General features: G+C 69.8%; 55 protein-coding genes (2 of these 55 running past the window's edge). 23 read left to right on the forward strand and 32 right to left on the reverse strand.

Annotated elements, in window-relative coordinates; translation table 11 throughout:
• Positions 1–609 carry the 3' end of an ATP-binding cassette domain-containing protein gene (locus tag AB0M02_RS11415; RefSeq protein ID WP_364224736.1) on the forward strand. 2,088 nt of this gene lie to the left of the window's left edge, so 609 of the gene's 2,697 nt are visible here — the last part of the coding sequence; its start codon lies off the left edge, out of view; its stop codon occupies positions 607–609.
• Positions 610–638: 29 nt separating this feature from the next.
• Positions 639–1,280 carry a neocarzinostatin apoprotein domain-containing protein gene (locus AB0M02_RS11420; protein WP_364224738.1) on the forward strand — a complete coding sequence of 214 codons (642 nt, stop codon included), beginning with the start codon at positions 639–641 and terminating at the stop codon, positions 1,278–1,280.
• A gap of 78 nt (positions 1,281–1,358) precedes the next feature.
• Here AB0M02_RS11420 and AB0M02_RS11425 read toward each other — a convergent pair whose 3' ends face one another.
• From AB0M02_RS11425 to AB0M02_RS11480, 12 genes are all read right to left on the reverse strand, one after another.
• Positions 1,359–2,324: a pYEATS domain-containing protein gene (locus AB0M02_RS11425; protein WP_364224739.1), complete on the reverse strand. Its 966-nt coding sequence runs from the start codon at positions 2,322–2,324 to the stop codon at positions 1,359–1,361.
• A 51-nt stretch (positions 2,325–2,375) separates the two neighbouring features.
• Positions 2,376–2,846, reverse strand: coding sequence for a hypothetical protein (locus AB0M02_RS11430; RefSeq protein ID WP_364224741.1), 471 nt, complete (start codon positions 2,844–2,846; stop codon positions 2,376–2,378).
• A gap of 71 nt (positions 2,847–2,917) precedes the next feature.
• Positions 2,918–4,015 (reverse strand): XRE family transcriptional regulator, encoded by a 1,098-nt coding sequence (locus AB0M02_RS11435; protein WP_364224743.1) that lies wholly within the window; start codon positions 4,013–4,015, stop codon positions 2,918–2,920.
• 36 nt (positions 4,016–4,051) lie between these two features.
• Complete coding sequence (locus AB0M02_RS11440; protein ID WP_364224745.1) at positions 4,052–4,795, reverse strand: arylmalonate decarboxylase; 744 nt, start codon at positions 4,793–4,795, stop codon at positions 4,052–4,054.
• A complete protein-coding gene (locus AB0M02_RS11445; RefSeq protein WP_364224747.1) occupies positions 4,792–5,424 on the reverse strand; it encodes a hypothetical protein in 633 nt (210 codons plus the stop codon). The genes AB0M02_RS11440 and AB0M02_RS11445 overlap by 4 nt, the downstream gene beginning before the upstream one ends.
• Positions 5,424–6,179: an SDR family oxidoreductase gene (locus AB0M02_RS11450; protein ID WP_364224749.1), complete on the reverse strand. Its 756-nt coding sequence runs from the start codon at positions 6,177–6,179 to the stop codon at positions 5,424–5,426. The genes AB0M02_RS11445 and AB0M02_RS11450 overlap by 1 nt, the downstream gene beginning before the upstream one ends.
• A complete protein-coding gene (locus AB0M02_RS11455; RefSeq protein ID WP_364224751.1) occupies positions 6,176–7,096 on the reverse strand; it encodes a hypothetical protein in 921 nt (306 codons plus the stop codon). Before AB0M02_RS11455 ends, AB0M02_RS11450 begins: the two co-directional genes overlap by 4 nt.
• A complete protein-coding gene (locus AB0M02_RS11460; RefSeq protein WP_364224753.1) occupies positions 7,096–7,782 on the reverse strand; it encodes a hypothetical protein in 687 nt (228 codons plus the stop codon). The genes AB0M02_RS11455 and AB0M02_RS11460 overlap by 1 nt, the downstream gene beginning before the upstream one ends.
• Complete coding sequence (locus tag AB0M02_RS11465; protein ID WP_364224755.1) at positions 7,779–8,981, reverse strand: aromatic ring-hydroxylating dioxygenase subunit alpha; 1,203 nt, start codon at positions 8,979–8,981, stop codon at positions 7,779–7,781. The genes AB0M02_RS11460 and AB0M02_RS11465 overlap by 4 nt, the downstream gene beginning before the upstream one ends.
• A 5-nt stretch (positions 8,982–8,986) precedes the next feature.
• Positions 8,987–9,934: a dienelactone hydrolase family protein gene (locus AB0M02_RS11470; protein ID WP_364224757.1), complete on the reverse strand. Its 948-nt coding sequence runs from the start codon at positions 9,932–9,934 to the stop codon at positions 8,987–8,989.
• The gene (locus tag AB0M02_RS11475) at positions 9,931–10,743 is read right to left on the reverse strand and encodes an oxidoreductase (RefSeq protein ID WP_364224759.1); all 813 of its coding nucleotides are present in this window, start codon (positions 10,741–10,743) and stop codon (positions 9,931–9,933) included. Before AB0M02_RS11475 ends, AB0M02_RS11470 begins: the two co-directional genes overlap by 4 nt.
• 177 nt (positions 10,744–10,920) lie before the next feature.
• Positions 10,921–12,552, reverse strand: coding sequence for a nitrilase-related carbon-nitrogen hydrolase (locus AB0M02_RS11480; protein ID WP_364224761.1), 1,632 nt, complete (start codon positions 12,550–12,552; stop codon positions 10,921–10,923).
• A 100-nt stretch (positions 12,553–12,652) separates the two neighbouring features.
• Here AB0M02_RS11480 and AB0M02_RS11485 point away from each other — a divergent pair, with 100 nt between their 5' ends.
• Complete coding sequence (locus AB0M02_RS11485; RefSeq protein ID WP_364224763.1) at positions 12,653–12,916, forward strand: Dabb family protein; 264 nt, start codon at positions 12,653–12,655, stop codon at positions 12,914–12,916.
• On the opposite strand, the gene AB0M02_RS11490 is transcribed toward AB0M02_RS11485, so the two are convergent.
• From AB0M02_RS11490 to AB0M02_RS11530, 9 genes are all read right to left on the reverse strand, one after another.
• Positions 12,901–13,290: a tetratricopeptide repeat protein gene (locus tag AB0M02_RS11490; protein WP_364224765.1), complete on the reverse strand. Its 390-nt coding sequence runs from the start codon at positions 13,288–13,290 to the stop codon at positions 12,901–12,903. The genes AB0M02_RS11485 and AB0M02_RS11490 overlap by 16 nt on opposite strands.
• A gap of 14 nt (positions 13,291–13,304) precedes the next feature.
• Entirely contained in the window at positions 13,305–14,192 is an 888-nt protein-coding gene (locus AB0M02_RS11495) for an RNA polymerase sigma-70 factor (RefSeq protein ID WP_364224767.1), read from the reverse strand.
• On the reverse strand, positions 14,189–15,349 hold the full coding sequence (locus AB0M02_RS11500; protein WP_364224769.1) for an FAD-dependent oxidoreductase: 1,161 nt from the start codon (positions 15,347–15,349) through the stop codon (positions 14,189–14,191). The genes AB0M02_RS11495 and AB0M02_RS11500 overlap by 4 nt, the downstream gene beginning before the upstream one ends.
• 221 nt (positions 15,350–15,570) lie before the next feature.
• Positions 15,571–17,010, reverse strand: coding sequence for an aldehyde dehydrogenase family protein (locus AB0M02_RS11505; RefSeq protein WP_364224771.1), 1,440 nt, complete (start codon positions 17,008–17,010; stop codon positions 15,571–15,573).
• Positions 17,007–18,161, reverse strand: coding sequence for an NAD(P)/FAD-dependent oxidoreductase (locus AB0M02_RS11510; protein WP_364224773.1), 1,155 nt, complete (start codon positions 18,159–18,161; stop codon positions 17,007–17,009). The genes AB0M02_RS11505 and AB0M02_RS11510 overlap by 4 nt, the downstream gene beginning before the upstream one ends.
• Positions 18,158–19,030 (reverse strand): oxaloacetate decarboxylase, encoded by an 873-nt coding sequence (locus tag AB0M02_RS11515; protein ID WP_364224775.1) that lies wholly within the window; start codon positions 19,028–19,030, stop codon positions 18,158–18,160. The genes AB0M02_RS11510 and AB0M02_RS11515 overlap by 4 nt, the downstream gene beginning before the upstream one ends.
• On the reverse strand, positions 19,027–20,451 hold the full coding sequence (locus AB0M02_RS11520) for an aldehyde dehydrogenase (protein WP_364224777.1): 1,425 nt from the start codon (positions 20,449–20,451) through the stop codon (positions 19,027–19,029). The genes AB0M02_RS11515 and AB0M02_RS11520 overlap by 4 nt, the downstream gene beginning before the upstream one ends.
• Complete coding sequence (locus tag AB0M02_RS11525; RefSeq protein ID WP_364224779.1) at positions 20,448–21,734, reverse strand: acyl-CoA dehydrogenase family protein; 1,287 nt, start codon at positions 21,732–21,734, stop codon at positions 20,448–20,450. The genes AB0M02_RS11520 and AB0M02_RS11525 overlap by 4 nt, the downstream gene beginning before the upstream one ends.
• Positions 21,692–22,717, reverse strand: a complete 1,026-nt coding sequence (locus AB0M02_RS11530; RefSeq protein WP_364224781.1) for a flavin reductase — start codon at positions 22,715–22,717, stop codon at positions 21,692–21,694. Before AB0M02_RS11530 ends, AB0M02_RS11525 begins: the two co-directional genes overlap by 43 nt.
• Before the next feature lie 149 nt (positions 22,718–22,866).
• Between AB0M02_RS11530 and AB0M02_RS11535 the strand changes: the two genes are divergently transcribed.
• The gene (locus tag AB0M02_RS11535; RefSeq protein ID WP_364224783.1) at positions 22,867–23,691 is read left to right on the forward strand and encodes an IclR family transcriptional regulator; all 825 of its coding nucleotides are present in this window, start codon (positions 22,867–22,869) and stop codon (positions 23,689–23,691) included.
• Between the two features lie 61 nt (positions 23,692–23,752).
• Here AB0M02_RS11535 and AB0M02_RS11540 read toward each other — a convergent pair whose 3' ends face one another.
• A complete protein-coding gene (locus AB0M02_RS11540) occupies positions 23,753–24,448 on the reverse strand; it encodes a hypothetical protein (protein ID WP_364224785.1) in 696 nt (231 codons plus the stop codon).
• Positions 24,449–24,500: 52 nt separating this feature from the next.
• Here AB0M02_RS11540 and AB0M02_RS11545 point away from each other — a divergent pair, with 52 nt between their 5' ends.
• From AB0M02_RS11545 to AB0M02_RS11600, 12 genes are read left to right on the forward strand one after another with little or no spacing between them, the layout of a single operon-like run.
• Positions 24,501–24,968, forward strand: a complete 468-nt coding sequence (locus AB0M02_RS11545) for a MaoC family dehydratase (RefSeq protein ID WP_364224787.1) — start codon at positions 24,501–24,503, stop codon at positions 24,966–24,968.
• Positions 24,958–25,926: an LLM class flavin-dependent oxidoreductase gene (locus AB0M02_RS11550; protein ID WP_364224788.1), complete on the forward strand. Its 969-nt coding sequence runs from the start codon at positions 24,958–24,960 to the stop codon at positions 25,924–25,926. Before AB0M02_RS11545 ends, AB0M02_RS11550 begins: the two co-directional genes overlap by 11 nt.
• Positions 25,923–27,113 (forward strand): CoA transferase, encoded by a 1,191-nt coding sequence (locus AB0M02_RS11555; RefSeq protein ID WP_364224790.1) that lies wholly within the window; start codon positions 25,923–25,925, stop codon positions 27,111–27,113. The genes AB0M02_RS11550 and AB0M02_RS11555 overlap by 4 nt, the downstream gene beginning before the upstream one ends.
• On the forward strand, positions 27,110–28,381 hold the full coding sequence (locus tag AB0M02_RS11560; RefSeq protein ID WP_364224792.1) for an MmgE/PrpD family protein: 1,272 nt from the start codon (positions 27,110–27,112) through the stop codon (positions 28,379–28,381). The genes AB0M02_RS11555 and AB0M02_RS11560 overlap by 4 nt, the downstream gene beginning before the upstream one ends.
• On the forward strand, positions 28,378–29,310 hold the full coding sequence (locus AB0M02_RS11565; RefSeq protein ID WP_364224794.1) for a Rid family hydrolase: 933 nt from the start codon (positions 28,378–28,380) through the stop codon (positions 29,308–29,310). Before AB0M02_RS11560 ends, AB0M02_RS11565 begins: the two co-directional genes overlap by 4 nt.
• On the forward strand, positions 29,307–29,765 hold the full coding sequence (locus AB0M02_RS11570; protein WP_364224796.1) for a MaoC family dehydratase N-terminal domain-containing protein: 459 nt from the start codon (positions 29,307–29,309) through the stop codon (positions 29,763–29,765). The genes AB0M02_RS11565 and AB0M02_RS11570 overlap by 4 nt, the downstream gene beginning before the upstream one ends.
• Complete coding sequence (locus tag AB0M02_RS11575; protein ID WP_364224798.1) at positions 29,752–30,123, forward strand: MaoC/PaaZ C-terminal domain-containing protein; 372 nt, start codon at positions 29,752–29,754, stop codon at positions 30,121–30,123. The genes AB0M02_RS11570 and AB0M02_RS11575 overlap by 14 nt, the downstream gene beginning before the upstream one ends.
• Positions 30,120–31,268: a thiolase gene (locus AB0M02_RS11580; protein ID WP_364224800.1), complete on the forward strand. Its 1,149-nt coding sequence runs from the start codon at positions 30,120–30,122 to the stop codon at positions 31,266–31,268. The genes AB0M02_RS11575 and AB0M02_RS11580 overlap by 4 nt, the downstream gene beginning before the upstream one ends.
• Entirely contained in the window at positions 31,265–31,567 is a 303-nt protein-coding gene (locus AB0M02_RS11585) for an OB-fold domain-containing protein (protein WP_364224802.1), read from the forward strand. Before AB0M02_RS11580 ends, AB0M02_RS11585 begins: the two co-directional genes overlap by 4 nt.
• A 2-nt stretch (positions 31,568–31,569) precedes the next feature.
• Positions 31,570–32,733: an acyl-CoA dehydrogenase family protein gene (locus AB0M02_RS11590; RefSeq protein ID WP_364224804.1), complete on the forward strand. Its 1,164-nt coding sequence runs from the start codon at positions 31,570–31,572 to the stop codon at positions 32,731–32,733.
• Positions 32,730–33,545: a CoA ester lyase gene (locus AB0M02_RS11595; protein ID WP_364224806.1), complete on the forward strand. Its 816-nt coding sequence runs from the start codon at positions 32,730–32,732 to the stop codon at positions 33,543–33,545. Before AB0M02_RS11590 ends, AB0M02_RS11595 begins: the two co-directional genes overlap by 4 nt.
• Entirely contained in the window at positions 33,542–36,895 is a 3,354-nt protein-coding gene (locus tag AB0M02_RS11600) for an NACHT domain-containing protein (RefSeq protein WP_364224808.1), read from the forward strand. Before AB0M02_RS11595 ends, AB0M02_RS11600 begins: the two co-directional genes overlap by 4 nt.
• A gap of 1 nt (position 36,896) precedes the next feature.
• On the opposite strand, the gene AB0M02_RS11605 is transcribed toward AB0M02_RS11600, so the two are convergent.
• Positions 36,897–37,691: an SAM-dependent methyltransferase gene (locus AB0M02_RS11605; RefSeq protein WP_364224810.1), complete on the reverse strand. Its 795-nt coding sequence runs from the start codon at positions 37,689–37,691 to the stop codon at positions 36,897–36,899.
• A 63-nt stretch (positions 37,692–37,754) separates the two neighbouring features.
• On the opposite strand from AB0M02_RS11605, the gene AB0M02_RS11610 reads away from it, so the two are divergent.
• The 3 genes from AB0M02_RS11610 (at position 37,755) to AB0M02_RS11620 (ending at position 42,009) form a co-directional block, all read left to right on the forward strand.
• Positions 37,755–38,399, forward strand: coding sequence for a DUF2461 domain-containing protein (locus AB0M02_RS11610; protein WP_364224812.1), 645 nt, complete (start codon positions 37,755–37,757; stop codon positions 38,397–38,399).
• A 193-nt stretch (positions 38,400–38,592) separates the two neighbouring features.
• Complete coding sequence (locus AB0M02_RS11615) at positions 38,593–41,115, forward strand: M14 family zinc carboxypeptidase (RefSeq protein ID WP_364224814.1); 2,523 nt, start codon at positions 38,593–38,595, stop codon at positions 41,113–41,115.
• A 51-nt stretch (positions 41,116–41,166) separates the two neighbouring features.
• Positions 41,167–42,009, forward strand: a complete 843-nt coding sequence (locus AB0M02_RS11620) for a serine hydrolase domain-containing protein (protein ID WP_364224816.1) — start codon at positions 41,167–41,169, stop codon at positions 42,007–42,009.
• A gap of 783 nt (positions 42,010–42,792) precedes the next feature.
• On the opposite strand, the gene AB0M02_RS11625 is transcribed toward AB0M02_RS11620, so the two are convergent.
• From AB0M02_RS11625 to AB0M02_RS11640, 4 genes are all read right to left on the reverse strand, one after another.
• Positions 42,793–44,079: a PASTA domain-containing protein gene (locus AB0M02_RS11625; protein ID WP_364224818.1), complete on the reverse strand. Its 1,287-nt coding sequence runs from the start codon at positions 44,077–44,079 to the stop codon at positions 42,793–42,795.
• A gap of 20 nt (positions 44,080–44,099) precedes the next feature.
• Positions 44,100–45,356 carry a PASTA domain-containing protein gene (locus AB0M02_RS11630; RefSeq protein ID WP_364224820.1) on the reverse strand — a complete coding sequence of 419 codons (1,257 nt, stop codon included), beginning with the start codon at positions 45,354–45,356 and terminating at the stop codon, positions 44,100–44,102.
• A gap of 76 nt (positions 45,357–45,432) precedes the next feature.
• Positions 45,433–47,364: an ABC transporter ATP-binding protein gene (locus tag AB0M02_RS11635; protein WP_364226044.1), complete on the reverse strand. Its 1,932-nt coding sequence runs from the start codon at positions 47,362–47,364 to the stop codon at positions 45,433–45,435.
• A gap of 2 nt (positions 47,365–47,366) precedes the next feature.
• On the reverse strand, positions 47,367–49,121 hold the full coding sequence (locus AB0M02_RS11640; protein ID WP_364224822.1) for an ABC transporter ATP-binding protein: 1,755 nt from the start codon (positions 49,119–49,121) through the stop codon (positions 47,367–47,369).
• A 104-nt stretch (positions 49,122–49,225) separates the two neighbouring features.
• Here AB0M02_RS11640 and AB0M02_RS11645 point away from each other — a divergent pair, with 104 nt between their 5' ends.
• A complete protein-coding gene (locus tag AB0M02_RS11645) occupies positions 49,226–50,164 on the forward strand; it encodes a lamin tail domain-containing protein (protein ID WP_364224824.1) in 939 nt (312 codons plus the stop codon).
• Here the strand turns inward: AB0M02_RS11645 and AB0M02_RS11650 are convergent.
• From AB0M02_RS11650 to AB0M02_RS11665, 4 genes are all read right to left on the reverse strand, one after another.
• Positions 50,155–50,766 carry a thymidine kinase gene (locus AB0M02_RS11650; protein WP_364224826.1) on the reverse strand — a complete coding sequence of 204 codons (612 nt, stop codon included), beginning with the start codon at positions 50,764–50,766 and terminating at the stop codon, positions 50,155–50,157. The genes AB0M02_RS11645 and AB0M02_RS11650 overlap by 10 nt on opposite strands.
• 96 nt (positions 50,767–50,862) lie before the next feature.
• On the reverse strand, positions 50,863–52,230 hold the full coding sequence (locus AB0M02_RS11655; protein WP_364224828.1) for an NAD(P)/FAD-dependent oxidoreductase: 1,368 nt from the start codon (positions 52,228–52,230) through the stop codon (positions 50,863–50,865).
• A gap of 79 nt (positions 52,231–52,309) precedes the next feature.
• Entirely contained in the window at positions 52,310–52,711 is a 402-nt protein-coding gene (locus AB0M02_RS11660) for a MarR family winged helix-turn-helix transcriptional regulator (protein WP_364224830.1), read from the reverse strand.
• Positions 52,708–53,571 carry an alpha/beta hydrolase gene (locus AB0M02_RS11665; RefSeq protein WP_364224832.1) on the reverse strand — a complete coding sequence of 288 codons (864 nt, stop codon included), beginning with the start codon at positions 53,569–53,571 and terminating at the stop codon, positions 52,708–52,710. Before AB0M02_RS11665 ends, AB0M02_RS11660 begins: the two co-directional genes overlap by 4 nt.
• 23 nt (positions 53,572–53,594) lie before the next feature.
• On the opposite strand from AB0M02_RS11665, the gene AB0M02_RS11670 reads away from it, so the two are divergent.
• A complete protein-coding gene (locus AB0M02_RS11670; RefSeq protein WP_364224834.1) occupies positions 53,595–53,936 on the forward strand; it encodes an L-rhamnose mutarotase in 342 nt (113 codons plus the stop codon).
• Positions 53,937–53,942: 6 nt separating this feature from the next.
• On the opposite strand, the gene AB0M02_RS11675 is transcribed toward AB0M02_RS11670, so the two are convergent.
• Entirely contained in the window at positions 53,943–54,755 is an 813-nt protein-coding gene (locus AB0M02_RS11675) for a PaaX family transcriptional regulator C-terminal domain-containing protein (RefSeq protein ID WP_364224836.1), read from the reverse strand.
• A gap of 95 nt (positions 54,756–54,850) precedes the next feature.
• Between AB0M02_RS11675 and AB0M02_RS11680 the strand changes: the two genes are divergently transcribed.
• Positions 54,851–56,026 carry an ABC transporter substrate-binding protein gene (locus AB0M02_RS11680; RefSeq protein ID WP_364224838.1) on the forward strand — a complete coding sequence of 392 codons (1,176 nt, stop codon included), beginning with the start codon at positions 54,851–54,853 and terminating at the stop codon, positions 56,024–56,026.
• A protein-coding gene (locus AB0M02_RS11685; protein ID WP_364224840.1) for an ABC transporter ATP-binding protein crosses the window boundary here: on the forward strand, positions 56,026–56,076 show its start. 762 nt of this gene lie beyond the right edge of the window; the window shows 51 of its 813 coding nt (coding positions 1–51); the start codon lies at positions 56,026–56,028; the stop codon falls past the right edge of the window. The genes AB0M02_RS11680 and AB0M02_RS11685 overlap by 1 nt, the downstream gene beginning before the upstream one ends.

Genomic DNA, 56,076 nt, shown 5'->3' on the forward strand with positions numbered 1-56,076 from the left:
GACGGGGGAACGGTCCGGTATCAGGGACGGGACGTGACCGGGTGGAGTCCCGAGCGGCGGGCATCGGCGGGTCTCGTGCGGTCGTTCCAGGATGCACGGCTTTTTCCGGCTATGACCGTACAAGAAAATCTGATGATCTCGACCGAGGGAGCGTGGCCGACGCACCTGGGTCTCGAGTTGATCGGTGCTGAAGGCACCCGGAAGGCCAAGGCCGACGCGGCCGGCGCCGCCCTCGCCGCGATGGGGCTCGACCGGCTCGCGGACCGCCCCGTCGGCGAGCTCTCCACCGGCACCCGGCGCGTCGTGGAACTCTGCTGCCTGCTCACCCTGCGCCCGCGCCTGCTCCTGCTCGACGAACCCTCCTCCGGCCTCACCCAGGCCGACGGTGCCGGGCTCGCCGAGCTGATGTTGCGGGTACGCGCCGAACTCGGCACCACTGTCCTGGTGATCGAGCACGACCTGCCGCTGCTGTCCCGGGTCGCCGACCGGCTCATCGCCATGGACGCGGGCCGGGTGATCGCCGAGGGCACGCCCGACGAGGTGCGCACCCATCCCGATGTCGTTCTGTCCTATCTCGGCACCGACGAGGCTGCCGTAGCCCGGTCATAGCTTCCGCCCGGTCAATCTGGAGGTATCCGATGTCCCTCACCCACCTCGTCCGCCGGCTGGCCGCGGCCGTCGCCGTCGGTCTGCTGTGTGCCGGCGCCGTCGTGTTCACCGTCGGCTCGCCCGCGGTGGCCGCGCCCAAGCTGACCGTCTCCAAGACCTCCGGGCTCAAGGACGGCGACACCGTCACCGTCTCCGGCAGCGGCTTCACCCCGAACCTCAAGAACATCGCGCTCGGCCAGTGCATCAAGAACCCGCAGACGTCGACCGACTGCAACCTGGCCGGCGGCGCGGTCTTCGTGAACGCCGACAGCTCCGGCAAGACCTCGAAGATCTCCCTGAAGCTGGCCACCACCTTCGACGACCACAAGTGCGGCACGAACGGCTGCGTGATCGCCGCCCAGATCCTCCCGTCAGCCGCCGAGCCGGCCGTGGTGGCGGCGAACAAGGCGCAGGTGCCGATCACGTTCACCAGCAGCGGCGGGACCACCGCCTCTCCCAAGACCTCGACCACAACGGCCGCTGCGGCGACCGCCGACGAGGCGCTGCCCAAGACCGGCCCGGGCCTGGAGTGGGCGACGATGGCGCTGATCGGCAGCGCGTTCCTGCTGCCCGGCATGGGCCTGCTGGCCATGCTCCCGGCCCGCCGCCGCCGTCTGGCGACCTTCCGCTGACCGGTCCGGGTGGGCGGTTCAGGGGTGTGGGGACGGCTTTGCGCGGGGCCGCCCCCACACCCCCGATCCGCCGCGTCGTCAGCCGCCGGCCGGCGGTTCGGGTTCGATGAAGTCGAGGTAGCGCTGGAGCTGCAGCGGCTTGGGGCGGTCGGTGAAGTGGACCAGGGCGATGCACAGCGTCGGCCCGTAGGCGGAGATGTTGAGCCGGAAGCCGTTGGCGGCCTCGTGCCTGACGAAGACGCGGCGGAACGACGAGCCGAGGTAGTACTCCACCCGCTCGACCAGCCCGTCTGAGAGCGGCTGGTCGGTGCTCGCCCGGCCCGCCGCCGGCCAGCCGCCGTGACGCTGGTGCTCGGCGAGGCGGATCGAGATGTCGGCGACCTGGCCCGGCTTCTCCGACGGCCGCCAGACGTGGGTGAGGAAGAGGTTCCGGTTGTCGACGTAGACCCGGTCCCGCGCGGCGGCGATGCTCTTGTCCGGCTGTGAACCGGTGCCGCTCTCGTCGGTGAACCCGCGGAAGAACGGCTTCTCGACGGTAGCCTTTATGTACATCGGATCGGTACCCACGGGGACCAGCGACGGCCGTGTCGACAGCGACTCGATCGAGCTCAGCGTGCGGTCACTGAGCGTCTTGACCCGCAACTCGCGCTGCGCTGTGCCGACGACTGTCGCGTACGCCTCGGCCAGCAGCTTGCCGCCGTCCTCCGGCAGCTTGCCGACGACCTGGTCGATCGTCCGCAGGTAGAGCGTGACCGACTCGGTCAACGGCTGCGGGATCACCACATGCCAGCGGCGATAGGCCCGGACGAACTCCGCCCTGGCCGTCACGAGCGACTTCTGCGCGTCCGGCCCACCCACGCCGTCGGCGATGCCGAGCCCCTCGTCGTGGTACCGGCCGAGCGTCTGGAGGACCTCGGTGACGGCGTCGAGTTGCTTCTCCCAGAGCTTCGTCTGATAGGGACTGAACCGGGACCGGTAGGCGAGCAGGACCGTGAGCAGAGCAGCCAGCCCACCGAGCGCGACCGCGACAGGTGCCCAGTTCATCCGCACAGTCTCCCGGCCGAACCACCAAGATCAGAAGGCCCGGTCGAAGCGTCACGTCAGATCGTTCTGCGCGGCCCATCTTGCGAAGCCGCCGGGACCGAATGGCAGCCGATAGGAGTGCTGTACGAGGTCATCCGCGAGTGCCGAAACCAGCGGAACCGTGAGGAGTCCTTGATTGATGGCGTCGCACAACAAGCCAAGAGTGCGTCGAACCGTGACATTGCGTCCCTTTGCGGCGTTCGCCGCCACCCTGTCGTCCAGCACCGCGATGGCGTTGGCACTGGTTTCGGCGAGCGCCAGCACTCCACACTCACCCGTGTTGCGGCCGTCGGCGCCGACGAGGCGTTGCTCGTAGTAGGCGTAGGTGGTGAGCTGCTCGGGGCGGTCCAGGGTGACGACGTCGATCCAGTCGGCGTCCAGCACGGACTGCAGGTACGGGTTCTGTGGGAGGCCGCTCCTGAGTTCAGCCTCGACGAGATCGGGAATCACCACAGTGGTGTCCTTCAGGACGACCTTGAGCACTCCTAACCACTGGCTCCGCGCAAAGTGGCTTAGCGGACCCGTGTCGAGAACTGTCGTCCGAGGCTCGTCAGTCACGACATGACAGTCCAGATCTCAGCCTCGGACACCGGGAAGCGGTCTGGGAGCGCCTCCTCGTCGAACGTCCCCAGAAGTAGTCCACATGCGCGGTCGGCGGTCACTGTCTCGTGCCGGTACAGCTTGAGGATGGCCTGTTCGTAAGGCCGTGGCAGTGAAATCGGTTCCAGCTCGTGGGCGATGACAAGGTTCTTCTCAACGATGTCAGCCTTCTTGGTCTGTACCGCACGGATGCTGTTGGCCTGTGTCGTGTCGAGCATCCCGACCTCGGTCAACCGTCGTGCAAGGGTGGCCATGTCGACCTGATAATGGCTTCCCGCGCGCACGGCGACGTCGCGCAATGTGTCGTCAACGGCAGCGGTCCACTCCGCCCACCGGCTTCGAAGGTCGGCTTCCGGAATGAGAAGGGCGCGAGCGAAGCGGTCGAGGCGGCCCTCCAGAGCATCTGCGTCAGTTGCCGCTACTCGCCAATCGGTTGTGTACGGGTCCGCGACCAGGTAGTGCCCGAATTCGTGAGCAAGCGCGAGCCGCCGGCGACCAACTCGGAGGTCGCCGTTGATGACGCTCACACCTCCTGCGCGGAGCAGTACGGTCCCGGCGTCCGCTCCGTCGCCCAGCGGAATCGCGAAGGGCAGCAGCCCCACCCCGGTGACGCGGCGGGAGAGTTCGAGCGCGGGCTCGTCCGGCTCGAGGCCGAGGAGCGAACGGGCCCTGGCGGCGAGTTCTTCGGCGTCGGCCATCGATTCCGGCGGCGATTCATGATCAGGCTGACTCTGGATGAGGCCGGGGATCTCCCGGATCACAAAATCAACATCACGGACAATCTTGTCCAGGGCGTCGTCAATGGCCTGAGTGGCGACGCCTTCCCTCGACGCACGGTACGAGACGATCGCGGGCGGGCCGGGCTCGACGAACCATTCCACGCGGCGACGCAGCTCGCGAGCGATCGCGACAAGCTCAAGCGCTGAAACACCACGGATGCCGGTCTCGACCTTCGCCAGCGCGCTCCGCGCCAGGCCGACGGCGGCGGCGAGCTGCGCCTGAGTCAGCCCAGACTCTGATCGAGCCTCCGCGATACGCTCTCCGACCCCCATTGTTCGATTCTAGAACAACGGGAGCCGGGTGGGGGATCAGTAGTCGCGGAGGAGGTTGCCGGCTCCGTGGATCTTGTCCTTGATGCCGTTCTCGCGCAGGGCCATCCACCACGTCGCGGCGTTGATGGCTATCACCGGTTTGCCGAGCCAGCGTTCGGCCTCGTCGGCCAGGCGGACCATGGAGAGGTTGGTGCCGCACTGGACGATGGCGTCCACGTCGGGCGTGTTGACCGTCAGGATGGCGGCTCGCAGTTCGTCCTCCGTCACGTGGGCGATGGAGACCGCCGTCGGGCACTTCAGGCCCTCGATGGCGGCCACCTCGAAGCCGATCTCGCCGAAGAAGCGGACCACGTTGGCGTCGCCGACCGGCTGGTACGGAGTGACCACCCCGATCTTCCGCGCTCCGTAGAGTTTCAGCGCCCGCTCGCACGCCTCGGCACCGGTCGCCACGTCGAGCCCGGTGATGTCCTTGATCTGGGCGACGAACTCGCGGTTGCCCTCGACGCCGCCCCAGAACGTCTCGGCCGACATGCCCATCACCATGTAGTCGGGTTCGCACGTCAGGACCCGCTCGCACGCGAACCCGATCTCCGCACGGATCTGGACCAGGAGGTTCTCGAAGTTCGCGTCGCTCGACAGATCCTGGTTGCGGATGTGGATGCGGGAGAAGTGCGAGGTCACGCCGGGTACGGCCATCGCGTAGAAGTCCGGCTCGACGATCGTGTTGGTGGACGGTGCGATGACGCCGAACTTGCGGCGCCAGCCGAGGGCGTCGGTCATCGGGGAGCTCCAACCAGTGAGGGGCGGGTAGTGAGCCACGCCGCGACCAGCAGGCAGGCCTGGGCGGCGGTGTTGATCGACTGTTCGAGCCACTGGAAGGCCAGCGAGTCGTGCGAGGGTGACTGGCGCAGCGGTACGAGTCCCATCACGAGGACCAGGCCGAGGGCGAAGAGGGAGACCGCCCACCACCGCCGGTGACGGGCGGCGAGAACGGCGCCGAGCACGCTGATCGCGGTGACACCGAGCGTCGCCGCGACGAACAGCGGGTTGAGGCTGCCGGAGAGGATCGCGCCCGCCGCGCACAGGCCGAAGGCGAGCCCGAACGGCCAGAAGCGGGTGCGCTTCCCGTGGCGCACGGTGACGGCCAGGGACCACGCGAGCAGCGTCGCGCCGGCCGCCATCAGCGGGAACAGCGACTGTTCGAGGAGCTTCCAGTCGCCGGCTCCGGACGCGTACCCCAGCTTCCAGGCGCATTTCGCGATGCCGCCGGCGCCGATCATGAGGGCGCCGGCCAGGCCGGCGCGCTGCGCGGGCTCATTCGGCGCGGCCTTGCCCAGCAGGGCGAAACCCAGGGTGCCGAGGATGACCGGTACGAAGTCCTCGACCGCGAGAGCGACGGGGTACTCCATCAGGCGGCCCCGAACAGGTCACGCCTGCGGAAGCCGGCTGTGGCGAAGCGGTAGGCGGCCTTCGGCGTCGTCAGCCACGCGACCCGGCCGCCGTTGCGGGTGCCCGCGAGCACCTTGCGGGCCAGCCACGGTGTGACGGTCTCGACCCGGTCGGCGAGGATGTTGAAGATTTTCTTCGCCTTCTCCAGCTCGGCCGGCGTGTAGTCACGGGTGAGCAGGTCGGTGACGACCATGCCGGGGGAGAGCAGCGCGACCCTCACCGGCGTGCCCTTGAGTTCTTTCGCAAGAGCCAGACTTGCGTACGTGAGCCCGCGCTTCGTCGCCCCGTAGGGTGTCAGCCCCGCCACGATCTGCCCGTTGGAACCGAGTCCTTCCATGTTCCAGAGCGCGCCGTGCCCCTGTGCCAGCATCGCCTCCAACACGACCGCGCTGGCCTGCAGAGTCCCGCGCAGGTTCACGTCGACGACGGCGTCGATCTCGGCCGCGTCGAGTTCCCAGAGCGGTTTCCGTGAGGTCGACAGCCCCGCGTTGTTCACCCAGATATCGACTTTTCCATATTTTTCCACCGCGGCGTCCCACAGCTTGCGGACGTCCGCCCGGTTCGTCACGTCCGCGACCACCCCGAGGGCCTCGGACGGGCCGTCGGGTGGCAGGGAGCGCCCGCAGTAGACGACCGAGGCGCCGAGATCCAGGAACGACCGCACCAGACCCCGCCCGATCCCACGGGTCCCGCCGGTCACCACCACGACCGTCATGCGGACCACTCCAGGAGCCCGTGCAGCACCGAGTCCAGCGTGCCGCCCTCGAACAGCTCGTAGACCACAGCCAGCTTCCGTCCCGCGGACATCCCGGGTGAGGCGTCGATCGAGAACTCCCGGCCCTTGATCTTCCAGACGTCCGTGAGGTGCACGGACTGGAAGGAGGCTCGACCGAATCCGATCGCGTTCCCGTACCCCATCGGCCCTTCGAAAAAGAGCCGGTTCCCATCTCGCCTCGTGTCGACCGTGAACTCCCGGTCCAGCCCCGCGCCCCGCCAGCTGACCGTCCGCCGCGTGCGCAACAGGTCGACCGGCTCCAGCGCGAGCGAGGCCGCAACCGTGCCCCGCAACTTCTGATCAGCACCCCAGAGTTCCAGGTCGCCGGTGAACGCCCCGGCCTGCTTGGTCGGCAGGATGTAGGGCACCGGCCCGTTCCGCGTCTCCGCCTCGATCAGCTCGTCCACCCTCTCCGGAGAGCGGGTGTAGACGCCGTTGAAACAGCCCACCACAGCCCAGCCCTGGTTGAGCACCGACGAGTAGACCTGGGTGTCACCGTCCGGCAGCACCTGGTTCCACGTGTTCAGGTCCACCTGCCAGCCCGGACCGTAGTAGTGCGAGTCGACGAACGACCCGTAGGGCTGGCCGGTGCCGAAGAAGTCCGGCCCGGTGTAGACGCGGTTCTGGTCGGAGTCCACCACCCCGAAGGAGAACGGCGCGCCGAGACGGAACTGCCCGGCCAGGGGGCCACCGCCGACAAGACCACCATCCATTCGGTACGTGGTGACGCCGTCCGCGAAGTCCGAGGAGCGCCGGATCTCCTCGAAACCGCACCACGTGCCGGTGTGGTCGAAGAGCGAGGGCCGGCCGTGCCACTCGCCCGCGATGCGCTGCTGCCAGGCCGACGGTTCGGCCATCAGTTGCTCACCAGCGCGAGGCGTACGGATTCGCTCTGCTCCTCGCCGAGCAGGCGCACGGTCTGCTTCCACACCGGGTCGATCTCCGGGCTGAAAAGTAGTTCCCTGTGGCTCCTGTCCCGCTCGGGCGCCGCCTCGATCTTGACGCCCGTCTCCACGAGTCCGGCCCAGTGGGTCAGGTATTCGTCGACAGCGTCGCCGATGCCCTCGAAAGCGGTGGCCGTTGCCCGATTTACCAGCATCCACGGCGACATAAGGGCATATTGGCGCGGTGTGAGATGGGCAGGTTCAAGGCCTTCGCGTTCACGAGCCGCGGTGTAAATCGGGGTGAGCGGCTCATAAACCTCATCCAGATACGGCAGGGAGGTCGCCAGATCGATGCGCGGGATCAGATCGAGGTGGAACGCGTAGTTCTCCCCGTTCGCCACCGAGTCCAGCGTGAAGTGCGGAACCCCCGACGACGGATCCGTGAACGCGAAGATCATGTGGCTGTCCAGCCCGATCGGCGGCACGACCAGGGACACGTTGACGACCTTGACCACGGGGGCGCCGCGCCAGACCCGGATGCGCCCGACCGGCGCGGGACTCATCGGCGAGGTCAGCTCCCGGTCCTCGGCCTCATCGAGCGGGAACCGGTCCAGGATCTTGGCAAGCGTCGTGTCGGACAGGGCTGCGGGCAGGCTCACTTCTGCTCCTCGGAGTCGTCGTCGGCGCCCATCAGCCGGGACGCGGCCACGGTCGGGTGCTCGCCGCGGGCCTTGTGCACCCAGGCCCGCGCCAGTTCGGGGTTCTCCCGGCGGGCCGGCGAGGGGATCACGGTCGCCGTACGCCTCGGCACGTCGCCCGTGACGAAGTCCTCCTCGCTGAGCAGCCAGCCCTTCTCCGCGAGTTCCTGGCGCCGCCGGCGATATTCGACCGCGATGATGTCGCTCTTGATGTGCAGTTCCGCGCCGAGGTCGAACGGCAGCAGCTCGGGCCGCACCTTGTCGACCACAGCAGCGTCCTCGTAGAAGATGCGCATCGTCCGGTTGATCGCGTCCTTGTTGGCCCACGTGCCGGTGAAGAACGTGCGCAGCGCGACCCACTTGACGAGCGTGTGCGTCTCGTCGATCGGGATGTTGGTGTCATAAATGATCATGTCGCCGATCGGCAGCCGGACGTGCAGCTTGATCATGTTGGGCAGCATCCAGCCGGCCGACGTGGTCACCGGCGGGCGCTTCTTGAGGTCGTTGCCGACGAGCCGGCCGAACCGCCCCCAGAGACCCGACGGCTTCGGCGGGTGCAGGTCGACCGTGGCGAACGCCGACCACTCGTCCGGATGCTCCACCTCGTAATCGGGCACCTGCGGCTTCTCCGGGTTGCCGAACCGCCCGGCGTGCACGAACGGCGCGTGTGCGATGTCGCAGCCGTTCTCCAGGATCCGCTCGTAGTTGGCGTTCCAGAGGAACTCGCCGGTGACCACGCGGAACTTGCCGCCGTTCTCCACGAGATCGTCGAACTCCGGCCAGACCGGCATCGGCGGCCGCTCGTCCTCGGGCAGGTCGCCCAGGAACACCCAGACGAAGCCGTACTTCTCCCGCACCGGGTACGAGTCGACGCGCGCCTTGCGCGGAATGCCACGACCGGGCAGGTTCGCCGGGATCTTGACGCACTGGCCGTCCGGCTCGTACTCCCACCCGTGGTACGGGCAGACGATCTTGTCATCGTTGAGCCAGCCGCCGGAGAGGGCCGCGCCCCGGTGCACGCACAGGTCGCTCAGCGCCACGACCCGGCCCTGCTTCGGCGTGCGGTAGACGACCAGGTACTGCCCGAGAACGGTGATCCGGGCCGGCTTGGTGGTGACCCGGTCGGAGAACTCCACCGCGTACCAGAAGTTCTTGAGCATGGCTGTTACCTCCGCCGGATCCCGGCGATGTCGGGGTTCTGGAGTGCCTTGTCGAGCGCGTCACCGGAGGCGCCGCGCAGGTGGACGTCGAGGAACGCCGCGGTGACGTCGGCCAGCGCGGCGCGAGTCGCGGCCGGGTCGGTGGTCGCCTCCTCGTCGAGGAAGGCCCGCGCGGCCGTCTCGTCGACCGGGTGCGCGATCCCGAAGTGGTTGGCGCCGGAGAAGGTGACCTGCAGGTGATCGCCGTCGCTGCCGGGCAGGGCCTCGTCGAAGGTCCGGCTGATCGGGTCCCGGCCGGCCGGCGAGCCGTACCGGTCGGCGGATCCGTTGATCACGCCGTCGTTCTCGCCGTTCATCAGCAGGACCGGGCAGTCGACCTGTGCGGGCAGGACGGTGCCGGCCGGCCAGCCGAGCATCGTCGCCACCATGGTGTGGGTGCCGTAGGCTGCGACGGCCTTGACCTCGGGGAAGAATCGGGCGCTCTGGAGAATGACGGTGCCGCCGGCTGAGTGCCCGATGAGACCGACGTTGCCGAGATTTAATAGGTTAGAGAATGAAATCTCGGACAAAGCGGACAGGACTGCGGGTACCGATGGTGTCGTGGCCCGCGTGCCGTAAGCGTCCGGGCGGGCTGCGGCCAACTCGACGCCGGGAGTGATGCCGCGGAGGCCGCCGAACAGCTCACCGACCCAGTCGTAGGTGACCGCGACATAGCCCCGGGACGCCAGCTCGACGGCGAGCCACCGGTAGGCCTCCTGCCCGACGTTCACCCCGGAGACGATCAGCACGACCGGGTAGGGGGCGAGAGAGGGGTCAGCGGGGAAGACGCCGGTGAGGCGCTCCTCATCCGACCCTGTCGGGCGAGACGGATAGAACACGCGCAGATGCGCGGTGTCGAACGGCGCCACCGCACCCGGGATCGAAGCCGCCCACCACACCGAGCGCACGCTCATGACGGCACCCCCGGCCGCGGAAGCTCCCGGTCTCCGCCCCACAGCGCCCGGACCAGCTTGTTCGTCGTCTCCTCGCCGAAGAACCGGACACCCATGACGTTCGCCGGGTCCCGCTCGGCGATGTTCCGCCGAATCGTCTCGTCGGTGGCCGCCAGCGCCGCCCGCTCCGCGACCGGCACCGGTTCGGCGTCGTCGACCCACTTCAGCCACCGGTCGACATGCGCGTGCGCCCGAGCCGACACGATCTCCAGGTTCCGCTGCGACCGCTCGAACGAGTAGCAGTAGGCGGTCGGCGACAGGCTCGCCCGGATGAACCCGGCACGGCTCACGAAGTACTCAAACTGCGGATCCTCCCGCAGCTCCAGCCACTCCGCGTCCAGTGACGAATAATATTTGTCGAAATAGTCGGCTTCTTCAACCATGTTCACCCGCGGCACCGAGTCGAGGTAGAACCACCCGCCCGGCCACACCAGCAGCGCGATGCCCAGATGCGGCACCTTCACCTGCGGCCCGAGCCAGCAGGTCAGGTGCAGGTTCGCGAAGCTGGCACCCGGGTTGCCGATCCAGGAGTGAACAAGCCAGTCCACCTCCGGCCCGCTGTACGCCTCCAGCGATCCGCCCGGCCCGTCCGGGTACGTCCCGTAGGTCTGCAAGTCCAGTGTCGAGGGGTCACGGGTCGTCTCGAACCGGGCGTCAATCTTCGCCTTCAGATCGGCGAGCAATTGCCGGTAGTAGTGGAACGTGTCGTGCACGTCGACGACAGGCGAGCCGTCGACCATGTCCTCCACGTGCTGAGTCGTCTCGGCCACTATGGCTTGCACCCCTTCAAGTCACGTCAAGTCATCTCAAGTCAAGTCACGTGAAGTCACGTCGAGCCAGTCACGTCAACTCAGGTCAATTCGCTTCAAGTCACGTCGAGCCAGTCACGTCAACTCGGGTCAATTCGCTTCAAGTCACGTCGTGTCAAGTCGCGTCAACTGGTTCTGTCATGGAGCGGTCAATGCGCCGACGAGCCGCCATGGACGGCCGTCGACGAGATCGGTGTTGCGGGAGACCAGGCGGTTCGCGGCTTGCGCGGGTGCGACGGACGCGGCGCCGGACGGGCAGCCGGCGGGCACGTCGAAGCGGATCGGCGTCGAGATCCGCCCGGTGAACGGGCCTTCCCAGCGCGTCCAGAGCGTGAAGTCCGGTGTCATCGCGAGGATCGCGGCGGGCTGGTCGAGCGGTGTCGCCACCACCAGGTTCAGCCGGTTCTCCGCGGCGCGTTCCGGCAGGCCCAACGCCAACTCCCAGTGCTCCTGCGCCGAGTAGGGCACCGCCACCACGTCCACATCGAGCAGCGCCGCCAGCCGGAACGTCTCCGGGTAGAGCGCGTCGTCCCCGGCGATGATCGCGAGCCGCCCCCACGGAAGATCCATCGGCGTGATCTCCTTGCCGGCCCCAACGCCGACGCCGACGCCGGTGCCGGCCCCAACGCCGACGCCGGCCCCGGTTCCAGCCCCGGCCCCGATGCCGTGCAGGCGTGGTTGCCGGCTCACCAGGCCGTCTTCTCTGATGAGTACGCCTTCGTCAGCCGTGCTGGTCACCGCATGAGAGGTGGTCCCGCGCAGCGCCGCCGCGATCTCCTCGGTCGTGCCCGTTCCCTCGGGGAGCACGATCAGCTCGGCGCCGGCCAGGGCCGCCTCCCGCACGTGCTCGATGTCGCGGACCACCGCCACCGGCAGTGACGCCGCTCCCGGTGGCCGGCGGCGGCCCACCGGTGGTGCCGCGATCGGGCCGTAGATCTCCGGGCGCCGCGACGCGAAGATGTCCGTGCCGTCCGGACGTCGCTTGTCGTCCGCGGCGGACGGGTCGATGTCGGCGACTACGACGGCCTCGCCGGTCCGCGGTGCCTTGGCCAGGACCGTTCCGTCCGGTGCGACGATCTGGCTCTCGCCGGCGCCGTGCAGCCACTCCGGCGGCACGCCCAGCCGTTCCGCGATGGCCGGCAGCTCGTCGCGGGGGAGCAGCGGGCCGACCTTGTTGGCGGCTACGACCCAGACCTTGTTCTCCGCCGCGCGCACCGGGATGTGCAGGTCCGCCTCGTCCAGCGCGAAGCTGTTCAAGCTGTTCAGCAGCACCTGAGCGCCACGGAGGGCGAGCCCGCGGGCGACCTCGTTGATCACGCCTTCCATGCAGGCGTACATGCCGAGGCGGCCGAGCGGCGTGTCCACCACCGGGCCGATCGACGCACCGGGTTCCAGGAAGTCGTTCTCCGCGCCCATCAGCGTCTGCTTGTCACACTGGCCGGCGATCGCACCGGACGGGTCGACGAGGAGGTTGGTGCCGCCGGTGCGGCCTCCGGCGTACGCGAAAGTGACGTTGATCTTGATCCAGATCCCGTGGAATCGTGCGCGGTCGGCGATCGCGGTGAGGAAGGCGTCGCCGGTGCGGGTGGCGAGCTCGTGCGCCCGGGTGCGCGACGGGTACCAGGACAGGTGATTGCAGAACTCGGGCAGCACCACCAGTTGAGCGCCCTGCTCGGCCGCGGAGTCGATCACGCGCAGACAGGCGGCGAGATTCTCGGCCACGTCCTGACCGGCCTCGATCTGGGCGGCGGCGACACGTACGAAGGGCATCCGGTTCCCCCTAGCGAAACGGCGTTTCCCAAAACTACACTTGGGTGCCACATTCGCAATAGGGGTTCGGAGGCGCAAAGTGCTGGTGCACGTCGTACTCATGAAGTTTTCCGATGCGGGCGATGCTGCCAAGGCCAAGTTGCGTTTGGAAGAACTTGCCGGTGCCGTTTCCGAGATCCGGTCGCTGGAGGCGCACGTCGACGAGCTGGGCACCGACGTCTCGTGGCACCTGCACCTGCGCACGACACATCGCGACGAGGCTGATCTCCGGGCATATCAGGCACACCCCGCCCACCTCGAGCTGGGCGCGTGGCTGCGACCGCTGCTGACCGCCCGCGCGGTCGTGGACTACACCAGGCCCTGAACCTGCTCCGCCTGCGCGTTGAGGCCGGCCGCCTGGAGCAGGGTGATCGCCTCGGACCAGCGTGCCCGGGCCTCGTCCGGCCGCCCCAGGTCGCGCAGGGCTGAGCCCACGTTCGTCAGCGCCGCCCCGGCGCCCGCCTGATCGCCGAGCGCGCGGAACGCCTCCGCCGCCCGCTCGCCGGCCAGCACCGCGTCCTCGGTGCGGCCGGCCAGCTGGAGCGCGTTGCCGAGATTGGTGAGCGCGCGAGCAGCCTGCAGGGGCTCGCCGGAACGCTCGTGAGCGACCGCGGCGCCGGCGAAGGCGGACGCCGCCTCCTCGTAACGCTCGCCCCGGGCGAGGCTGAGGCCGGCGTCGAACAGGAGGGAGGCATCCACGGCGTCCATTGTGCTCACCCGTGCAACGGATGCACCGTCCCGGCCGCGACCGATCGCAGTTTGTCCGGGTTGGCGATGTTGTGGATGGCGACGATGCGGCCCTCGGCGTCGAGGTCCAGGGTCAGCGTGGCGAAGACCCGGCCCGCGCCGGTGAAGACCAGGCCCGGGGCGCCGTTGAGTTCGGCCAGTTCGGCGTGCATCTCGGCGGGTTCGATTCCCTCGTACGCCCGGCTGCCGACGCCCGCCAGCCAGGCGGCGACCCGCTCGGCCCCGGTGACCGGGCGCAGCGCCTGGCGCACCTTGCCGCCGCCGTCGGTCCAGAGCGTGACGTCCGGCGCCAGCATGTCCATCAGCGCGTTGATGTCACCGCCCCCGGCCGCCGCGAAGAAGCGCTCGGCCACCTCCCGGTGCCGGGCCCGGGAGGCGGTGAACCGCGGCCGCCGGTCCCGGACGTGCCCGCGCGCCCGGTGCGCGGCCTGCCGCACCGCCTCCTCGGACCGCTCCACCGCCGCCGCGATCTCCGCGTAGCCGAACCCGAACGCCTCCCGCAGCACGAACACCGCGCGTTCCAGCGGGCTGAGGCTCTCCAGCAGCATCAGCAGCCCGGCCGACACCGACTCGGCGAGAGCCAGGTCGTCGCCGGCGTCACCGTCGGTGAGGACGGGTTCCGGCAGCCACGGCCCGATGTACGTCTCCCGCCGCGCCTGCGCCGAGCGCAGCCGGTCCATCGCCACGTTCGTGACGATCCGCACCAGGTAGGCCTTGGGCTCGGCGACCCGCGACCGGTCCGCCCCCGACCAGCGCACCCAGGTGTCCTGGACGGCGTCCTCGGCATCGGTCACCGAGCCCAGAATCCGGTAGGCGACCGAGAACAGCAGATTGCGGTAGTCGTCGAAGATCATCGGGTGAATGTCCCACCGCGGCGCCAGCCGAGCCGCCCCGGCCCCGGGTTGCGCACCAGCCGGCGGTAGGTCGGCCACGGCGACGCGCTCACCGTCTCCTTGTACCAGACGGCGGCCCGCCCGGTCAGCGCGAACCGGGTCGCGCTCCCGTCCGGCCGGGTGAACTGCACGACCGCGTCGCGGCGCCCCAGACTCACCGGCGTGTGCAGATAGCCGAACCGGAACGGCCGCGGCGCCCGCCCGTCGAGCTCCCGGCTGATCGCCCAGGCCGCCTGCACCCCGGTCGGTATCCCGCTCTGACAGGTCCCGTGGATCGTCCCGTATCCCTGCTCGATCGCGGCGGCGTCCCCGACCGCGTACACGGCCGGGTCGCTCACCGACCGCAGCGTCCCGTCCGTGAGGATCCGCCCGTGCCGGTCGGTCGCCAGCCCGGCCGCGGTTGCCAGTGCGGGCGCCTTCACGCCGCCGGCCCACACCACCACATCCGCGGGAACGGTCTCCCCGCCGCTGATCTCCACGCTGTCCGGCAGCACCTTGAGGATGCGAACGCCGCCGCGTACACGTACCCCTCGCCGGTCGAGGACCCTGTCGAGGTGGCGCCGGGCGCGCGGGCCGAGACCGGCACCCGGTGCGCCGCCGCCGATCAGCGTGACGTCCAGGCCGGGATGCCGTTCAGCGATCTCCGCGGCCGCCTCGACGCCGGTCAGCCCCAGGCCACAGATCGCGACGGCCTTCGTGCCCGGTGCGGCCAGGCGTCGCGCGAGCGCTTCCGCCGTGGTCCGGCTGTCCAGGGTGTACGCGAACTCGTCCGCACCCGCCACGGCACCGGTGTCGGTCGCGCTGCCCAGCGCGAGGACCAGCGTGTCGTACCCGATCTCCCGCTCGTCATCGACCCGCACCCGCTTGGCGCCCGTGTCGATCGCCGTGACCCAGCCGGTCACCAGCTCGACACCGGTCCCGCTCAGCAGATCCGGGATCCGCAGATCGGCGAGCTCCTGCCCGGTGGCCGTCTGATGCAGCCGGAGCCGCTCGGTGAACCGCTCACTCGCGTTCACCACGGTGATCCGCACGTCACCCCGCCGCCGGGTCCGTCCCGCCAGGCTCACGGCCGTGGCCATCCCCGCGTACCCCGCTCCCAGAATCACGATCTCGTGCACCGCGCTGCTCCTTCCTCACACGCTCGAACGCACACGAGACGACCCACCCCCACCCCACGTGAACCCACGTGACCCAAGTCACACCCCCTTCCGCGTGTGGAGTTCGGCCTCCCTCCGCACCCCAACTCCACACGCAATGGTCGTCGCTGCCCTGCGTGTGGAGTTCGGCCTCCCTCCGCACCCGAATTTCACACGCGAGGGTCGTGCCGCCGGGGCGCAACTCAACACGCGGGGTAGGCGGTGGGGGTGGTTGTGGGGGTGGGGGCGCCGGGGCGGAAGGGTGCCGGGGCGTGGATGACGCAGGTCTGGACGTATTCGGTCAGGCCCTCGGTGGCGTACTCGCGGCCCCAGCCGGAGCGCTTCACGCCGCCGAACGGTGCTCGCAGCGTCATGCCGGTGCGGTTGTGGGTGTTGACGAACGTGAAGCCGGCCTCGAAGCGGCGGGCGAACGCGAAGGCCCGCTCCTCGTCGGCGCTCCAGACCGAGGCGCCCAGGCCGAGCTCGCCGGCGTTCGCGGCGGCCAGGACCGAGTTCTCGTCGTCGTAGGGGAGTACCGGGACGACGGGGGCGAACTGCTCGTCGACGACCAGGGGTGCTCGCGGGTCGGGGTCCACGACGAGGGTTGGCTGGACGAAGTAGCCGGTAGTGGGTTCGGCGTCGAAGCGGCCGAGTGGGCGGGCGTCGCCGCTGATCAGAGCCTGGGCGGCTCGCTGGGCGGAGGCGGAGACGACCGGGCCCATGGTGACGCCGTCGGCGAGGGGGTCGCCGGTGACCAGGACCCGGGCGGCGGCGGCCTGGTAGGCACCGGTGAACTCGTCGAGCCGGGCCCGGGGCACGTAGAGCCGCTTGGCGGCCATGCAGACCTGGCCGCTGGTGGCGAAGCTGGCCATCACGAGGCGGTCCATCGCGGCGTCGTCGAAGGGTGCGTCGTCGAGAAGGACGGCCGGGTCGTTGCCGCCGAGCTCCATGACGGTGGGGGTGAGGCGGTCGCCGGCCAGGGCCGCCACGGCACGACCGCCGGCCGTGCCGCCGGTGAAGGCCACCTTGCGGACCAGCTCGTGGCCGACCAGGGCGGCGCCGGTGGCCGGGCCGCCGTGCACGGCGCGGATCGGGGCGTCGAAGAGGCCGATCACACGGTCCACGGTGAGCGGGGCGAGCGGGGACGGCTTGACGACGACCGCGTTGCCGGCGGCCAGGGCGGGGCCGACCTTCAGGACGGTCAGGATGATCGGCGCGTTCCAGGGGGTGACGGCGGCGATGACACCGTACGGCCGGCGCTGTTCGACGATCCGGCCGAGGGCGTCGTCCAGTTCGCGGTCGGCGTACGCGTCAAGAGAATGCTCGGCCACCCACCGCAGATAGCGAACCGCGAAGCCGATCTCGCCCCGGCAGTCGCCGACCACCTTGCCGGACTCGCGTGCCAGCAGCGTGGCCAGCTCGCCGGTCGCGTCCTCGATCGCGCTCGCGGCGCGCAGCAGCGCGGCGAGCCGGTCCGGCAGCGGCCGGGCCGCCCAGGCGCGCTGCTCGGCGTCGGCCCGGCGCACGATCGCGTCGACGGCTTCCGGCGGCGTCTCCACCACCGACCCCACGATCTCCACGAACCGAGCCGGATTCTCCCGCGAGATCGACCCGCCACCGAGCCCGCCGATCGGGGTGATCATGCGGGGACCGGGCGCAGGGAGGCGATCATCGAGCTGCGCAGGAGGGACGCGCGGGCGAGAGCCGGGTCGGCCGCGGTCTCGCGCAGGCTGTTCAGGTGGGCGGCGCGGGCGTCGGGGTCGGTTGCGCGCAGGCGTTCGTAGTTCTGGTGGGAGACGCTCTGGACGTATTCGAGAGCGATCCGGCGCCGGTCGGCCGCCGCGGCCCAGACGGCGCTGTCGTCACCGGTGGCCAGGGCGGCGGCGTACGCGACGGCGTCGTGGATGCCGGAGTTCATGCCCAGGCCGCCCAGCGGGTTGTTGACGTGGGCGGCGTCGCCGGCGAGCAGGACGCGGCCGGTGCGGAAGGAGGTCGCCACGCGCTGATGGACGCGGTACATGCTCGTGTGCGCGACGCGCCACGGCCGTCCCGGATCGAAGACCTCGCGCAGCCGACTCCCAAGTCGTGAAATTTCGGAAATGTCGGTGGTGTCGGGCGGCGTGGGCAGCAGGACGCGCCAATGATCGGGGGTGCGGAGCAGCACACACCACTCCACCGGGTCGAAAACGTAATTCACCGCGGCCAGGTCGTCCAGCCAGGCGGTCAGGTCCTCGTCCACCGACGCGACCAGGAACCGCTCCGGATAGGTGATGCCGTCGAAGGTCACCCCGGTCGCCCGCCGCACCGCCGAGTGGGCACCGTCCGCTCCGATCAGCCAGGCCCCCTCGACCGTCCGCCCGTCGGTGCTGCTCAGCGTCAACGATGACGGATGGGTCGTCACGTCGGCGGCGTGCCAGCCGAAGCGGACCTCGCAGCCCTCGTACCGGAGCAGGTGGTCGAGCAGGATCGGCGTGAGCTTCGACTGCTCGCACTGCAGCCGGTAGGGAAAGCGGGTGTCGCCCGCGAGCACCGCGAGATCGAGCATCGCCACGAGCCCGTCCCGGCGGTCGCGGTACGCGAACGTCGGCGAGACCAGTCCCCGGGCCCGCAGGTCGTCGCAGACACCGAGTTCGTCGAGCATCTCCAGGGTCGGTGGGTGAAACGTCGACGCGCGGGACTCGGCGGCCAGCTGGTCGCCGGACTCCACCACGGTGACTTCGAAGCCGCGCCGGGCCAGGGCCAGGGCGGCGGTGAGCCCGACCGGACCGGCGCCGGCCACCAGGATGCGGTTCACGTCTGCAGCCTTCCGGGAACGTAACGGGCGTCCAGGTCGAGTGCCTCGTCCTGGCCGACCAGGGCGGTGAACGCGGCCCACGGCATCCGGTCGACGGGTTCCGCGGAGCCGGTGTCGGCGATGGCCCGGTAGGTGAGCGACACCGCCCGCATGGCGGCGAGCAGCGCGGCGACCGGGTGCAGGACGAGGCGGACACCGAGCTTCGCGAGCTCGGCGTCGGAGATCTCGGGCCGGGCGCCGCCGGCTTCCGAGCGATTTATCACGATGGGTACGCCAGGAAGCGCGCGATGCAGCCGCTCCAGGTCCTCGGCGGAGTCGACACCCTCGGGGAACACAGCGTCGGCTCCCGCCTCGGCGTAGGCGCCACAGCGGACGATGGTCTCGTCGAGGCCGCTCACCGCGTACGCATCGGTCCGTGCGATGAGCGCGAGCTCGGGCACCTGATCGGCCAGCGCGGAGATCTTGGCGGCCGCCAGGCCGATCTCGACCACCTCCTTGCCCGCCAGATGCCCGCAGCGCTTGGGCGCGACCTGGTCCTCCAGGTGCAGTCCGGAGATACCGGCCCGCGCGTACGCCATCCCCGTCCACACCGCGTGCAGCGGATTGCCGTAACCGGTGTCCGCGTCGGCCAGCAGCGGCACCCCGTCCAGCGCGGGCACCAGGGTCTGCGCGCGGTCCGCGATCTGGGTGGCGTGCACATAGCCGAGGTCGGGCCGTCCCAGCGTGATCGCCGAGACGGCCGCGCCGGACAGATGGACGGCCCGGTGCCCGGCCCGCACGGCCAGTGCGGCCGTCACCGGGTCGTAGACGCCGGGCACGTGTGTCACTTGGTCGGAGGCGAGCAGCGCCCGCAGCGCAGTGGCGGTCATGATTGAGTGTGTAGCGCGAAGCCGGCCTCCACGCCTACGACCCGCGGGTTGGTGAAAAAGAGCAACGTCTCCGCGGTGCCCTCCTCGGAGTAGCCGGAGATGCCCCAGGCGGGCCGCGGAGTGAAGAGGTGCAGGCTCATGATCGACGAGCCGTTGACCTTCACCTCCCCGGCCCGGATCCGCCTCGCGACGGCGAGTGCGGCCTGCTCGTCGGTGCCGATGACGTATCCCTCCAGGCCGTACCTCGTGCCGTTGGCCAGGGCGACCGCCTCGTCGACGGTGGTGTATCCGTGCACCGCGGCGACCGGGCCGAAGATCTCCTCGGTGGTGCGGGCCGGGTCGGCGCCGGTGACCAGCGCCGGGGCGAGGGTGTTGCCGGGGCCGGCGAGCTTCGCCCGGTGGACCGTGCCGCCGAGGCCGTCGCGGGCCGTCACCACCGCGGCGCGGTGCCCGGAGTGGATCAGCGGGCCGTAATCGGTCGCCGGGGAGACGGGGTCGCCGGTGCGCATCGCCGACACCCGGTCGAGCACCGCCGAGACCAGAGCCGCCTCGCGCCCGGCCGGCACGATCAGCCGGCCCAGCGCGCGGCACCACTGCCCGTTGAGCGTGGTGAGCAGTTCGGCGGCGGCGCGTACGGCGACCTCCTCGTCCGCGTCCGGGAGCACGATCAGCGCGTTGTTGCCGCCGAGCTCCAGCTGGACCGGTTTGATGTCGTACGCGCAGGCGGCAGCGACGGCGCGGCCCCCGGACAGCCCGCCGGTGAACGACACGGCCCGGATCCGCGGGTCGGAGACGATCGCCGCGCCCGTCTCCGCGCCGCCGTGCAGCAGCTGGAACAGTGCCGGCGGCGCCCCGGCCGCCCGCAGTGCCGCGTCGATCGCCTCGGCCAGGCGCTCGGTGCCGAACGGCGCGTACTCGCTGGGCTTGAGGATCGTGGGGCACCCGGCGGCGAGCGCGTTGGCGACCTTGTGCGCGGCCATCGGTGCCGGCGCGTTCCACGGCACCAGACAGGCGGCCGGGCCCCAGGGCAGGCGCTCGACCAGGACCTCACGGCCGTCCTCACGGGTCACCGACGAGGTCAGCAGTCCGCTGCGGAGCTGGGCCGCGGCCAGCGCGAACGCACCGGAGAGGATCATGCCGAGCGGCGTGGTCTGGCGGATCGGGACGCCCGTCGCCGCGGCCTCCAACCGGACGATCTCGTCAGCGGCCTCGGCAACAGCCGCGGCAACCGCGTCCAGAATGTCAGCCCGGCCGGAAGAGTCCCACGTGCCGAGGGCGTTGGCCGCCGCTATCGCGGCCTGAACACGGGCCGGTGACGAGCCCAGCGCCGGACCGAGAACCTCACCGGTGGCCGGGTTCTCCAGCTCGACACCAGTCGAAGTTGTGCACGTCTCCCACGAACCGTCGACGAGATCCTTCACCGGCCCACACTCGCAAACAGCTCGTTCGCCTTGTTGCTGGTGATCACGGACGCGGCCTCCAGACGGCCCCGCTCCGGCGGGAACGTCATGACCAGGCCCATCGCCAGATCCCGCAGGGCGCGGCCAACGACGCCGTTCATCGTGGCGCCCGAGGTCCCGGACGCCTTGAACGCGCCGAGCGCCACGTCGAACGCGGCCTGGCAGATCGAGCCCTTGGCGACGCGCCACTGCGCGTACACCTCGGCCTTGGTCGCGATCGGCGGTTCGCACGTCTCGAGGAGCAGTTGGCGGCGCAGCCACAGGTACGCCGTCTCCAGTCGTTCCGTCATGTCCCCGATGATCACCTGGTGCATCGGCGACTCGGCGATCGGCCGTCCCGTGTCGGCGAACGTCTTGCGGGTGAGCCGCTCCAGCGTGTCGTCGTAGACACCCTGCGCCGCGCCCACGTAGACCGCGGTGATCGCCAGCTGGTTGCCGACGAAGCTGCCCCGGCTGACCTGCAGCATCCGCACGAACGCGCCGGGCACGGTGAGCGAGTCCTCCTGCGGGATGAACACCGAGTCCAGCCTGATCCCGTGGTTGGCGCTGCCCCGCATGCCGAGCCCGTCCCAGAACGGGCGCTCGGAGACGCCCGGCGCCTCTCGCGGCACCAGGAACATGACCAGCCCGTCGGCCTTCTCGTAACCGTCGAGGCGCGCGGTGACCAGGTAGTAGTCGGCGATGCCGGTGGCGCAGCCGAACGACTTCTCGCCGGTGAGCTCCCAGCCGGCGACGCCGTCGCGGGTGGCCGGTACGGCCGTCGTGGCGATCGAGATGTTCGCGCCGCTGCTCTTCACCGACTCGCTGGCGAAGTTGGCCAGCCACGTGCCGCCGGACATCAGTCGCAGCACCCGCTCGGCGAACGCCTTCACGACCGGCACCTCGTCGTCGCCGAAGAGGCCGGACTCGATCGCCTCCAGGGGCAGCAGCCCGCGGGAGGCGGAGGTGTTGTGGAAGAAGAAGGCGAGCGCGGTCGACGGGCAGGCGCTGCCCATCGCGTACGTGGCGGCGGCCAGGTCGCGCAGGGTGCCGCCGAGCCCGCCGTACTCCTCGGGGACGATCAGCCCGAGCAGGCCGGCGTCGCGCAGCACGTCGATGTGCTCGCGCGGGAAGGCGCCGTCCCGGTCAGCCTGCTCGGCCCGGGCCCGCAGTGCCGGCAGGACCTGTTCGACGAGGGCCGCGCGGGCCTTCTCCTCGACGGTCATGTCGTCGACGAGCTTCTCACCGAGAAGTCGGTCTGCCATGGTGCAACTCCCTGGATCGGGGGGAACTGAACGTTGACGTCAAGTTGGTGCGACAGGTGCATCAGGTCACCCAGGTGCAGCCCGGTGCTGTCCGTGCCGGGTGCGACGACGTCGAAGTGCGAGACTCCGCTCTTCATCGCGACCAGCGCGTTGACCAGGGCGAGGCGGTTGGTGCCGGTCAGGCGGACGCGCAGCACCGCCGGGCGGACCCGGACCATCGCGTCCTGCAGCACCCGCCGCACCTGCAGCGGCGAGGCGGGCCGGGTGTCCGACTCGGCACAGCCGATCTCGTCACAGCCCAGCGCGTGCAGGGCGCCGATCGTGGCGAGCACCTCCTGTTCGCGGTCCGGGTCGAACGCGTCGGTCACGTAGCCGACGACGACACGCCCGGCCTGCTTGGCGGCGATGATCCGCTCCGGCGACGGCAGCCCGGCCGGTCCGCCGGTGGCGAACGCGAAGGAGACCGCGTCGTGGTCGACGGCGAGGGTGACCGACTCGGGCAGCGGGTCGGCCACCTGGCCCCAGCTGCGCGAGTGGAACAGCAGCGGCGAGATCAGCCGGGGCGTGGCCGCCTCGGTCACCTCACCGACGAAGATCGTGTGGTCGCCGCCCGGGTACGCGTGCGCCACCCTGCAGTCCAGCCACGCCACCGCGTCGGCGAGCACCGGGCAGCCGTTCGGGGTGGTGACCCAGTCCAGCCCGGCGAACCGGTCGGTGACGCTGGTGTCCTGGCCGGCGAAGCGGCGGCCGATGTGCGCCTGGTCCTTGCCGAGGAAGCTGATCGCGAACTTTCCCGCCGCGCCGAGCAGCGCCCGGCTCGGCAGATGGTTACCGAGGCACACCGAGACCATCGGCGGATCGAGGCTGACCGAGGAGAATGAACTGGCGGTCATGCCGTGCACCCCGTGCGGGCCGGTCGTCGTCACCACACAGACGCCGCTCGGCCACTGGCCGAGCACGGAACGGAACGTCTGGCTGTCCAAGTCTCCCTCGTTTCGCATAAGGAAACGGCGTTACGGTGAACGTAACGAGGCGCGGAGGCCTGTGTCAACAGGACGTCGTTTCGCACAGTGGAATGGCGCGCTACGCTCTGGCGGAGTTTGTTCCGATCCTGTTCCGGGGGAGTTTCGCTGTGCCCAGCCGTACCGTGCCGCCGGCCTCGCCGGCTCCGGCCGAGGACGAGAGCCAGTCCCGGTCCATCGCCGCGGTCGAGCGCGCCATGGACGTCCTGCTCTACTTCGGGCGGGCCGACCAGCCGGATCTCGGCGTCACCGAGATCGCCACCGCGCTCGGTCTCACCAAGGCGGCCGTGCACCGCATCCTCACCGCGCTGCGCAGCCGCGAGCTGATCACCGTCGACCCGTCCACCCGGCGGTACGCGCTCGGCCACGCCGCTGTCGCGCTCGGCCGCGCCTACCTGGCCCGGACCGACGTGCGGGCGATGGCCGCGCCGGAGCTCAAGCACCTCTCCGAGCGCACCCACGAGACGGCGACGCTGTCGCTGCGCCGCGGCGACACCCGCCTCTACGTCGACCAGGTGGTGCCGGACCAGGAGCTGCGCCTGGAGGTGTCGCTCGGCATCCCGTTCCCGCTGAACGCGGGCGCGTCGTCCAAGGCGTTCCTGGCCTTCCTGCCGGACTTCGAGGTGGAGGCCTACCTGGCCCGGCACCCGCTCGCGGCGGTGACGGACCGGACCATCACGGACGCGGCCAAGCTGCGCAAGGACCTCGCCGCGATCCGCCGGAAGGGGTACGCCACCTCGCTCGGCGAGCGCCAGGCCGGCGCGGCGTCGGTGGCCGCGCCGATCTTCGACCACGACGCCCGGGTGGTGGCCGTGATCAGCCTGGCCGGTCCGGCGCTGCGCTTCAAGCCGGACTCCGACCAGCAGGCCGTCGCCGACCTCCAGGAGGCAGCGGCTCGCATCTCGGCTCAGCTCGGCTACCAGCCCATCGACTGAAATTTGTGTGTGGATTAGGGGCGCGTATAGAGGCGGAAATCCACACGCAAGGTTGGGGTTGCTACAGGGTGGCCAGGGGTTTGGCTACGCCTAGGAGGCCGGCCAGCAGGACTGAGGTCCAGATCGCCCAGACGTACGGGAGGCACCCGTTCACGCTGCTCTTGAGAACCCGCTCGGTCTCGCCGTCGGCGCCGCCCGCCATCACCGTGGCGAAGGCGGCGCCGAACGGCCGCAGCGTGCGGCGGATGCCCAGCCCGGCCGCGATCGCCAGGGCGTAGAGCAGCACCTTGCCGCCGAGCCACTTCGGATTCGTGTCCACGCCGAAGGGCTCGGCCGCGACCAGCGTGTAGACGCCGGTGGCCGCCATGCCGGCCACCACCGCGATCCGGATGGTCCAGTCGGCTCGGCGGACGAGCGGATGCCTGCCCGGCTCGTGGTGGTCGGTGTACATCAGCCAGAGCCACCCGAACGCGCCCAGCCACACCGGCAGGAGCAGCCACCAGGGCAGCAGGTCGATCCCGAACACCGAGCCGCCGTGCGCGTCCAGGGAGATCAGCGTGAGCCCGCTGGGCAGGAACAGGATGAGGCAGATCTTGGGCCCGAGGTCCAGGCCGGACATGATCTTCAAGGCGGTGAGCCGGGCGGCCGGGGCCAGCGCGGGGTCGATCACGTAGCGGCTGGAGTAGAAGACTCCCAGGTCCCCTCCGAGCCAGAAGACCATGAGCACGATGTGCAGGTAAAGGAACGCGTCGAGCATCGCTAGATGGAAACACCTTTCCACTGTGCGAAACAAGTGCTAGCTTCGCCGCATGCTCGGCCGCTACTACGAAGACTTCCGCGTCGGTGACACGTACCGGCATCCGTTCGGCCGCACCATCTCCGAGGCGGACAACACCTGGTTCACGCTGCTGACGCTGAACACCAACCAGTCCCACTTCAACGCCGACTACGCGGCCGGGACCCCGTACGGGCGGCTGCTCGTCAACTCCACCCTCACCGTCGCGATCGTGACCGGCCTGTCGGTGCCCGACGTGAGCCAGCACGCCTTCGCCAACCTGGGCTGGGAGGAGATCAGGATGCCCAGCCCGGTCTTCGTCGGCGACACCGTCTATGCGAAGTCCACGGTTCTCGACCTGCGCGAGTCGAAGTCCCGGCCGTACGCCGGAATCGTCAAGGTCTTCACCACCGGCTTCAACCAGGACGGCACCGACGTGATCACCTGGACCCGGACGATGCTCACCTACAAGCGCGGTCACGGGCCCGGCAATGCGGATTGACCTCCAGCCCTGGGGCGAGACGATGACCGAGCTGGTGGCCGCCGCGCGCGCCGCCGAGGCCGCCGGTGCGGGTGTCGTCTGGGCCCCCGAGCTGCATCGCAGTGCCTTCGTCACCGCCGCTGCCCTGGCCGCCGGCACGACCGGGATCGGCGTCGGCACCGGGATCGCGCTGGCGTTCGCCCGCAGCGCCATGCTGACCGCGCTCGCCGCCGCCGACCTCGACGAGCTCGCCGAGGGCCGGTTCCGCCTCGGCCTGGGCACCGGGGTGGCCCGGCTCAACCAGGACTGGCACGGTGTCCCGTTCGAGCGGCCGGTGGAACGCCTGCGCGACACCGTGGCGATCGTCCGGGCCGTGCTGGCCGGCGGCGACCCGATCACGCACCGGGGCGTGCGCTCGATCCGGATGCGCGGGTGGCGCCGGCCGTACCCGCCGGTCCGCGACCACATCCCGATCTATCTGGCCGGCGTCGGCCCGGCCATGGTCGCGCTGGCGGGGGAGGTGGCCGACGGCTGGATCGCCCACGAACTGTGCCCGCCGGCGACGCTGCGAGGCCTTGTTCTTCCTGACAGGTCAAGCTTCGACGTCGTGGCCGCGGCATGCTGCTCGGTTGATCAGGACGAGCGGACAGCCCGCCGCCGGGCGGCCAACGTGGTCGGCTTCTACGCCTCGGTCCGCACCTACGCCGGGACTTTCAAAGACTTCCCCGAGGTCTGCGACAAGGCGACGAATGCCATCAAGAACGGACAAGCGGCGGACAGCCTCGGCCACCTGATCCCCGACGAGATGGTCGACGCGTTCACCATCGCCGGCACACCGCGACAGTGCGCGGAAAAGATCAAAACCTACGACGGCCTGGCGAACGCCGTCAAACTCTCACCACCGTCCTACGGCCTGCCGCCGGACGAGGTGCGCGAGGCACAGCACCGCCTGCTGGAACTGGTCGGGAGCCTGCGATGAGACCACTCGAGGACATCCGGATCATCGCCGTCGAGCAGTACGGCGCCGGACCCTTCGGCTCCGTGCACCTCGCCGACCTGGGCGCCGACATCATCAAGATCGAGGACCCCGGCACCGGCGGCGACGTGGGCCGGTACGTGCCGCCCTACCAGCACGGCGAGGACTCCCTGTTCTTCGAGACGTTCAACCGCAACAAGCGATCGGTCTCCCTCGACCTGGCCGCCCCGGCGGGCCGGGAGGTCTTCGAGGACCTGGTCAGCAACGCCGACGCCGTCTGGTCCAACCTGCGCGGTGACGTGCCCGCGAAGATCGGCATCACGTACGACCAGCTCAAGCACGTCAACCCGAGCATCGTCTGCTGCTCGCTCACCGGCTTCGGGATGACCGGGCCGCGCGCGAGGCAGCCCGGATACGACTACATCCTGCAGGGCCTGGCCGGCTGGATGGACCTCACCGGCGAGCCCGGCGGCCCACCGGCCAAGTCCGGGTTGTCGATCGTGGACTACTCCGGCGGGTTCGTCGCCGCGATCGCGCTGCTCGCCGGGGTGCACGCGGCCCGCCGCGACGGGTACGGCATGGACTGCGACCTGAGCCTGTTCGACACCGCGATCGGCATGCTCACCTACCCGGCGGCCTGGCACCTCAACGCCGGTTTCCGGCCCGAGCGCACCAGGTATTCGGCGCACCCGTCGCTCGTGCCGTTCCAGCTCTTCCCGACCGCGGACGGCTGGGTGGTGGTGGGCTGCGCGAAGGAGAAGTTCTGGCAGCGCCTGGTCACCGTCCTCGGCGACCCGGCGCTCGAGGACCCGCGTTTCGCCACGTTCGCCGATCGGCGCACCCACGCGCCCGCGCTGCTCCCACTCCTGGAGGAGATCTTCGCGACGAAGGGCACCGGGGACTGGCTGGCGTTGCTGGAGCCGGCCGGGATCCCGTGCGGTCCGGTCAACGACGTCGAGGCGGCGCTCAGCGATCCGCACACGACGGCGCGAGGTCTCGTCGTGGAGACCGAGCATCCGCACTGGGGCACGGTGCGCCAGGTGGCTTCGCCGATCAGGGTGGGCGGTCAGGCGCCGGCTTTCCGGCGGGCACCGAGGCGAGGAGAAGATTTAGCGTACGTGGCAGAGCTGCTCGGTTACTCCGAGGAACGGCTCGGTGAGCTGCGCGCGGCCGGAGCGTTCGGCACGTGACGGCCGCGACCACCCTGGCCGAGTGGGCGGCCGCACTCGACTTCCGGGACCTGCCCGCCCCGGTCGCCGGCGTCGCCCACGAGCACCTGATCGACGCGGCCGGCTGTGCGGTGGCCGGCATCGTGCGCGGCGCCGCCGAACCCGCTCTCGTCGTGGCGCGGGGGCTCGGCGGTCCCCCCGAGGCGCGGCTGTTCACCGGCGAGCGGGTCGGTGCGGTAGCGGCGGCGTTCGGCAACGCGGTGGCGGTGCACGCCCTGGACTTCGACGACACCCACGCGGGTGGACTCGTGCACGCGAGCGCGGTCGGCGTACCCGTTGCCCTTGCCCTTGCCGAACAGACCGGAAGTCGCGGCAGTGAGATGGTCGCGGCGCTGGTCGCGGGTCTGGAGATCATCTGCCGGCTCGGCGCCGCGGTGCCGCACGCCTTCCACGCGCGAGGCCTACACGCCACCTCGATGTGCGGTGTGGTGGGCGCGGCCGTGACCGCCGGCAAGCTGCTCGGGCTCGACGCCGCCGGGCTGACCAACGCGATCGGTGTCGCGGCGAGTGGTGCGAGTGGGCTCCTGGAGTTCCTGCACAGCCCGGCGAGCACCAAACAGCTGCACCCGGGAACCGCGGCGGCGAACGGGATCCTGGCCGCGCGGCTGGCCGCCGCCGGAGCAACCGGGCCGGCCGGTGCGCTCGACGGTGAATACGGCCTGTTCCGCGCGCTCGCCGGGCGCGAGCCGGACCGGGCCGTCCTGCTCGGCGACCTGGGAGAGCGGTGGGAGACGACCCGGATCGGGATCAAGCCCTACCCGGCGTGCCGGCTGAACCACGCGTCGATCGACGCGGCCGGCGAGTTCGCGGGAACGTCACCGGCGGCGCTGACCGTGACACTGCACCCGGACGCCGTGCCGATCGTCGCCGGTCCGGAGAAGCGGCGTCCGCGCAGCGCCTACGAGGCGAAGTTCTCGGTGTACTGGTGCGTCGCGGCGATGGTCGTCGACGGCTGGGTGGACCTGGACACGTTCGACGACCTGGACCGGCCGGACGTGCTGTCGCTCGCCGCCCGGATCACGGTGGCCGTTTCCGACCCGGGCGTGGTCGCCGCCGACGCGCCGGGCCTGGTGGAGGCCGGCGGGCGGGTGTCGCGGGTGGAGCGGTCGACCGGCGGGGGAGCGCGGACCAAGGCCGCGGCGAACCTGGGTGCCGGGGCGGCGGCGGTCTTCGCGGCCGGGTACGAGCCGGTGGCATTGCTGGACGCGATCGAAGGGTGCCTCAAGTGACCACGTATCTGCCGGCGGTGCCCGGTTACGAGCACCTCGGCGTGCCGCCCGGCGACATCGTGCACCTGACCGAGTACGTGACCTCGGCTGCTCCAAATCTCGACCGTCGCCGGACCGCGGTGCTCGGTGATCATTTTGCGCCGGTGTCCCGCGTGCCGGTCGAGTCGATCGTCGGCACCGGCAGTCCCTACGCCGTCGCGGCGGTGACTCACCCGGGCGGCGGCGAACTGCTCGCCGACGGGGTCAGGATCGCGGACGGCGTGGTCTATCTGCCCAGCGTGCACACGGCCGAGGGGGACTTCCGGGAGCAGTACCGGTGGTGCCTGCAACGGGTGGCGGACCTGCTTGCGGCGGCCGGGCTGGACGCCGGGGCGCTGGTGCGGACCGTCGACTACACGGCCACCGCCACGCGCGCCGAGTATCCACGGTGTGGCCGGCCCCGCCGGGAACTGCTGCCGGGCCCGGTGTTCCCCGGTGCGGCCGGGATCCTGGTCGACGTGCCGGTGGCTCCCGGGGCACAGGTCTCGCTCGACGCGGTCGCGGCCACCGGACCGCTCGAAGTGATCAACCCGGGCTGGAAGCGGTACGACACCCTCACCTACCAACCGGCCGTCCGCGCCGGGAACACGATCTTCCTCGCCGGCTTCGGCGCGCTCGACCCGGAGACCCAGGCTGCCGTGCATCCCGGCGACCTGGCGGCGCAGGCGGAGTTCATCTATCGCGCCATCGACACCGTCCTCGCCTCGACCGGCGCGGACGTCGTCCACATGGTCGAATACCTCACCCCCGCCGCGGCCGCCTCCTATCCGGCGACCCGGGAACTTCGAGCCGCGCACTTCCCGAACGCCGTGGTGACGCCGGTGGTCTGCTCGGCGCTCCTACGGCCGGAGTTCCTGCTGGAGACGGTGCCGACGGCGGTGATCGCATGACGCTGCTGACGCCGGAACTCGCCGCGCGGATCGGGGAGGAGCGGGTCTACACGGCGCCGGAGCAGCTCGGCCGGGCGGCCATCCGGTACTTCGCCCTCGCCACCGGTGACACCGACCCGGCGCATCTGGCCGGGGAGGTGGCGCCGCCGACGCTGATCTGCGAGACCAACCAGTACGCGGGACTGCCCCGGGACGCCGACGGCTACGCCGGTCACGGGTGGAATCTGGACGTGCCGGGGACGCGGCTGGTCCGGGGCGGAAACTCCTACCGGTTCGAGCGCCCGGTCGGGCCGGACGACGTGATCACCGCGCGCTGGCACCTCGCCGACATGATCGAACGGGTCACCGGCGGCGGGAAGCGGATGCTGGTGGTCACCTCGGTCGCCACCTACACCGACCAGTCCGGGCGCGTCCTCGCGGTCAACGAGGAGACACTCATATATGTTGAAATTTGAGCGCCGAATCGACTTGCCGGACATGGTCGCCTACGCCGGAGCGACGTGGGACTGGCACCGGCTCCACTACGACTCCGCCTACCTGGCCGCGCGCGGTCTCGACAGACCGGTTGTCGACGGGCAGATGTTCGGTGCCCTGCTCGCCATCGCCCTGCGCTCCTGGTTCGGCCCCGACGTGGTGATCACCTCACTGTCGTTCCGCTTCAAGTCCCTGGTCTTCGCCGGCGAGACGATTCGCTGCGTCGGCTCCTCCGTGCGCCGCTCCGCCATCGGCGCCGAAGTGGACCTGCACGTCGAGGTGGTCGACGACGGCCGGATCGCGGTGTCCCCGGCCTCCGCGACGCTGACGCTGCCATGAGCGTCGCGGGCCCGAGCGGCACTCGCGCTGCCGGGAGCGTCGCGATTGTCGGTGCGGCCGAGTGTGATCTCGGCAAGACCGGCAAATCGGTCCTCGAACTCCAGACCCAGGCGATCACCCGGGCGCTCGCCGACGCGGGGCTCACGCTGAGCGACGTGGACGGGCTGGCCACCAACGGCATCTCCCGATTCTCGGTCACCCAGCTCGCGGACTGGCTGGGCCTGCAGCCCCGGTGGGGCGACTCGACCTTCGCGGGCGGTTCGGTCTTTGAGATGTACGTGGCCCGCGCCGCCCAGGCGATCACGTCCGGGCAGTGTTCGACGGTCGTCGTCTCGTACGCGAGTAATCAGCGCTCCGCACGCAGCCGCAGCCTGACCGGGGTCTACGAAGAGGGAACGCCGGAGGCGGCCCTCGAGGAGCCCTACCGCCCGCTCTACCCGATCTCGTACTACGCCATGGTCGCCCAGCGTTACCTGCACACCTACGGCCTGGACCGCGCGTCCCTGGCCGCGGTGGCGGTGGCCGCGCGCGAGAAGGCGCAGCTCAACCCGGCGGCCTGGACCTACGGGAAGGGGACACTGACCGTCGACGACGTCCTCGGCGCCCCGATGATCTCGTCACCGCTCGGTGCGCTCGACTGCTGCCTGGTCACCGACGGCGGCGGCGCGATCGTCCTGACCTCCCTCGAACGGGCCCGCGACCTCCCGTCGCGCCCGGTGGTCGTCCTCGGTTACGGCGAGGCGTTCACCCACACCGGCATGGCGACCGCACCGGACCTGCTGCGCACCGGCGCGATCGACTCGGGCCGGCGAGCCTTCACCCGCGCCGGCGTGACACCCGCCGACATCGACGTGGTCCAGCTCTACGACTCCTTCACGATCTCGGTGCCGCTCGGGCTGGAGGCGCTCGGCTTCGCGTCACCGGGCGAAGGTCTCGGCTTCACCGGGCCGCACAACACCGGCGGGGGAGGACTGGCCTACTGCCACCCCGGCCAACTCGGCGTCCTGCTCCTGGTCGAGGCCGTCCGCCAGCTCCGCGGCTCATGCGGCCCTCGCCAGGTCCCGGGTGCCTCTCTCGCCCTGGCACACGGCACCGGCGGCATCTTCTCCAGCCACGCCACCGTCATCCTGGGGGTGGATCGGTGACCCGCTCGCTCCTGCTGCAACAGTGCGTGAACTGCCGGAAATTTCAGTATTTAGTGAGGCCGTTCTGCGTGTTTTGCAGAACGACCGTTCTTTCTGCGGTTGCCGCGGCCGGAACCGGCACGGTCGACAGCTTCACGGTCGTCCACCGGGCCGAGACGCCCTACACGCTGGCCCGGGTCCGGCTCACCGAGGGGCCGATCCTGCTCACCCACCTCATCGACAACCCCGAACCCCGCTGCGACCAGCCCGTCCGGCTCGCGTGGCGTGGCGACCTCCCCGTCTTTCGCCCCGTGGAGTGACCATGGACTTTGAGCTGTCCGACGAGCAGCGGATGTTCCGCGACGTGCTGCGTGACTTCGTGGACCGGGAGATCCGGCCGGTGGCGCAGGAGTGGGAGGACTCCGGCCGCTACCCCACCGAGATCGTCGAGACCATGCGCTCGATGGGCCTGTTCGGCCTCACCGTGCCCGAGGAGTACGGCGGCCTCGGCGCCGACATGATCAGTTTCGCGCTGGTCTTCGAAGAGATCGCCAAGGGCTGGATGGGCATCGCCGGCATCCTCGGCAGCCACTCGCTCTCCTGCTGGCTGATCGCCCGCCACGGCACACCCGAGCAGAAGCAGCGGTTCCTGCCCGGCCTCGCCACCGGCAAGCGCCGTACCGGCATCGCCCTCACCGAACCCGACGCCGGCACCGACCTGCAGGGCATCACCACGACGGCGGTGCGTGACGGCGACGCGTACGTCCTCAACGGCCGCAAGACCTGGATCACCAACGCCCGCCACGCCGACCCGCTCCCGGTGCTCTGCAAGACCGACCCGGCGGCGTCACCCGCACACCGAGGCATGTCGGTGATCCTCGTCGAGGCCGGCACGCCCGGCTTCGTCGTCGAACGGGACCTGCCCAAACTCGGCTACAAGGGCACCGAGTCGTGCGAGGTGCTGCTGGACGACGTCCGGGTACCCGCCACCAACCTGCTCGGCGGCACCGAGGGCCGGGGCATGCAACAGGTCCTCTCCGGCCTGGAGACCGGCCGGATCAACGTGGCCGCCCGGGCGCTCGGCATCGCACAGGCCGCCTACGACGAGGCGCTGCGCTACGCCGGGCAGCGCCGCGCGTTCGGGCAGGCGATCGGCGAGTTCCAGGCGATCCAGCTGAAGCTCGCCGAGATGGCCACCCAGGTGCAGGCGGCGCGGCTGCTCGTGTACTGGGCCGCGTCCCGCTCCGACAACGGCCACCGGGTCGACATGGAAGCCGGCATGGCCAAGGCGTTCGCCTCCGAGGCCGCGATGTCCTGCGCGCTCAACGCCATGCAGGTGCACGGCGGCTACGGATACTCGAAGGAGTTCGTCGTCGAACGCCTCTATCGGGACGCCCCGCTCATGATGATCGGCGAGGGCACCAACGACATCCAGCGCGTGGTGATCGCCCGCTCCCTCCTCTCCGGCGCGGCGACCATCGGATGAGATCTTTTTTGTACGTGCCGGGCAACCGACCTCAGATGCTCGCCACGGCGCTGTCGCGCGGCGCTGACGCGCTGATCGTCGACCTCGAGGATGCCGTCCCGCCCGCGGAGAAACCCGCCGCCCGAGCCGCTGTCGCATCCTGGCTGGCCGCCCAGTCACCCGACGCGCCGATTTATGTCCGCGTCAACTCGGGGCCGGACGGCCTGGACGACGCGCTGGCGGTGGCGTCACCCGCGCTGCGCGGGCTGGTCGTGGCGAAGGCCTGCCTGCAGCAGCTTTCCGCGTTGGCGGAGCTCCTGGACGAGATCGATCCCGGCGGTGTGCTCAGTCTCGTACCCTTGCTGGAAACGCCTCAGGCCATCCTGGCCGCACCGGAGATCGCAGCCGCACCCCGCGTCTCCCGAATGCAGATCGGCGAAGCCGATCTCGCCGCCGAACTCGGCGTCACCCCCGGCGACACCGAGTTGCTCCATGTCCGCTCCGCCGTCGTGCTGGCCTCCGCCGCAGCCGGCCTCGACCCACCGGCCGCCGCGGTGACCACCGACTTCCGCGACCTGGACGCGCTGCGCCGATCGACGCTGGCCCTGAAACGGCTGGGCTTTCGCGGACGTGCCTGCATCCACCCGGCCCAGATCCCCGTCGTCCACGAGGTCTTCACCCCGACGCCCTCGGAGGTCGGCGACGCGCGGGACGTGATCGCCCGCTTCGAAGCGGCCGGGGGAGGCGTGTGCCTGGACGCCGGCGGCCGGATGGTCGACCTGGCCGTGATCCGAAACGCCCGGCGGGTCATCGCCCTTTCCGGCGGCGCTTGACCAACCTGTCCGCCACCCGACATCACGTCCCGGTGTCCCCGGTGGACAATCCGCGCGTGTTCGGCCTCCTAGCGCTCGCACCCAGCCCACCCGCCGACCCGGTGATGCAGTCACCCGAGGTCGTCGCTGCGATCATCGGCGGCGCGGTGGCGCTGATCGGCATTGCTGTCGGCGCGGTCGTCGGCCTGCTGCAGTGGAAGAAGAGCCAGAAGTTCCAGCGGCAGTTGGAGCGGGAGCGCGCGGACTATGAGGACAGTCTCGCCCGCGAGCGGGCCAAGTCGGACACCGAACGGGCGACCGCCGCGGCGGCAGAGGCCGAGGCCGAGGCGGAGCGGGCGATGGCTCGCCGTCTCGCTCTGGAGGCGGACGACCGGGAACGGGCGGCGCTGGCATACCGGGAGTCGCTGGTGCGCGAGCTCAAAGCACTGCGAGTCCTCGACATGGCCAAGTCTCTCGACCTGAACGCCCTCTACGTCCAGGTCAGGATCCGGGAGGGCGACTCACGCCGATACCTGCCCGACGAGGAGATCGAGCGCCTGGCCGTCGGCCATCCGGCGGCACTGCTCGCGGCAACGGCCGAGCGGACGATCGCCAAGCACAGCGACGCGGTCCGGCCGGAGGACGCACTGGCGCAGCATCAGCACATCGTGGTGCTGGGTGATCCGGGCGCGGGCAAGACGACCATGCTGAAGCACCTGGCGTTCCGGATGTGCCGGGAGGAGAACAGCGGGCTACCCGCGCTGCCGGTCTTCGTGGAACTCCGCCGGTTCATTGACAGCGGCTTGTCCGACATCCTGGAGTTCGCCGTTCAGGAGTGCGAGCGTCGCTACGGGTTCTTCGGCGCCAAGGCCTACCTGGAGGAGCGGCTGGAGGCGGGCGACGCGGCTCTGCTCTTCGACGGGCTCGACGAGGTGCTCGGTGGGTCAGACGCGGAGCAGGCCGGCGACGCGTACCGCAAGGCGGCCGCGGAGATCGAGCGGGTGTGCGCCCGGTACTCGAAGGCGGCGATCGCGGTGACCTGCCGCCGAGCGGGCTTCAGTGGCGGCCTGGACCGGTTCGTGATCCTGGAGGTACTCGACTTCACCTGGGACCAGAGCCGCCGCTTCCTGCAGAACTGGTTCGCGGGGAGGGAGAAGGCCTTCCGGGACCTCGTGAACTCATTGCACCGCAACGTCCGGATGAAGACCCTCGCGGCGAATCCGCTGATCCTGTCACTGATCGCCATCGTGTACGAGAGAGATCTCGAACTCCCGGAGCGAAGGGCGGAACTCTACAAGCGGTGCGTCGAGGTGCTCCTGATGGAGTGGGACTCGCGGCGGGGGATCCGGCGGTTCGCGCGGTTCACGACGGATCGCAAACGCGACCTTCTGGAAGAGTTGGCGTGGCACTTCCACGTGAAGGGACAGCGCTATTTCGCCGAGCGTGAAGTCCTGGACATGATCCGCGACTTTCTCCCGACGATCAGCCTGGAGCACGCGGACCCCGCCGACATACTGCGGGAGATCGCCGCCAACTACGGCCTTCTGAAGGAACAGGCCAACGGCTGGTACGGCTTCTGGCACCTGACGATCCAGGAGTACTTCGCCGCGGTGTGGGCCGCCAAGCAATTCCCGGAATGCCGTGATCTCCTGCTGCGCCACCGCCACGACCCGTGGTGGGAGGAGGTGATCCTGCTGCTGGCGGACCGCATGTCGGACGCCACCGATCTGCTGCTCGGCATCGCGGGAGTCACGGACCGGGACGCACCGCTGCCGGCGCCGCTGGTGGCCGACGACGACGTGCTGCACCGTGACCTGTTGCTGATCGGCAACTGCCTCCTTGCCACGCCCCGGATCACTCGAGCGGGCCTGCGGGCACACATCGTCAAGGAGCTCTGGTCGGTGCTCACCACGACCCGATCCCAGCAACCGGTGGCTCAGTGCGCACGCATCCTCGCATTGCTCGACGAACCGAAGCAGCTGAACCGCCTTCGGCAGATCGCGCTGGGTGCGGTGCGGGTGGCCTATCCCTCTTCCAGTTCTGTCGTTATGGGCGTCCTTGGGGAATGTGCAGCAGAGCCGTTCCTCACCCAATTGATCCGCGATATCATCGATGCTCAGAATTTCGATCAGATGAGGCTGATCCAGGCTGCGAACGAGCGTGGCTTCAGCGCGACGAAGGAACTGGTGGCCCGGGCACTCGACTCGCTTCCCGTCGAGGATCTGGACAACCTCAGTGGCAGCCTGCTGACAATGCTGCTGATCCTGTGCTACGAGTGGGACGCCGATCTGGCGCTCCGGCGCACCCGCGAAATGATCGGCGCATTTGTCGAGAAGATTCGCGACGGCTCGGGTTCCGTCGTCGACGTCACCGCCTCCTACGGTGGGTCCGGATGCGCCTATGTCGCTGCGAGGGCCGGAGCGAGGAGCCTCTTCGAAGACGTGGCGATGCTGGCGGCTCTGCCCTATGCGAGTTCGTCGAGCGGTAACTATCTGTATGCCTTGTTGAGTCTGTATCCGCCGGGTTGTGAAACTCGGGCGGCACAGCGAATCGTGGCGGCGGGGATCAAGATCCACGATGACTTCAACTTCGACCTCCCGTCTCTGGTGAACGGACCGATGCATGCCGCACTCATCCAAGAGTTGCTCAACGCCGACGATCCCGGATCCGAGCTGATCTACGATCTCCTTCGCGTGAGCAAGGTCCCGCCGGAGTCGGTCAGGATCGGGCTTCAGCAGCGTTGTTCGGACCGGACCGAAGCGCTTCTTCATGCTCTTCTGGCCGTCGCGGGCAGTGATCGCGGAGTCGAAATGACACATCAGATCCTCCGTGGCCGGATGGCTGCGAAGGAGCTCGACTTCGAACTGATGAGGCGTCAAACTCAGGCCCTGATCGATGCGGGTCGCGGAGACGTCGTCCTGGCAGACATGAACAAGCTGTTGAGTGGCCTGGATGAGCGTGACGCCGAACAATTCTGTGACTGGCTGAAGATTCTTCCTGAAGTGGAACGCGAATTGGTCGCCGAGCAGGCTTGGGTTGCATTCAAGAAGCTTGAGCCTGCTCTTCGCCGTTATGGAAGCAGAACCTACCTCGGAGCGGTGGCAGAGATCGTCTGCGGGGCCACCGCAAGCAGCATAATGGCGTTCGGCATCCCCGGCGAAATCCTGACTGAAAATGTCCCAGCAAACCGTGAGCTGCTGCGGCGGTTGAGCCGGGCGGTGGATTCCGGGAACGTCGCAGGATATTTCGAAATGTGGAAACGGTTCCATTTCCCGACGTCCTTGGCAACCGACGAGAATTTGGCCACCGCACTGCTTCAGAGCAACTATCGGCTCTACGCCGATGGGCGGCTGGAGCCGGCTGTCAAGTAGGTCAGGGCTTGCGGGCGACCGCCCCGAACAGTGACGCCTCCACGGGCGTGGGGTGCTCCTCGGCCTCCGGGTCCGGGCGCCACTCGCTGATCGCGACGATGCCCGGGTCGACGAGGTCCAGCCCCGAACAGAACTGCTCGAACTCGGCCCGTCCCCGCGGATGGACGTCGGACCGGCCGGTCCTCAGGGACTCGTCCCAGCTGGCCTTCAGTTCCGGTGTCAGGAAGTCGGTGGTTGCGCACGTCATGACCAGGTGGCTGCCGGACGGCAGGGCTTCGAGGAGCGTGGAGACGATCGACGCCGCCTCCTCCTGCGAGGGCAGGAAGTGCACGACCGCGACCAGGATCAGGCCGACCGGCTGGGAGAGGTCGAGGATCTCCAAGGACGAGAGGATCTTCGCGGGGTTGCGCAGGTCCTCCTCCAGATAGCGGGTCTGGCCAGCAGGAGTGCTCGTCAGCAGCGCCCGTGCGTGGACCATCACCATCGGGTCGTTGTCGACGTACACGATTCGGCTCTCGGGGGCGATGCGCTGCGCGACCTCGTGCGTGTTGTCGGCGGTGGGGAGGCCGGTGCCGATGTCGAGGAACTGGCGGATGCCCGCCTCGCCGGCCAGGTAGCCGACCGCCCGCTGCAGGAACGCCCGGTTGGCGCGGGCGGCGATGCGTGCCGCGGGATACGACTTCGCGAGCAGGTCTCCGGACTCCCGGTCGGCGGCGAAGTTGTCCTTGCCGCCCAGCCAGTAGTTGTAGCGCCGGGCTGGGTGGGCCACACCGGTGTCGAGCCTGTCGATCGTCACGCGACGTGATCCTAATAGGAGGAGGTCACGGCGTGATGAACGCCGGCGTGGCAGAATTCGGCGGTGACGTTCCGTGGCTGGCCGAGTGAGGCGCTCGAGTTCTACGAGGGTCTGAGCGCTGACAACTCGAAGACGTATTGGACGGCGCACCTGACGGTTTACGAGGAGCAGGTGCGCGGGCCGATGCAGGAGCTGCTGGCCGCGCTGGAGCCGGAGTTCGGGCCGGGGAAGATCTTCCGGCCCTATCGGGACGTGCGGTTCAGCAACGACAAGACGCCGTACAAGACGCATCTCGGGGCTTGGCTGGAGTCGGGCGGTTACATCCAGCTTTCCGCGGAGGGGCTGGCGGCCGGGAGCGGGTACTACCAGATGGCGTCGGACCAGCTGGAGCGCTATCGGCGGGCGGTGGCCAACGACCTGCGCGGCGAGGAGCTGACGAAGCTCATCGAGGTGATCGAGAACGGGAGGATCGGGGTGCACGGGCACGGCACGCTGAAGACGGCGCCGCGCGGCTACCCGAAGGACCACCCGCGGATCGAGCTGCTCCGTCACAAGGGCCTGACCACCTGGAAGGACTGGCCGCCGGCGGCCTGGATGGGTACGCCGGCCGCCAAGAACCGCGTCGTCGACTTCCTGCGCGCCAGCCGCCCCCTGCGCGAGTGGCTGGACACGAACGTTGGCCCCTCGAACCTCCCCGCCTCCCGCTGACGAGGACGGGCGGCGCCCCGCGCGGGAGTGGGCAAGATCGGAGAAAGGGGCTCCGCCGCCTCCGGGATCCATCAAGATCGGAGGAGTGCCGGCGGTGCGGATGACCTGATCGGTATGGTCAATCGTCCATATAGATCATTGCGCATCGGCCGTGGGTCCGGAGAGGGTCGAGGCATCCCAACGGAGGTGCTTTGTGGACTTGTCACGAACGTTGGCCGGATTAGGCACCGCCCTGCTGGCCACCGCCCTGTTGACCGGACCCGCGGGGGCGGCGCCAGCCGGTGACCCGTCGACCCGGGACTTCGGCAACGGACCGGAACGCCATGAGACAGCCGCTGTCGAGACGGCGAGCCTGCTGTCGGCGAGCAGGCTGAGCGCCGACGCCGCCACGGGGACGAGCCGGTGGCAGCCGAAACACCGAGGCTATCCGCGGCAGACGACACTGCCGGTCTGGCCCGTCAACCCGGATGACCGGAGCATCAAGCTCGGGCTCATTCCGTACCATGAAATCGCCCCGAAGCTGAACGCGCTGCAGCAGGCCTCGAATCGCGTGTCCGCGGAGGTCATCGGGAAGTCGGCCGGAGGCCGCGACCTCTACCTGGTGACGGTGACCGCGCCGGAGTCGGCCTCGGACGCCGCCAAGCAGGACCGCTGGCGCGAGCTGATCGAGAACGATCCGAAAGCAGCAGACAGGGACAAAACGCTCAAGAAGAGCTACAAGACCCCGGTCTGGATCAACGCCAACATTCACGGCAACGAGTGGGAGGGCACCGACGGCTCGCTGCGGGTCATCGAGCGCCTCGCCACCGCGACCGACGCCGCGACCGGGGACTTCCTCAAGCGCAGCCGGGTGTACGTGACCGTCACCAACAACCCCGACGGCCGCGTCGCGGGCACCCGGGCCAACGGCGCCGGCTTCGACATCAACCGTGACCACGCCACCAGCTCGCAGCCCGAGTCCCGGGCGGTGCGCGACGTCGTGATCAACACTCAGCCGTACGTGATGCTCGACGAGCACGGCTACACCGGCACCACTCTGATCGAGCCGGCCACGCCGCCGCACGGGCAGAACTACGAGTACGACCTGTACATCAAGCACGCGCTGCCGAACGCGGAGGGCATGGAGGCGGCGATCCAGCGACTCGGCTACCCGGAGACGACCCGCGCCGACATCCCGTTCCGGGATTACGCTCCCGGAGACTGGGACGACTGGCCGCCGATCTTCACCCCGATGTACGCGATGTACCAGGGCGCGATCGGCCACACCGTGGAGATCCCGCTGCAGGTCAACAACGCCGCGTACAACAGCCTGCCGGTCGAGGAGCTGCGCCGCCGGTCCGGGATCAACACCGACGTGGCCGAGGCGACGATCGAGGCCGCGCTGACGTACTCGGACACGAACCGCGCCTCGCTGCTGGCCGGTCAGATCGAGCAGTTCCGTCGCGGCTGGGCCGGGGAGCCGTCGCCGACCATCCCGGACGGTTTCGTGCCCGGCTTCGGGCCGGAGGACCGCTACTCGACCACGTTCCCCCGCGCCTACGTGATCCCGGACGGCACGCCCGCCGCCGCCCGCCTGGTCAACCACCTGATCGACCACGACGTCCGGGTCAAGCGGGCGGTGCACGACTTCACGGTCAACGGCAAGCGTTACGACGCCGGCGACTACGTCCTGGACATGCACCAGCCGAAGCGCGGTCTCGCCAACTCGCTGTTGGAGGCCGGCCGCGACATTTCGAATCTCGTACCCCAAATGTATGATATTTCCGGATGGAGCCACGGCCTGCTGTGGGGCGCCCAGGTGGACGCCAGCCGCTATGCGGCGCCGCGGGTCCTCAGCGTTCCGGTGACCAGGGCCGCCGCCACCGGCTCCGTCGACGCGCCGCGAGGCAGGGATCTGCTTCTCACTCTGCGCGACGGCAACGATGTGCGTGCGGTCAACGAGCTGCTCGCCCAGGGGATCAAGCTCCGGCGGACGGCCGCGGCCACCGTCGTGGTTCCGGCCGATGCGCGAGGCGAGGCCGCTGCGGTGGCAAAGACCTTGGGCGTACGTTTCACCGCAGCGCCCCGCGGCACCAAGGGTGACGTCTTCGACCAGCCCGTGATCGCCGCGGCCGTGGCAGCCGACGAGCTGTTCGCGCTCAAGGAGATGGGTTTCGCCGTCCGGACCGTCTCGACGGCGACCCTGAACGCCGGTGCCGACCTGTCCGACGTCGAGACGCTGCTCGTCTCGTCCGGGCTCTCCTACTCCGGTCTCAACGCGACCGGCCGCGCCACGGTCGACGCCTACCTCGCGAGGGGCGGCGGCGTGGTCACCCGCGGCGCCACCGGTGCGGCCTTCAACGCGGCGGCTGCGCTGCTCCCGGCCACCGCGGTCGCCGGGCGCGGTGACGCCAACGGAGTGGTGACCGTCAACAACGTCGGACCGGTCGTGGGTGCCGGTTCGCTGCCACACTCGTTCATCTATTCACCGCTCTGGTTCACCGGCAGCGGGTTCACGGTCGAGCAGAGGTACGGCGCTCTGGTGGCCGGCCACTGGCTGCCGAACGACGCCGGCACCAACGGCCCGGCCCAGGCCGCCGGCCAGGCCGCGGTCGTCTCCGGAACCACCGCCGGCGGCGGCAACGTGGTGCTGTTCGGCACGGAGCCGCTGTTCCGGGCACACCCGAAGGGCCTGTACGCGCAGTACGCCCGCGCACTGTTCTGGTCCGCCTCGTAGATCTGTGACGGGCCGCGCCTTCGGGCGCGGCCCGCCGCGTATTGTCCCGGGATGGCCCTTTCCGACTTCCTCCGCGCCGATCTCGGCGTCTACGGCGTTCACCTGTACCGCGAGGGGCACGAGCCGGTGACACACCGGTTCCGCTCGGACGACCGCGTGAACCTGTACTCGGTGGCCAAGACCTTCACCGCGGTCGCCGCCGGTCTGGCGCAGGCCGAGGGCCGCCTGTCCCTCGACGACCCCCTCCTCGACCACCTGCCGGAGTTGCGCCCGATCGCCGCCGACGGCTTCGAGCGGGTGACACTGCGGCACCTGCTGGACATGACCAGCGGCACGAGCCACCGCTGGTTCGCCAACGAGCGCATCGAGGCAGCCGACCTCCTCCGCGAGATCGTCGCGGCACCCCTGGTCGCGGCCCCGGGCGAGACGTTCGCCTACACCGGCTCGGGCCCCTATGCCGTCGGCCGCGCGATCGCCCGCGCCACCGGCTCGGACCTGCGCGCCTACCTGCTGCCGCGCCTGTTCGCCCCACTCGACCTGCACAATCCCGCGTGGCACACGTGCCCGCTGGGTTACCCCTTCGCCGAGAGCGACCTCTTCCTGAAGACCTCGGAACTGGCCCGCTTCTCCCAGCTCCTGCTCCAGGAAGGCTCGTGGGAGGGCCGCCGGCTGATCCCGGCCGCCTACGTCCGGTCGATGCACGCGCCGAACCCCCACGGCTACGGCCTCGGCGTCTGGCTCGATCGCGCCGGCCGTTACCGGGCACACGGCCTCTACGGCCAGCTCGCCGTCATCGACCCGTCCCAGCGCGCGGCCGTCACGGTGACCGCACACACCGAGAAGGAGGAAGACCTCCTCGACGCGATCCACACCCTGATCCTGGACCGCCTCTGACGCGCCGGCCACACATCGCCGCCCGCCTCCGCGCCCGCACCCGCCCCCGCTCGCAGCGGTTCCGTGTCACGTCCCGCCGCTGACAGCTGACACCAGTGTCCACGTCGCCACCGTCGTCCGCAGATCGTGGGCGCCCGAGCCGCCCCCGCCCGGCTCCACAGCCCAAGAACGCCACGCTCTCCGGGATCTTGGGCGTGGGGTGCCGCCCCGCTCGCAGTCAAGAGATCGTTGCATCGCTGCGGGTCAGGAGCTCGCGGAGCTTCTCAGGATCTTGGGCGCCGAAACCGCCCCGAAGCGGCGCCCCGAAGCGGCGCAAACGCCCAAGATCTCGGAAGCTCTCGGGCGCTCGGGAGGCGTCACGACGTTGGGCGCACCGACCGCTCAGGGGTGGCTCAAACGTCCAAGATCTTGGAAGCTCTCGGGTGCTCGGGAGGCGTCACGACGTTGGGCGCACCGACCGCTCAGGGGTGGCTCAAACGCCCAAGATCTTGGAAGTGCTTGGGGGCGTCTCGCGACGTTGGGCGTGGCGACGGCCCCTCCCCGGCTCCACCGCCCATGATTGCCGCTCCGCCTGGGATCTTGGGCCCGGGTGCCGTCGGTCGGTTCCGGCGCCCAAGATCGCCACGCCGTCTGGGATCTTGGGCATGGGTGCCGCCCCTGCCCGGCTCCACCGCCCATGATTGCCGCTCCCTCGGGATCTTGGGGGTGGGTGCCGGTGGTGACCGGTTTCGGTGCCCATGGCGGGCCGGACAACGGCCCGGCGGCTCAAGGGGCGGTGGAGGGTCAGAGGGTGACGGTTATGTCGACTGTGGTGCCGGCGGGTACGACGGTGCCGGGGGCGGGGAGTTGGCCGGTGATGCGGGAGCCGGGCTGGGCGATGGTGAAGCCCTTGCCTGGCTCGAGGTTGGCGGTGCGGAGCGTGAGGTTGGCTCCGGACATGTCGTCGTAGCCGATCAGGTAGGGCACCCGGGTCAGCTGGCGGGAGACGTAGACGGTGACGAAGTCGCTCCCGGAGCGCCCGATGACGTGGGTGCACGGCGCCGGTGGCGGTGGTGGCGGCGTGTCGCCCGCTTTGCCGACCCAGGTCTGGGAGGCGGTCATGCGGTAGGCGACGAGGTGGTCGCGTTTGCCGCTGTGTTCGAAGTCGAAGTCGGCGAACTGGTCGCCGTCGGGCCCGATCGGATGGCCGCCGATTGCGGCGGTCGCGCCGCCGGCCTGGAAGACCGGCGTGAACCTGTCGCCGTCGTGTTTGATGATCCAGAGCGTCGTGGTGCCGGCGCGCACGATCAGCAGGTGGTCCGGCTTGCCGGTGCGGTCGTAGTCGAACGTGTAGACGCGGTCCCGCTTGTCGGCCAGGTCGTACGTGCCGATCCCGCCGCCCTGGTACACGGGGTAGAACGTGCCGTTGTCGTTCTTCAGGATGTGGATGGTGCTGACGCCCGGCCGGTACAGCAGGAGGTGGTCGAGCCGGCCGCTGTGCAGGAAGTCGAACGGCACCACCCGGTCCCGGTCGTCGCGCAGGTCGTAGGTGCCGATGCCGCCGCCGGGGGCGCCCTGCGCGTAGACGGCGGTGAACTTCCCGTTGACGTTCTTCAGGATGTAGATGGCGCCGGTGCCGGGACGGTAGATGACGATGTGGTCCTGCTTGCCGCTGCGGTCGTAGTCGAACGCGAAGGCCTGATCGCGGTTGTCCCGCAGGTCGTAGCCGCCGATGCCTCCGCCGTTGCTCTGGAAGACCGGCGCGAACATGCCGTTCTTGTTGCGCAGGACCGAGATGGTCGCGGTGCCGGGGCGATAGACGACGAGGTGGTCGAGTTTGCCGGTGTGCTCGTAGTCGAAGGCGAACGCCCGGTCGCGGTTGTCGTTGAACTCGTAGCCGCCGATTCCCGACGTGGACTGGTAGACCGCCGCGAACTGGTGCAGGCCACCGATGTTCCGCATGATCGAGAACAGTCCGGTGCCTGGCCGGTACAGCACCAGGTGATCCATCTTGCCGCTGTGGTCGTAGTCGAAGGAGAAGATCTGGTCACGCGAGTCGACGACGTCGTAACCGCCGATGCTCATGCTCATTTGTGCTCCTGAAATAAATGTCAAGCGACGGCGAGGGTGATGTCGACAGATGTGCCGGTGGGGACCATGGCGCCCGGCTCCGGCACCTGGCCGACGATCCGGGCGCCGACCTGTATGTCGGAGAAGCCTTTGCCCGGTACGAGGTTCGCGACGCTGACCTGGGCCCCGGCAGCGGCGAGGTCCTCGTAGCCCAGCAGGTACGGCACCGCGGTCAGCTCGCGCCGCGTGTAGACGGTTTCGAAGCCGCGCCCGGAAGGGCGAATGATGTGTGTCTCCGGCGCCAGGGACGAGCCGTCGGAGTGCGTCCGATAGGCGACCAGGTGATCGCGTCGTCGATTGGGTCTGAAGGTGAAGGGGGTGAAGTAGTCGGCGCCCGGGCCCAGCGGGTGCCCGCCGATCCCATGCACGGACTCGCTGGTCTGATAGACCGGAGAGAACCATCTCTCGGCGGAGTGCGCGAGAACCCAGAGCGTGTCCTCGCCGAGCCGGTTCGCCAGTACATGGTCCATATTGCCGTTGAAGTCGAAATCGATGGCGTAGAGCCGATCCCGCACGCTGGCCAGGTCGTATCCACCGATCCCGCCGCCCTGATAGACGGGGCTGAAGACGCCGTCCTTGTTCTTGAGGATCCAGACGGTGCCGGTGCCCGGGCGGTACAGCAGGAGGTGGTCCTGGCGGCTGATGCGCAGGAAGTCGAAGGCGATGACACGGTCGTTGTCGCGCCGCAGGTCGTAGCCACCGATGCCGCTGCCGGGGTCGCCCTGCTGGTAGACGGGGGTGAATTTGCCGTCGGCGTTCTTCAGGATCCAGATCGTGCCGGTGCCGGGACGGTAGATCACGATGTGGTCGAGCTTGCGGCTGTGGTCGTAGTCGAACGCGAACGCCTCGTCCCGGTCGTCGCGCAGGTCGAAGGTGCCGATGCCGCCGCCGTTGCTCTGAAAGACCGGTGAGAACACACCGTTGCTGTTGCGCAGAACGGAGATCAGCCCGGTGCCGGGGCGGTAGACGACGAGGTGATCCAGTAATCCGCTGTGGTCGTAGTCGAACGCGAACACTTTGTCGCGTGGGTCGGTGAAGGAATGCCCGCCGATTCCCGAGGTCGACCGGTAGACCGCCGCGAACTGGTGCGGACCACCGACGTTGCGCAGAATCCAGAAGATCCCGGTACCCGGCCGGTACACCGCCAGGTGATCCATGTGGCCGCTGTGGTCGAAATCGAAGGAGATAATTCGGTCATACCGGCTGGTCAGGTCGTAACCGCCGATGCCATTACCCATGCATTGCCCCCGGAATCCATCGAAGAGTGGTCGGAGGGCGCCCGCCGTCGAGTCTCGGTGTGTCCGGGGTGGACGGTCAAGGAAGTGTCGTCGATTCCCAAGTCGCGTACATGGTGGCATAACGGCCATTGAGTGCGATCAGTTCGTGATGGCTGCCGGACTCGACGATGGTGCCGTCGTCGACGACGATCACGCGGTCGGCGCGGCGGGCGGTGGAGAGGCGGTGGGCGACCAGGATCGCGGTGCGGCCTTCGAGGAGGCGCTGAACGGCAGCCTCGACGCGGAGTTCGGAGCGCAGGTCGAGGCTGGAGGTGGCCTCGTCGAGCACGACCACTCGGGGCTCGGCCACGAACACGCGGGCCAGGGCGATCAGCTGTCGCTCGCCGGAGGAAACCGACTGGCCACGCTCGTGCAGGGTCGCGTGCAGGCCGGCGGGGGAGCGCTCGACCAGGTCGCGCAGGCCGACCGCGTCGACGGCTTTCCAGACCTCGTCGTCGGTGGCGTCCGGGCGGGCGAACGCGATGTTGTCGCGAAGGGTGCCGGCGAACAGGAACGGCTCCTGCGGGACCACGCCGATCTGGCGGTGCAGCGAGTCGAGCGTGACGTCGCGCAGGTCGTGGCCGTCGATCAGAACGCGACCGCTGTCCGGGTCATACAGCCGGGCGACCAGCTTGGCCAGTGTCGACTTTCCGGCACCGGTCGGCCCCACGCACGCGATCGTTTCGCCGGGTGAGATCTCCAGACTCACATCTTTCAAGATCAAACGCTCTTTATCGTACGCGAAAAAGGTCCTTTGAAGCTCGATGGCACCGCTGGCCGGCGGCAGGGTGATGGCCCCGGGCCTCTCCCGGACCCCCGGTCTGGTGGCCAGCAGGCCACGCAGTTTGCCGAGCGCGGCGCGGGCCTGCTGATAGTTGGTGTAGAGCTGGACGAGCTGCTGGACCGGCTGGAAGAACGCGTTGAGGTAGAGAACAAAAGCGGTCAGCTCACCGATCGTGAGGGTGCCGCGCAGCACCATCCGCCCGCCGATCAGCAGCAGTGCGGCGAGCCCGAGCAGGCCGATCACCGAGGTGCCGGGACCGTAGATCGCGTTGATCTTCCCGGTGTGGTCGTTGGCGTCGCGGTAACCGCCCACCACCTCGCGGTGCTCGATCACGTTGCGGTCCTGGCGGTTGTGCGCGGTGATCACCCGGACGCCGTAGAGGCTCTCGGTGAGGTGCGAGAAGAGCGCGGCGATCGTGTCGCGCTGCCGGTTGTAGCCGACGTCGGCCGCGCGCCGGAACCAGAGGGTGAGCAGCAGCAGCGGCGGCACGACCAGCAGCAGGGTGATCGCGGCGAGGGTGGCGCTGTAGTGCACCAGCACCGCGGTGACCACGACCATGGTCAGGCCGTGGATGAGGAACTGGGCGAAACCCTCCTGGAGCAGGTGCTGCAGCGCCTCGATGTCCGAGGTCATCCGGGTCATCGTGACCCCGGCCTTCTCGTTGGTGTAGAAGTCCAGGCTCAGCCGTTGCAGGTGGGCGAAGACGCGGACGCGCAGGTCGCGGGTGGAGTACGCGGCCAGCCGCCCACTGGCCCGGATGCGCACACCGGAGGCGAGCGCGGTGAGCCCGACCGAGAGCAGGAACGCGACCGCCGCACCGACCAGTACGGCCACGTCGCGCGCCATGATCCCGTGGTCGATGCCGATCTGGACGAGGTACGGCCCGGACTGCAGCAGCAGCGCCTCGACGAGCACCGCGAACGCCGCCGCGGCCAGGACGCCGGGCCGCCCGGAGAGCAGCGACCAGAGGGTGAGCCGCGCCCGGTCCGGCTGCTGGGTGAAGGGCTCGCCGGGCGCGGGGTGCACCGGTTCGGTGGCCTCGAGCCGGGCCACGCCGGCGACGAGTTCCGCGGGGACGCCGGTGAACGGGGTGCCGCCCTGCCGTTTCGCGCCGGTGCCGCCCATCCCGCCGATCGCCCCGGACCCGGGCCCGCCGCCCGGACCGCCGAAGCCGCCGCCGAACATGCTCACGCGTTCACCCCCGCCGCCAGAACCCGGGCGTATCGCGGCTCGCCGGCGAGCAGACTTTCGTGGGTGCCGTCGGCCACCACGCGCCCGTTCTCGATCAGGACGACGCGGTCGGCGAGGCCGATGGTCGCGAGCCGGTGCGCGACCATGATCGTGGTGCGGCCCGTCATCAGGCCGCGCAGGGCCTCGTGGATCTCGTGCTCGACGCGTACGTCGACCGCGCTCGTGGCGTCGTCGAGGATCAGCACCGGCGGGTTGACCAGCAGCGCTCGGGCGATCGCCACCCGCTGCCGCTGCCCGCCGGAGAGGGTGTAGCCGCGTTCGCCGACGACCGTGTCGTACCCCTCGGGGAGGTCCTGGATGAACTCGTGCGCGCCCGCGGCGACCGCTGCGGTGACCACCTCCTCGCGGGTCGCCGCCGGATGACCGAAAGCGATGTTCTCGTGCAGGGAGACGGAGAACAGGAACGGCTCGTCCGGCACGATCCCGACGCGGTCCCGCAGGGTCTCCAGGGGGTAGTCGCGCACGTCGACGCCGTCGAGCAGCACCCGCCCGGCGCCGGTGTCGTAGAAGCGCGCGGCCAGCCGGGCGATCGTGGATTTTCCGCTGCCGGTGGAGCCGACGAGGGCGACCGTCTCGCCGGCTCGGACATGCAGGTCCAGACTGTCGAGGGCGGGGGTTCCGTCCGGGTAGGCGAAGTGCACCGCTTCGAAGCTGATGTCGCCCCTTTTCTCCGGCGTAACGGGATTCTCCGGATCCAGGATCTCCGGGGCTCTGTCCAGGATGTCGTAGACGCGGTGCGCGGACGCTGCCGCCCGCTGGCCCATCATGATGATCATGCCGAGCATCCGGAACGGCGGCTGGAGCATGAGCACGTAGGAGTTGAACGCCACGATCGTGCCGACCGTCGCCTCCCCGTCGAGCACCATCAGGCCGCCCAGGAGCAGGACCAGCGCGAGCCCGAGCCGCGGCAGGTTGTCCATCACCGGCATCCACCGGCTGCGGATCCGGGCGTCGGTGGCGTACGCCCACCGGACCCGGTCGGCGGCCCGGGCCAGGGCGTTCACCTGCTGCTGCTCGGCCGCGAACGACTTGACGATCCGTACCCCCTGGATGTTCTCGTCGACCACGGTGGCGACGCCCGCCAGGCGGGCCTGGATCAGCCACGAGACCGGGAAGATCGCCTTGCGCATCCGGACGCCGAGGAACGCGATCACCGGCATGGTCGCCATGGCCACGACGGCGAGTGGCGCGTTGATCGAGAGCATCAGGGCGAACGCGATGCCGGCGATCGTGCACTGGACCAGGATCGACGGGCCGAACGCCAGGTACATCTGCACGGCCCGGATGTCGGAGGTGGCGCGGGAGAGCAGTTCACCGGACTGGACGCGGTCGTAGAAGGCGTACGGCATCCGCATCAGATGGGCGAAGACAATGTTGCGTAGGTCGTACTCCATCTCGTAGGCCGTACGCAGAAGGTAGAGCCGGGCCAGCAGGTTGATCACGCCCTGGACGACGGCGAGGACGGCGATCAGCCACACGTACTTCGCGAGAGGTTCGGTGCGGGCCACGAGCGCCTCGTCGATGCCGACGCGGACCAGGTCGGGGATCTGCACCTGGACGATCAGCCCGATGAAGCTCAGCGTGAGCGACGTGATCAGCAGCGCCCGGTGGGCGCGGACGAGCGGCCAGGCGCGCCGTAGCCAACTCTTCGAGCGATCGGGGGAGATGCCCGCTTTCGGGGCTCTGCGCATGCGTGCGTCCTTCCGCCGGCTCCTTAGCCTAGCTAACAAACTCAGGACCGGGAAACGTCTCTGTTTCCCTCACGTCGGCCCAGGTCACTGCCGATCGGCGCGGCATGTTCCGCCGCCTCGTCACCGCAGCCACGGCCGCCGTGCTCTCACTGACCGGACTCGCCGCCCCGGCGCAGGCCGCCACCGCCGCCTGCTCGGCGACCGCGGGCAGCCCGCGCTGCCAGGTCTGGACCGGGAAGGTGTCCTGGGTCGCCGACGGTGACACGCTGCGCGTCGACCTCGCCGGTGACGGCACCACGGAGCTCAAGTCGATCCGAGTGCTCGGCATCCAGGCCATGGAGCAGTCGAAGTACTCACCGAAGCCGGCGAACCGGCGCGGCGACTGTCACGCGCTGGCGGCGACGGCGCGGGTCGAGCAGCTGGTCAAGGCCGGTGGCGGCACCGTGCGGATCACCTCGATCAGCGCGGCCAGCCGGAGCGGGGACCGGCCGCTCCGCTCGGTGGCCGTCAAGATCAATGGCAGGTGGCAGGACATCGGGCTCGACCTGGTACGCCGGGGTCACGCACTGTGGCTGCCGTTCGCCGGGGAGTGGGCCTGGGACGAGGCGTACCGGGCCGCCGCGCAGCAGGCCGCGCGGGAGAAGCGGGCGCTCTACGACACCGACACCTGCGGCGTGGGCCCGGCCCAGACGGCCGGCCTGACCCTGCGGGTCAACTACGACCCGGACGGCGTCGATCAGCAGAACCTCAACGGCGAGTGGTTCCAGATCACCAATCCGTCGGCGAGCGCCGTCTCGCTGGCCGGCTGGTGGGTACGCGACTCCGGCCTGCGCCGCTACACGTTCCCGGCCGGGACCGTGGTGCCCGCGGACGGTGCCGTGTACGTCCACGTCGGCAAGGGTTCCGCCACCGCCACCGACCACTACTGGGGTCTCACCCAGCCGATCTTCACGAACGTGGACCCGGCGGCACACGCGTACGGTGACGGCGGCTACCTCTTCGACCCGCAGGGCGACCTGCGCGCCTGGATGATCTATCCCTGATCCGGGCCGGGGTCGCCCTCACGCCAGTGCCGGCGGCACAGCACCCGGTAGGTCACCTCGGCCGCCGTGTCCCCGATGTCGCCGACCGCGACCTGAGCGCCGAACCGGGCCACCGTGCCGTCCTCGATCCGCGCGTTCTGCCGGCCCGGCCGGCCGCACCAGCAGGTCACCTCGACCTGCAGCGACACGGTGTGGTCGGCCAGCTCGAACAGCCGCTGCGAACCCGGGAACAGCTGCGACCGGAAGTCGGTCGCGATCGCGTAGCAGTCCACGTCGACACAGAGCTCGTCGACCGCCCAGGCCAGCTGCTCGACCTGCTCGATGTTGAGGAACTGCGCCTCGTCGACGATGACGAACCCGCCCGCCGGCACCTCCGAGGCGATCAGCGCGACCAGGTCGGTCGCGTCGATCACCTCGATGGCGTCGGCCATCACACCCAGCCGCGACGACAGCACCCCGGCTCCCGCGCGGTCCATGCTGGTCAGCAGGACGCCGGGCCGTCCCGCCTGCCGCCGGTTGTACGCGTTCTGCAGCGCCAGCGTCGACTTGCCGGCACCCATGCTGCCGTGGAAGAGCGTCAGCTCGTGGAAGACCGGCGCCATGGTCCGCTGGCGGGGAACGACTGGGGTGGTGACCGGTAGCAAAGCGGGCCTTTCTCAGAACCTCCGTGGGCCGCTACACGCTACCTGGCCCGATCATCACCGGACGGGCTGTCCTGATCCACCGCTCGTCTCGTCCGCTGCTCGCCGGAACGGGTCGCCGTAGGCCCGGATCGCCTGACGGGCGAACGCCTGCTGCTGGGTGGCCACCCGTTCGGAGCGCCCTCGGCCCAGGAAGCTGACCGCCCAGTGCAGCACCGCGGTCACCCGGTTCTTGAAACCGACCAGGTAGAAAAGGTGCACCGCCACCCACACCACCCAGGCCGGGAAGCCGGACAGGTGCAGTTTGCCGATGCTCGCCACCGCCGAGAACCGGGAGATCGTGGCCAGGCTGCCCTTGTCGAAGTACCGGAACGGCTGCCCGGTCTCCTTACCGCCGAGCCGGCGCTTGATCTGGTCGGCGGCGTGCCGCCCGCTCTGAATCGCGACCTGCGCCACACCGGGCAGCGGCCGGCCGTCCTGGTCGGCCAGGTTCATCATGTCGCCGAGCACGAAGATCTCCGGGTGGCCGGGCAGCGAGGTGTCCTTCTCCACCTGGATCCGGCCGGCCCGGTCGGTCTTGGTGCCGGTCGCGTCGGCCAGCTTCCGCGCCAGCGGGGGAGCGGCCACGCCGGCCGCCCACACCTTGGTCATCGAGCCGATCCGCTCGCGGCCCTCCGGCGACTCCACCTCGATGCCGGTCGCGTCGACGCCGACCACCTTGGTGTTCACCTTGACCTCGACGCCGATCTTCGCGAGCTGCTTCTCGGCGCGGGCGGAGAGCCGGTCGCCGAACGTGTTGAGCACCGCGCCGACCGCGTCGACCAGGATGATCCGCGCCTGGTGCGGGTCGATGCGCCTGTACTGCCCCGGCAGGGTCCGGTGCGCCAGCTCGGCGATCTGCCCGGCCATCTCGGTGCCCGTCGGGCCCGCGCCGACCACCACGAACGTGAGCCAGCGCTCGATCGTCTCCGGGTCGCTGTGCAGGTCGGCCACCTCGAACGCGCCGAAGATCCGGGCGCGCAGCTCCAGGGCGTCGTCGACGCTCTTCATGCCCGGCGCGTGGTCGGCGAACTCGTCGTTGCCGAAATACGACTGGGAGGCGCCGGCGGCGACGATCAGCGTGTCGTACTCCACGGTGTAGTCGATGCCCGGCCCGGCGACCGACACGACCTTCGCCTCGACATCGACGTCGGTCACCCAGCCGAGCCGCACGTCCACGTTCTTCTGGCGTTTGAGCACCTCGCGGATCGGCGGCGCGATCTCGCCCTCGGACAGGATGCCGGTGGCGACCTGGTAGAGCAGCGGCTGGAACAGGTGGTACGCGGTCCCGTTGATCAGGGTGATGTCGACCTCCGCCCGGCGCAGTGCCTTGATGGCGAAGAGCCCGCCGAAACCGGCTCCCACGACGACCACACGATGACGCATGTCCCACTCCTGACGATCCGGGGGCACCCACGAACCACCTTGATATGCCCAGCGCCGGAAGGGAAGAACGTGTGACCAGTCATATGGTCCCGGCGTGAACGAGCCACCGCTCGACGGTGCGCAACTCCTCCTCCGTGAAGCCGTCCGTCAGGTGGGCGTTGAGGTCGCGGACCACGACGCGGGCGGTGGCCACGGCCTCGTGACCGAGCGGTGTCAGCCTCAGCCGGACCGCGCGGGCGTCGGCCGGATCCGGTGACTTCACTACGAATCCGCCCTTCTCCAGGCGGCTGATCAGCCCGCTCACCCCGGAGGCCGACGCGCCGAGAGCCGCCGTGACGTCGCCGACCAGAGCGTCGTCGTGCGCGGCCAGGTGGAAGAGCACGCCCGCGCCCGCGGCACCGATGCCCGAGTCGCCGGCGCGGGCGTCGATCCAGCGGCGGATCGAGCGCTCCGCGCTCAGCAGGGCGAAGACGAGCCTCACCCTTGGGCCCGCTTGCTCAGCCAGGTGACCACTTCCGGCCAGAGCGTTTCGCGTACGCCACTCCGAAGGAATCCGTGGTGCCCGATCCTGGCCACGCCGCCGTCGGCGGGGGTGTAGGTCCGCCGCTCCACAGTGGCCGCGGTGAGGTGACCCGTCAGCATGTCGATCTGCGCCGGCGTGGCCCACGGGTCGTCGGAGAAGCCGAGCGCGAGGACCGGCTGGGTGACCCTGGCCGCCCGCTCGCTCGCCCGCATCGCCGGGTCGTCGAAGAAGTAGCGCGGCAGCCGTGCCCACCCGCCCCACTGGTTCATGGCCGCGGCCGGGATGTCCTCGCCCAGGCCCAGGCGGCGGGCCGGGACGTAACCGAGGGCCGCACCGAGCGCGGGCCCGAGCAGGTGCAGCATGAGCCGGACCCGGAACCGCTCGGCCCGGTCCGGAATCGCCTTGACCGTGCCGGCGTGCGAGGCGAGCAGCAGGAAGCCGGCCAGCCCGGCGGTGCCGTTGCCCAGGGACAGCGCGTGCCCGCCCAGGCTGTGCCCGATCGCCAGGTGCGGCACGCCGGGGAAGCGCTCGGCGGCCCAGCCGGCGACGGCCGGGACGTCACCCTCCATCCAGTCGCGCATGCCGAGGTGGCGGTGGGCGCGCGGCGAGCCGGAGCCGCCGGTGCCCCGGTAGTCGTAGGTGACCGTGGCGATCCCGTTCTCCGCCAGGAAGCTCGCGAAATTCGCGTAGAACCGCTCGGGTGTCGCCGTCGCCGGATGGATGACGAGCGCGGCGTGCGGCTCGCCCGCCGGCTCCCACAGGGTCCCGGCGACGACGCCGCCGCCCTCCACCGGTATCTGGATCCTGCTATTTCGCATGCGAAATAAAGTAGCATGGCCGCATGACCCACGTCTGTTTCACGCTTCAGGTCGACCCGGCGAAGCTCGATGCCTACCGGGAGGCGCACGCCGCCGTCTGGCCCGAGATGCTGGCGGCGCTCGCCGCGACCGGCTGGCGGAACTACCGGCTCTTCCTGCGCGGCGACGGGCTGCTGGTCGGCACGCTGGAGACCGACGACTTCGCCGCGGCGCAGGAGGCGATGGCCCGCACCGAGGTGAACGCGCGCTGGCAGGCCGCGATGGCCGAGTTCTTCCCCACGCTCGGCGAGGCCCGCCCGGACGAGGGGATGCTCGTGCTCGACCAGGTCTTCCACCTCGAGGAGCAGCTCGCCGCCGCGCGCTGACCGGGGTCAGGCCGCCTGCTCGTCCGGTCGCAGGTCGAGCAGGCCGTCGGCGATCTCCCGGGACGGCGTCAGGTAGGACGCCTCCAGCTCCCGGAACAACTTCTGCGCGCGGACGGCGGGCCAGCCGGGTGGCAGGTGCTCGACCGGCAGGCGCGGGTCGCGGCGGATCGCGCCGAGCCACTCGGTGATCAGGCTGAGGCGGGCGGCGAGCGGGTCGGCGAGCGGCGCCGGGCCGTCCCAGCGGGCCAGGAACTCCTCGTAGTGGGCGGCGAGAGCGCCGAGATCGTACGCGTCCCGCACCATGCCGCCGATGTCGGTGAGCTCGTCGGCGCGCGCGTGGAACACCCGCGCGTGCGCCGACAGCCCCAGCCCGGTGACGATGTCCTGGGCCGGCACGTCGCCCGGCGCGATCCACAGACCGCCCTGCAGCGGCCCGAACCCGGCCCACGCCAGCTGGGAGCGCAGGTCGTGCCGTTGCCGCTGCCACGACTCCGGCAGCGAGAAGCAGAGCAGCGTCCAGCTGCCGTCCCACCGGTCGTTGACCGCGCCGGTCTCCCAGATCCGGGCCCGGCCGTCGTGCAGGATCGCGGTCGAGCGGGCGGTCAGCCCGAAGTACATCTTCCGGCCGTGCCTCTGCCGGCGCAGCAGACCCCGGTTGACCATGCGGGCCAGCGTGGACCGGGTGGCGTGCGAGGAGATGCCGAGCCGGTCCAGGGCGTCGATCGCGCTGCCCGAGAAGAGGCAGACGCCGCGGTCCAGCACGAAATCCCCGAACAGCATGAGCATCAGCGTCTGCGGGCGTAACGCGTCGTTCGGCATGCGGATAATGTTAGGCAACTTGTTGACGGCTGTGTAGAGAACGCCTAACTTCGATGTTCTGTAACGCCTCGGTAATCTGCTGAGGAGGGGAAATCGTGCGCAGAACCGGGCTCCTGTTCCTGACACTCACCCTCGCGATAACGACCGCCGCCTGCGGGGACGACAGCAGCGGCGGCACTGATCAGAGCGAACCCATCCGGATCGGGCAGATCGTCTCGCTCACCGGCAACTACTCACCGCTCGGCACCGAGAACCAGAAGTCCGTCGCCCTCGCCGTCGACAGGATCAACAGCGCCGGCGGCATCGGCGGCCGGACGATCGAGCTGACCGTCCGCGACGACAAGAGCCTTCCCGACCAGGCCGTGCTGGCCTTCAACGAGCTCAAGGGCGACTCCGACGCGATCATCGGCTCACCGTTCAGCAACTCGGCGCTGGCCACCGTGCCGCTCGTCGACCGGGAGGAGATTCCCTACATCTCGCTCACCCCCGCCGACGAGCAGGTCAAACCCGTTCATCCGTACGTCTTCGTGGTCCCGGCACTGTCCGGCACCTACGCCGAGGCCGCCCTGCAGTACTTCCAGGCGAGCAAACTGACGAAGGTCGCGCTCGCGTACGACACCAAGAGCAGCTACGCGGTCGCCGGTGCGAAGGGCCTGCAGGCCAAGGCCGGGCAGTACGGGGTGACCGTCGACCCGATCGAGGAGTTCCAGACCACGGCCACCGAGTTCGGCGCCGTGTTCACCCACGTGCGCTCCTCCGACGCGCAGGCCCTGATGGTGTGGGCCACCGGAGCGCCCGCTGTCGCCCTCACCAAGCAGTACGCGGTGTCCGGCCTGGACATCCCGCTGATGCTCACCGGTGCCCAGGCCAGCAAGCTGTTCCTGGACCCGGCCGGGCCGGCCGCCGAGGGCGCGGTCATCGCCAGCTCGGTCGGCGTGGTCGGCGAACACCTGCCCGCCGGCGAACTGAAGACCGCGGTCGACGAGCTGACCACCGCCTTCACCCAGAAGTACGGGTACCCGCCGCCCCAGTTCGCCCAGGACGGATGGAGCGGCGTGAAACTGCTGGCGGCCGCGATCGAGAAGGCCGGCGGCACCGACCGGGCGAAGGTCCGCGACAGCCTGGAGGGGCTGACACTGACCACACCCAACGGGACCTACAAGTACTCGGCCACCGACCACTCCGGACTCACCACCGACTTCATCTCGATCAACACGATCGAGGGTGGCAAGTTCGTCCCCACGGACTTCTCCCTGGCGAAGTTCAAGTGATGCTGGCCGTCGACGGGGTGTCCCGGGCATTCGGGGGCGTTTTCGCCGTA

The sequence above is a fragment of the Actinoplanes sp. NPDC051861 genome (assembly GCF_040681145.1).
Taxonomy (GTDB): Bacteria; Actinomycetota; Actinomycetes; order Mycobacteriales; family Micromonosporaceae; genus Actinoplanes.

What these genes read in the sequence shown, in the direction of transcription:
- AB0M02_RS11640 (WP_364224822.1), bottom strand. Translation starts at nt 49,121, where the DNA reads ATGCGCAGAGCCCCGAAAGCGGGCATCTCCCCCGATCGCTCGAAGAGT.
- AB0M02_RS11440 (WP_364224745.1), bottom strand. Translation starts at nt 4,795, where the DNA reads ATGACCGACGCCCTCGGCTGGCGCCGCAAGTTCGGCGTCATCGCACCG.
- AB0M02_RS11550 (WP_364224788.1), top strand. Translation starts at nt 24,958, where the DNA reads ATGCGGATTGACCTCCAGCCCTGGGGCGAGACGATGACCGAGCTGGTG.
- AB0M02_RS11595 (WP_364224806.1), top strand. Translation starts at nt 32,730, where the DNA reads ATGAGATCTTTTTTGTACGTGCCGGGCAACCGACCTCAGATGCTCGCC.
- AB0M02_RS11505 (WP_364224771.1), bottom strand. Translation starts at nt 17,010, where the DNA reads ATGATCACCCCGATCGGCGGGCTCGGTGGCGGGTCGATCTCGCGGGAG.
- AB0M02_RS11655 (WP_364224828.1), bottom strand. Translation starts at nt 52,230, where the DNA reads ATGCGTCATCGTGTGGTCGTCGTGGGAGCCGGTTTCGGCGGGCTCTTC.
- AB0M02_RS11645 (WP_364224824.1), top strand. Translation starts at nt 49,226, where the DNA reads ATGTTCCGCCGCCTCGTCACCGCAGCCACGGCCGCCGTGCTCTCACTG.
- AB0M02_RS11435 (WP_364224743.1), bottom strand. Translation starts at nt 4,015, where the DNA reads ATGGGGGTCGGAGAGCGTATCGCGGAGGCTCGATCAGAGTCTGGGCTG.
- AB0M02_RS11425 (WP_364224739.1), bottom strand. Translation starts at nt 2,324, where the DNA reads ATGAACTGGGCACCTGTCGCGGTCGCGCTCGGTGGGCTGGCTGCTCTG.
- AB0M02_RS11450 (WP_364224749.1), bottom strand. Translation starts at nt 6,179, where the DNA reads ATGACGGTCGTGGTGGTGACCGGCGGGACCCGTGGGATCGGGCGGGGT.
- AB0M02_RS11420 (WP_364224738.1), top strand. Translation starts at nt 639, where the DNA reads ATGTCCCTCACCCACCTCGTCCGCCGGCTGGCCGCGGCCGTCGCCGTC.
- AB0M02_RS11670 (WP_364224834.1), top strand. Translation starts at nt 53,595, where the DNA reads ATGACCCACGTCTGTTTCACGCTTCAGGTCGACCCGGCGAAGCTCGAT.
- AB0M02_RS11545 (WP_364224787.1), top strand. Translation starts at nt 24,501, where the DNA reads ATGCTCGGCCGCTACTACGAAGACTTCCGCGTCGGTGACACGTACCGG.
- AB0M02_RS11525 (WP_364224779.1), bottom strand. Translation starts at nt 21,734, where the DNA reads ATGGCAGACCGACTTCTCGGTGAGAAGCTCGTCGACGACATGACCGTC.
- AB0M02_RS11580 (WP_364224800.1), top strand. Translation starts at nt 30,120, where the DNA reads ATGAGCGTCGCGGGCCCGAGCGGCACTCGCGCTGCCGGGAGCGTCGCG.
- AB0M02_RS11620 (WP_364224816.1), top strand. Translation starts at nt 41,167, where the DNA reads ATGGCCCTTTCCGACTTCCTCCGCGCCGATCTCGGCGTCTACGGCGTT.
- AB0M02_RS11455 (WP_364224751.1), bottom strand. Translation starts at nt 7,096, where the DNA reads ATGGCCGAACCGTCGGCCTGGCAGCAGCGCATCGCGGGCGAGTGGCAC.
- AB0M02_RS11625 (WP_364224818.1), bottom strand. Translation starts at nt 44,079, where the DNA reads ATGAGCATGAGCATCGGCGGTTACGACGTCGTCGACTCGCGTGACCAG.
- AB0M02_RS11575 (WP_364224798.1), top strand. Translation starts at nt 29,752, where the DNA reads ATGTTGAAATTTGAGCGCCGAATCGACTTGCCGGACATGGTCGCCTAC.
- AB0M02_RS11485 (WP_364224763.1), top strand. Translation starts at nt 12,653, where the DNA reads ATGAAGTTTTCCGATGCGGGCGATGCTGCCAAGGCCAAGTTGCGTTTG.
- AB0M02_RS11515 (WP_364224775.1), bottom strand. Translation starts at nt 19,030, where the DNA reads ATGACCGCCACTGCGCTGCGGGCGCTGCTCGCCTCCGACCAAGTGACA.
- AB0M02_RS11480 (WP_364224761.1), bottom strand. Translation starts at nt 12,552, where the DNA reads ATGCCCTTCGTACGTGTCGCCGCCGCCCAGATCGAGGCCGGTCAGGAC.
- AB0M02_RS11630 (WP_364224820.1), bottom strand. Translation starts at nt 45,356, where the DNA reads ATGGGTAATGGCATCGGCGGTTACGACCTGACCAGCCGGTATGACCGA.
- AB0M02_RS11445 (WP_364224747.1), bottom strand. Translation starts at nt 5,424, where the DNA reads ATGGAGTACCCCGTCGCTCTCGCGGTCGAGGACTTCGTACCGGTCATC.
- AB0M02_RS11650 (WP_364224826.1), bottom strand. Translation starts at nt 50,766, where the DNA reads ATGGCGCCGGTCTTCCACGAGCTGACGCTCTTCCACGGCAGCATGGGT.
- AB0M02_RS11675 (WP_364224836.1), bottom strand. Translation starts at nt 54,755, where the DNA reads ATGCCGAACGACGCGTTACGCCCGCAGACGCTGATGCTCATGCTGTTC.
- AB0M02_RS11470 (WP_364224757.1), bottom strand. Translation starts at nt 9,934, where the DNA reads ATGAGCGTGCGCTCGGTGTGGTGGGCGGCTTCGATCCCGGGTGCGGTG.
- AB0M02_RS11495 (WP_364224767.1), bottom strand. Translation starts at nt 14,192, where the DNA reads ATGATCTTCGACGACTACCGCAATCTGCTGTTCTCGGTCGCCTACCGG.
- AB0M02_RS11540 (WP_364224785.1), bottom strand. Translation starts at nt 24,448, where the DNA reads ATGCTCGACGCGTTCCTTTACCTGCACATCGTGCTCATGGTCTTCTGG.
- AB0M02_RS11635 (WP_364226044.1), bottom strand. Translation starts at nt 47,364, where the DNA reads ATGTTCGGCGGCGGCTTCGGCGGTCCGGGCGGCGGGCCCGGGTCCGGG.
- AB0M02_RS11570 (WP_364224796.1), top strand. Translation starts at nt 29,307, where the DNA reads ATGACGCTGCTGACGCCGGAACTCGCCGCGCGGATCGGGGAGGAGCGG.
- AB0M02_RS11465 (WP_364224755.1), bottom strand. Translation starts at nt 8,981, where the DNA reads ATGCTCAAGAACTTCTGGTACGCGGTGGAGTTCTCCGACCGGGTCACC.
- AB0M02_RS11665 (WP_364224832.1), bottom strand. Translation starts at nt 53,571, where the DNA reads ATGCGAAATAGCAGGATCCAGATACCGGTGGAGGGCGGCGGCGTCGTC.
- AB0M02_RS11590 (WP_364224804.1), top strand. Translation starts at nt 31,570, where the DNA reads ATGGACTTTGAGCTGTCCGACGAGCAGCGGATGTTCCGCGACGTGCTG.
- AB0M02_RS11555 (WP_364224790.1), top strand. Translation starts at nt 25,923, where the DNA reads ATGAGACCACTCGAGGACATCCGGATCATCGCCGTCGAGCAGTACGGC.